General features: G+C 50.8%; 50 protein-coding genes (2 of these 50 running past the window's edge). 7 read left to right on the forward strand and 43 right to left on the reverse strand.

From position 1 onward, the window contains the following. Positions 1-312, reverse strand: the beginning of a protein-coding gene (locus DW931_RS02025; RefSeq protein WP_243036885.1) for a VanW family protein. It extends 1,449 nt beyond the left edge of the window; the window shows 312 of its 1,761 coding nt (coding positions 1-312); its start codon is at positions 310-312; the stop codon falls past the left edge of the window. Positions 313-697: 385 nt separating this feature from the next. Here DW931_RS02025 and DW931_RS02030 point away from each other — a divergent pair, with 385 nt between their 5' ends. Then, positions 698-1,552: a PHP domain-containing protein gene (locus DW931_RS02030; protein ID WP_118482152.1), complete on the forward strand. Its 855-nt coding sequence runs from the start codon at positions 698-700 to the stop codon at positions 1,550-1,552. Positions 1,553-1,660: 108 nt separating this feature from the next. Here the strand turns inward: DW931_RS02030 and hemC are convergent, their stop codons facing one another. Together hemC and DW931_RS02040 are read right to left on the reverse strand one after the other, a co-directional pair. Next, complete coding sequence (hemC, locus tag DW931_RS02035) at positions 1,661-4,087, reverse strand: hydroxymethylbilane synthase (RefSeq protein ID WP_243015299.1); 2,427 nt, start codon at positions 4,085-4,087, stop codon at positions 1,661-1,663. Positions 4,088-4,112: 25 nt separating this feature from the next. Further along, positions 4,113-4,595: an NAD(P)-dependent oxidoreductase gene (locus DW931_RS02040; RefSeq protein ID WP_118626849.1), complete on the reverse strand. Its 483-nt coding sequence runs from the start codon at positions 4,593-4,595 to the stop codon at positions 4,113-4,115. A gap of 494 nt (positions 4,596-5,089) precedes the next feature. On the opposite strand from DW931_RS02040, the gene DW931_RS02045 reads away from it, so the two are divergent. Together DW931_RS02045 and DW931_RS02050 are read left to right on the forward strand one after the other, a co-directional pair. Then, positions 5,090-5,347 (forward strand): hypothetical protein, encoded by a 258-nt coding sequence (locus DW931_RS02045; protein ID WP_022359554.1) that lies wholly within the window; start codon positions 5,090-5,092, stop codon positions 5,345-5,347. Between the two features lie 185 nt (positions 5,348-5,532). Next, positions 5,533-5,769 (forward strand): hypothetical protein, encoded by a 237-nt coding sequence (locus DW931_RS02050; protein WP_022359553.1) that lies wholly within the window; start codon positions 5,533-5,535, stop codon positions 5,767-5,769. 202 nt (positions 5,770-5,971) lie between these two features. Here the strand turns inward: DW931_RS02050 and DW931_RS02055 are convergent, their stop codons facing one another. Further along, a complete protein-coding gene (locus DW931_RS02055; RefSeq protein WP_118482155.1) occupies positions 5,972-7,138 on the reverse strand; it encodes an alanyl-tRNA editing protein in 1,167 nt (388 codons plus the stop codon). A gap of 216 nt (positions 7,139-7,354) precedes the next feature. Here DW931_RS02055 and DW931_RS02060 point away from each other — a divergent pair, with 216 nt between their 5' ends. Further along, the gene (locus tag DW931_RS02060; RefSeq protein ID WP_022359551.1) at positions 7,355-7,606 is read left to right on the forward strand and encodes a hypothetical protein; all 252 of its coding nucleotides are present in this window, start codon (positions 7,355-7,357) and stop codon (positions 7,604-7,606) included. Positions 7,607-7,688: 82 nt separating this feature from the next. On the opposite strand, the gene DW931_RS02065 is transcribed toward DW931_RS02060, so the two are convergent. The 12 genes from DW931_RS02065 to DW931_RS02120 form a co-directional block, all read right to left on the reverse strand. Continuing rightward, positions 7,689-8,324 carry a precorrin-8X methylmutase gene (locus DW931_RS02065; protein WP_107000405.1) on the reverse strand — a complete coding sequence of 212 codons (636 nt, stop codon included), beginning with the start codon at positions 8,322-8,324 and terminating at the stop codon, positions 7,689-7,691. A gap of 16 nt (positions 8,325-8,340) precedes the next feature. Further along, a complete protein-coding gene (locus DW931_RS02070; protein WP_118482156.1) occupies positions 8,341-9,954 on the reverse strand; it encodes a cobyric acid synthase in 1,614 nt (537 codons plus the stop codon). Positions 9,955-10,243: 289 nt separating this feature from the next. After that, positions 10,244-11,431, reverse strand: coding sequence for an aminotransferase class I/II-fold pyridoxal phosphate-dependent enzyme (locus DW931_RS02075; RefSeq protein ID WP_118482157.1), 1,188 nt, complete (start codon positions 11,429-11,431; stop codon positions 10,244-10,246). A gap of 156 nt (positions 11,432-11,587) precedes the next feature. After that, the gene (cbiB, locus tag DW931_RS02080; RefSeq protein WP_243015300.1) at positions 11,588-12,604 is read right to left on the reverse strand and encodes an adenosylcobinamide-phosphate synthase CbiB; all 1,017 of its coding nucleotides are present in this window, start codon (positions 12,602-12,604) and stop codon (positions 11,588-11,590) included. A gap of 23 nt (positions 12,605-12,627) precedes the next feature. Continuing rightward, entirely contained in the window at positions 12,628-13,086 is a 459-nt protein-coding gene (locus DW931_RS02085) for a bifunctional adenosylcobinamide kinase/adenosylcobinamide-phosphate guanylyltransferase (RefSeq protein ID WP_118482158.1), read from the reverse strand. Positions 13,087-13,101: 15 nt separating this feature from the next. Beyond that, complete coding sequence (locus tag DW931_RS02090; protein WP_118482159.1) at positions 13,102-13,887, reverse strand: adenosylcobinamide-GDP ribazoletransferase; 786 nt, start codon at positions 13,885-13,887, stop codon at positions 13,102-13,104. A 71-nt stretch (positions 13,888-13,958) separates the two neighbouring features. Next, positions 13,959-14,600, reverse strand: coding sequence for a bifunctional adenosylcobinamide kinase/adenosylcobinamide-phosphate guanylyltransferase (locus DW931_RS02095; RefSeq protein WP_118482160.1), 642 nt, complete (start codon positions 14,598-14,600; stop codon positions 13,959-13,961). Positions 14,601-14,687: 87 nt separating this feature from the next. Then, on the reverse strand, positions 14,688-15,830 hold the full coding sequence (gene cobT / locus DW931_RS02100) for a nicotinate-nucleotide--dimethylbenzimidazole phosphoribosyltransferase (RefSeq protein WP_118482161.1): 1,143 nt from the start codon (positions 15,828-15,830) through the stop codon (positions 14,688-14,690). A gap of 417 nt (positions 15,831-16,247) precedes the next feature. Then, positions 16,248-17,624, reverse strand: coding sequence for a TolC family protein (locus DW931_RS02105; RefSeq protein ID WP_118626850.1), 1,377 nt, complete (start codon positions 17,622-17,624; stop codon positions 16,248-16,250). Positions 17,625-17,638: 14 nt separating this feature from the next. After that, positions 17,639-18,829: a TolC family protein gene (locus tag DW931_RS02110; RefSeq protein WP_118482164.1), complete on the reverse strand. Its 1,191-nt coding sequence runs from the start codon at positions 18,827-18,829 to the stop codon at positions 17,639-17,641. Between the two features lie 252 nt (positions 18,830-19,081). After that, on the reverse strand, positions 19,082-22,090 hold the full coding sequence (locus DW931_RS02115; RefSeq protein WP_118522485.1) for an efflux RND transporter permease subunit: 3,009 nt from the start codon (positions 22,088-22,090) through the stop codon (positions 19,082-19,084). A gap of 19 nt (positions 22,091-22,109) precedes the next feature. After that, positions 22,110-23,402 carry an efflux RND transporter periplasmic adaptor subunit gene (locus tag DW931_RS02120; protein ID WP_243015301.1) on the reverse strand — a complete coding sequence of 431 codons (1,293 nt, stop codon included), beginning with the start codon at positions 23,400-23,402 and terminating at the stop codon, positions 22,110-22,112. A gap of 311 nt (positions 23,403-23,713) precedes the next feature. Here DW931_RS02120 and DW931_RS02125 point away from each other — a divergent pair, with 311 nt between their 5' ends. Together DW931_RS02125 and DW931_RS02130 are read left to right on the forward strand one after the other, a co-directional pair. Further along, positions 23,714-24,391, forward strand: a complete 678-nt coding sequence (locus tag DW931_RS02125; RefSeq protein ID WP_118482165.1) for a response regulator transcription factor — start codon at positions 23,714-23,716, stop codon at positions 24,389-24,391. Beyond that, positions 24,388-25,455 carry a HAMP domain-containing sensor histidine kinase gene (locus DW931_RS02130; RefSeq protein ID WP_118482166.1) on the forward strand — a complete coding sequence of 356 codons (1,068 nt, stop codon included), beginning with the start codon at positions 24,388-24,390 and terminating at the stop codon, positions 25,453-25,455. Before DW931_RS02125 ends, DW931_RS02130 begins: the two co-directional genes overlap by 4 nt. 268 nt (positions 25,456-25,723) lie before the next feature. On the opposite strand, the gene DW931_RS02135 is transcribed toward DW931_RS02130, so the two are convergent. The 9 genes from DW931_RS02135 to DW931_RS02175 all read right to left on the reverse strand — a co-directional run bounded on the left by DW931_RS02135 (position 25,724) and on the right by DW931_RS02175 (position 33,070). Next, positions 25,724-26,128 (reverse strand): GerW family sporulation protein, encoded by a 405-nt coding sequence (locus DW931_RS02135; RefSeq protein WP_022360264.1) that lies wholly within the window; start codon positions 26,126-26,128, stop codon positions 25,724-25,726. 1 nt (position 26,129) lies between these two features. Further along, positions 26,130-27,203, reverse strand: coding sequence for a hypothetical protein (locus tag DW931_RS02140; RefSeq protein ID WP_147353609.1), 1,074 nt, complete (start codon positions 27,201-27,203; stop codon positions 26,130-26,132). A 146-nt stretch (positions 27,204-27,349) separates the two neighbouring features. After that, positions 27,350-27,688 (reverse strand): hypothetical protein, encoded by a 339-nt coding sequence (locus DW931_RS02145; RefSeq protein ID WP_022360266.1) that lies wholly within the window; start codon positions 27,686-27,688, stop codon positions 27,350-27,352. 103 nt (positions 27,689-27,791) lie between these two features. Then, a complete protein-coding gene (locus DW931_RS02150) occupies positions 27,792-29,045 on the reverse strand; it encodes a competence/damage-inducible protein A (RefSeq protein WP_106999954.1) in 1,254 nt (417 codons plus the stop codon). Position 29,046: 1 nt separating this feature from the next. Further along, entirely contained in the window at positions 29,047-29,589 is a 543-nt protein-coding gene (gene pgsA, locus DW931_RS02155) for a CDP-diacylglycerol--glycerol-3-phosphate 3-phosphatidyltransferase (protein WP_118482168.1), read from the reverse strand. After that, entirely contained in the window at positions 29,573-30,916 is a 1,344-nt protein-coding gene (rimO, locus tag DW931_RS02160) for a 30S ribosomal protein S12 methylthiotransferase RimO (RefSeq protein WP_117795512.1), read from the reverse strand. The genes pgsA and rimO overlap by 17 nt, the downstream gene beginning before the upstream one ends. Before the next feature lie 274 nt (positions 30,917-31,190). Beyond that, positions 31,191-31,445 (reverse strand): DNA-directed RNA polymerase subunit omega, encoded by a 255-nt coding sequence (rpoZ, locus tag DW931_RS02165; RefSeq protein WP_347501656.1) that lies wholly within the window; start codon positions 31,443-31,445, stop codon positions 31,191-31,193. A gap of 17 nt (positions 31,446-31,462) precedes the next feature. Continuing rightward, positions 31,463-32,083 (reverse strand): guanylate kinase, encoded by a 621-nt coding sequence (gmk, locus tag DW931_RS02170; protein ID WP_022360271.1) that lies wholly within the window; start codon positions 32,081-32,083, stop codon positions 31,463-31,465. A gap of 108 nt (positions 32,084-32,191) precedes the next feature. Continuing rightward, positions 32,192-33,070 carry a YicC/YloC family endoribonuclease gene (locus DW931_RS02175; protein WP_118482169.1) on the reverse strand — a complete coding sequence of 293 codons (879 nt, stop codon included), beginning with the start codon at positions 33,068-33,070 and terminating at the stop codon, positions 32,192-32,194. A gap of 144 nt (positions 33,071-33,214) precedes the next feature. Between DW931_RS02175 and DW931_RS02180 the strand changes: the two genes are divergently transcribed. Beyond that, positions 33,215-34,957 (forward strand): NFACT RNA binding domain-containing protein, encoded by a 1,743-nt coding sequence (locus DW931_RS02180; protein ID WP_118482170.1) that lies wholly within the window; start codon positions 33,215-33,217, stop codon positions 34,955-34,957. A 110-nt stretch (positions 34,958-35,067) separates the two neighbouring features. Here the strand turns inward: DW931_RS02180 and serS are convergent, their stop codons facing one another. The 18 genes from serS to DW931_RS02270 form a co-directional block, all read right to left on the reverse strand. Further along, the gene (gene serS, locus DW931_RS02185) at positions 35,068-36,345 is read right to left on the reverse strand and encodes a serine--tRNA ligase (protein ID WP_022360274.1); all 1,278 of its coding nucleotides are present in this window, start codon (positions 36,343-36,345) and stop codon (positions 35,068-35,070) included. Positions 36,346-36,624: 279 nt separating this feature from the next. Beyond that, positions 36,625-37,461: a pyridoxamine kinase gene (locus tag DW931_RS02190; RefSeq protein WP_118482171.1), complete on the reverse strand. Its 837-nt coding sequence runs from the start codon at positions 37,459-37,461 to the stop codon at positions 36,625-36,627. 462 nt (positions 37,462-37,923) lie between these two features. After that, entirely contained in the window at positions 37,924-38,526 is a 603-nt protein-coding gene (locus DW931_RS02195; RefSeq protein WP_022360276.1) for an ECF transporter S component, read from the reverse strand. A 117-nt stretch (positions 38,527-38,643) separates the two neighbouring features. Then, on the reverse strand, positions 38,644-39,303 hold the full coding sequence (locus tag DW931_RS02200; protein WP_333490929.1) for a thiamine diphosphokinase: 660 nt from the start codon (positions 39,301-39,303) through the stop codon (positions 38,644-38,646). Continuing rightward, positions 39,300-39,965 (reverse strand): ribulose-phosphate 3-epimerase, encoded by a 666-nt coding sequence (gene rpe / locus DW931_RS02205; RefSeq protein ID WP_022360278.1) that lies wholly within the window; start codon positions 39,963-39,965, stop codon positions 39,300-39,302. Before rpe ends, DW931_RS02200 begins: the two co-directional genes overlap by 4 nt. 32 nt (positions 39,966-39,997) lie before the next feature. After that, complete coding sequence (gene rsgA / locus DW931_RS02210) at positions 39,998-40,891, reverse strand: ribosome small subunit-dependent GTPase A (protein ID WP_106999960.1); 894 nt, start codon at positions 40,889-40,891, stop codon at positions 39,998-40,000. Positions 40,892-40,916: 25 nt separating this feature from the next. Further along, complete coding sequence (pknB, locus tag DW931_RS02215; protein ID WP_118626851.1) at positions 40,917-43,163, reverse strand: Stk1 family PASTA domain-containing Ser/Thr kinase; 2,247 nt, start codon at positions 43,161-43,163, stop codon at positions 40,917-40,919. Continuing rightward, positions 43,160-43,906: a Stp1/IreP family PP2C-type Ser/Thr phosphatase gene (locus DW931_RS02220; protein ID WP_118482172.1), complete on the reverse strand. Its 747-nt coding sequence runs from the start codon at positions 43,904-43,906 to the stop codon at positions 43,160-43,162. Before DW931_RS02220 ends, pknB begins: the two co-directional genes overlap by 4 nt. Further along, positions 43,903-44,967, reverse strand: a complete 1,065-nt coding sequence (gene rlmN, locus DW931_RS02225) for a 23S rRNA (adenine(2503)-C(2))-methyltransferase RlmN (protein WP_022358690.1) — start codon at positions 44,965-44,967, stop codon at positions 43,903-43,905. The genes DW931_RS02220 and rlmN overlap by 4 nt, the downstream gene beginning before the upstream one ends. Before the next feature lie 71 nt (positions 44,968-45,038). Next, a complete protein-coding gene (gene rsmB / locus DW931_RS02230; RefSeq protein ID WP_118482173.1) occupies positions 45,039-46,370 on the reverse strand; it encodes a 16S rRNA (cytosine(967)-C(5))-methyltransferase RsmB in 1,332 nt (443 codons plus the stop codon). Next, on the reverse strand, positions 46,363-47,079 hold the full coding sequence (locus DW931_RS02235) for a zinc metallopeptidase (RefSeq protein WP_118482174.1): 717 nt from the start codon (positions 47,077-47,079) through the stop codon (positions 46,363-46,365). The genes rsmB and DW931_RS02235 overlap by 8 nt, the downstream gene beginning before the upstream one ends. A gap of 66 nt (positions 47,080-47,145) precedes the next feature. Continuing rightward, positions 47,146-48,090, reverse strand: coding sequence for a methionyl-tRNA formyltransferase (gene fmt, locus DW931_RS02240; RefSeq protein WP_118482175.1), 945 nt, complete (start codon positions 48,088-48,090; stop codon positions 47,146-47,148). Between the two features lie 49 nt (positions 48,091-48,139). Further along, a complete protein-coding gene (gene def / locus DW931_RS02245) occupies positions 48,140-48,613 on the reverse strand; it encodes a peptide deformylase (protein ID WP_118293195.1) in 474 nt (157 codons plus the stop codon). Positions 48,614-48,631: 18 nt separating this feature from the next. Then, positions 48,632-50,848, reverse strand: a complete 2,217-nt coding sequence (gene priA, locus DW931_RS02250) for a primosomal protein N' (RefSeq protein ID WP_182427323.1) — start codon at positions 50,846-50,848, stop codon at positions 48,632-48,634. 161 nt (positions 50,849-51,009) lie between these two features. Next, on the reverse strand, positions 51,010-52,419 hold the full coding sequence (gene murF / locus DW931_RS02255; RefSeq protein ID WP_118482177.1) for a UDP-N-acetylmuramoyl-tripeptide--D-alanyl-D-alanine ligase: 1,410 nt from the start codon (positions 52,417-52,419) through the stop codon (positions 51,010-51,012). Positions 52,420-52,437: 18 nt separating this feature from the next. Continuing rightward, the gene (locus tag DW931_RS02260; RefSeq protein ID WP_118482178.1) at positions 52,438-53,901 is read right to left on the reverse strand and encodes a UDP-N-acetylmuramoyl-L-alanyl-D-glutamate--2,6-diaminopimelate ligase; all 1,464 of its coding nucleotides are present in this window, start codon (positions 53,899-53,901) and stop codon (positions 52,438-52,440) included. Between the two features lie 42 nt (positions 53,902-53,943). Next, positions 53,944-56,970: a DNA translocase FtsK 4TM domain-containing protein gene (locus tag DW931_RS02265; RefSeq protein WP_333489808.1), complete on the reverse strand. Its 3,027-nt coding sequence runs from the start codon at positions 56,968-56,970 to the stop codon at positions 53,944-53,946. A 412-nt stretch (positions 56,971-57,382) separates the two neighbouring features. Next, a protein-coding gene (locus DW931_RS02270; protein ID WP_243036888.1) for an ATP-dependent Clp protease proteolytic subunit crosses the window boundary here: on the reverse strand, positions 57,383-57,671 show its 3' portion. Its footprint extends 575 nt past the window's final position; 289 of the gene's 864 nt are visible here — the last part of the coding sequence; its start codon lies beyond the right edge, outside the window; it ends in the stop codon at positions 57,383-57,385.

The following is a 57,671-nucleotide window of genomic DNA, read 5'->3' on the forward strand; positions in this document are numbered from 1 at the left end:
TTCGGTCGCCCCGCCTGCCGCGCTGCCCCCACCGCACCCGCGGGAGGCAATCGCCGCTATCAGGATAACCGCCAGGACACCGATCACGATCAAAAGGATCTGTGTAATATCCAGACGGTTTCTTCTCTTCTTTTTATAACGCCCGGAAGTATGACTCCGACCGGCTGCCGCCCGATTCATCACAGTATCCCGGCGTCCCGTGCTTGTGTGCGCATCTGTACTTTTTGTATGGCTGGATGTTCCGGACGACGAACGATGCCCGGTACTGCTATGTCCGGCACGGCTGTACGAACTCAGCGTTCCGCCCTCCAATCCTCTATGTTCAAAATTCCTTCCTCCTGAAGAATTTCTGTTGTACTCACTCATTTTCCATCACCTGTCCGTCTTTTCCATGAAATTTTATTATATGTGTTTATTTGAAAATATCTCTGCTACAGTATAGCACAATTCCAGGAAAAGAAAATAACATAATTCTTAAATTAACTTATAAATTTTTTTGATCCCCACAACCGTTTCCTGGTACAAATTTCCACAGCCGCTCTGTTTTTTGTATAACGCTTCTTCTTTCAAATATATCTGATGTAAACAATCATTTTTGTTCCCGTTTACACACTGGCAAACTGCAGCGGGTATCTGCCGCATACTTGACTTTTCCATCTAATGCGGGTAGTCTTACAGCAGAAGGAGGTCTGCATCTATGCAGTTAATTGATTTACACGTTCATTCTACTGCTTCGGACGGCACACTCACGCCCACCGAAGTGACAAATCTGGCGCTCCAATGCGGTCTGACCGCCTATGCGCTGACGGATCATGATACAGTTGACGGCGTTGCGGAAGCCATGCAGGCAGCCGAGAACACCTCCCTGACTGTCATTCCCGGTGCCGAATTTTCCAGTCCTTATGAAGGAAAAGAAATCCATATTCTGGGGCTCTATCTGAACCCGCACTGCCCGGAACTTTTATCTGCACTGCGGCAGGTCCGCGAGATCCGTAACCGGCGCAATGAAGAGCTTCTCGCTTTATTTCAGGCAGATGGATTTCCCATTAAATATGAAGATTTAATTCACGGAAATGAACACACTGTCATCACCCGTGCCCATTTTGCACGCGCACTGCTTGAAAAAGGCTGTGTCACTTCGGTCAGCCAGGCATTTGATAAATACCTCGGGGACGGCAAAAAATATTACCGCCCGAAGCAGATGATTGAGCCGGAGGAAGCGATCCGCCTGATCCGTGTAGCTGGCGGTTTACCAGCGCTCGCACATCCTCTCCAGTATAAACTTGGCTGGAAAAAGACCGAGCAGCTTCTCTCCTATTTAAAAGAAGCCGGAATGATGGGCATCGAGGTTTATTATTCCTCACACTCTCAATCCGACAGTCTTCATTTACGTGAAATAGCTTCCCGTCTCGGTCTGGTCTCCACCGGCGGTTCCGATTTTCACGGTGCCAACAAACCAGATATCCATCTTGGAAGCGGCTACGGCGGTCTGCGGGTTTCTGCACTGCTGCTGGACAACATAAAAGCCCGGTTACAGCAGAAAAACAGCTAAAATGCTGATTTACCCGCTCACGCTTCTATCGGTTCCGTATGTTCAGGCATTTACAATCTATATGAAAACTTCTTCATGAACCTGCTGAACAGACGTCTGTTTATATGTTTACATATGATAGAGCGCCTGCTCAATCCCTTCTTCCGAGACGGACTCCGCCAGTACGGCTTTCATTCCCGCCGCGCTGGCGGTTTTTTCTGTCTTTTCTCCGATACAGACGGCTGTAAATCCGTTCAATGTCTCCTTATCCGGCTGTAAAATATCCAGGAATCCCTGTACCGTCGATCCGCTCGTAAACGTGGCCGCATCGATCGCGCCCTCTTTTAGGAGTTCACGGATGCGCTCTGCAAGCGGCGATTCCTCCGGCGTGATCGTATCGTAAAGTGTCACATCCATATAGGATATTCCGGCAGCTTCAAATGCCTGCGTCAGTTCCGGCGAACCATGTCTGGCGCGCAGGATGCATACGCGTTCGTTCTGCTTCACCTGTTTTGCCAGCCCTTTTCCGAGATCTGCCGCATAAAAGCGCTCCGGAATATAATCTGGGTAAATGCCGTGTTCCCGGCAGACGGACGCGGTTCCCTCACCGATCACAGCAAAACGCAGATGGGAGAGGCTCCTGAAATCTTTCTGCATCTGGTTCAAAAGCTCAAAGAAATATTGTGCCCCTGCCGGACTCGTGAGCACCAGCCAGTGATACGATTCCAGATTCCGAACCAGTTCATACAGTTTTTCTTTATCCGCTGTGCCAGCATCCGCTTTTTCTGATTTTTTCCAGACCGGTTTTAACTCAATCGTCGGAAATTCCAGCACCTCCGCTCCGGCATCGCGCAGATGTTCCGCCAGCTTCTGGCTGCGCTCCTTCGGGCGGGTAATCACGATCCGTTTTCCTGCCAACGGCTTTTCTTCTCTCCATGCACACGTATCAGCAAGCGCACAGACCTCCCCGATCACAAGGATGGCAGGCGCCTTGACGCCCTGACGCACACCCTCTTCCGGAAGTGTCTGCAGGGTTGCGCGGATCATTCTCTGGGACGCAAGGGTTCCGTTCATCAGAAATGCCGCCGGCGTCTCCGGTTTCATTCCCGCATTCAGAAGCCCCTCACAGATCCTCGGCGCATTCGCAACACTCATCAGAAAAATTAAGGTGCCGCCGACCCGAGCAAGTGCCTCAAAATCCAGAGCCGGCATGCCCTCCATTCGATGTCCGGTAATCACATGAAACGATCCCGCCAATCCGCGGTGCGTCACCGGGATGCCAAAATATGCCGGAACCGCCAGGCTGGAGCTGATACCTGGAACCACCTCAAACGGGATCTGATGTTTCTTTAAAAATTCAGCTTCTTCGCCGCCGCGTCCAAAGACGAACGGATCCCCGCCCTTGAGGCGCACGATCGTTCCGCCCTTTTTCGCTTCCTCTAATAAAATTTCTAAGATTTCTTCCTGCTTCTTCGAATGGCGTCCACTCCGTTTACCAACGTCAATTTTCCGCGTGTGCTCCGGAATCCAGCCCAGTACCGCGTCGCCTGCCAAAGCGTCGTAGACGACGGCATCCGCCTGCTCCAGAAGTTCTCTGCCGCGCAGAGTAAAAAGCCCTGCATCGCCAGGGCCCGAGCCGATAAGGTAGACTTTCCCCAGCGGAGACAGTGCAGGCTTTCCCGATAACTGTTCCGCCAATTTTCTTCCAAGCTCCGCTGCTTTCTCTGCCTCCCCCTCAATGGAGCCAATACGGACTTCTCCCGTTTCTTCCTTATAATAAAGACCTCGCAGCTTGATTTTTCCATTTTCAAGCACCGCCGAAGCTGCTGTCGGCGACGAACATCCGCCTCCAAGCGTGGCGACAAAGCCCTGTTCTGCCCTGGTTAAAACCGCAGACTCCTCAGAGTGAACCATTTTCACAAAAGGGATCTCCCGGTCACGCCGTCCCTGGATTGCCAGAATACCCTGTCCTGCTGACGGGATCATTTCCTCCACAGAAAAATAACGGCTGATGCGATCTGCAAATCCCAGACGAATCAGCCCCGCCGCTGCCAGAATCAGCGCATCATATTCGCCAGAATCGAGCTTTCGCAAACGCGTGTTCAGGTTGCCTCGGATCCCCTTAAATTCTGCATCCGGGAATAATCTCTGCCCCTGTAGGACGCGGCGGCGGCTGGAAGTTCCGATTACCGGGTGTGCCGGAAGCTCGGATAAGCCTTCACGCAGAACCAGCACATCGCGACAATCTTCGCGCTCTAAAAGCGCCAGCACCGGCAGCTCCTCCGGCGGACAGAGCGGCATATCTTTTAAGGAATGAACTGTCAGCTCGCACCGCCCTTCATAAAGCGCCTGATCCAGCTCTTTTACAAACAATCCCCTGCCGCCAACCGCATCAAGTGGACGGTCAAGCACCTTGTCTCCCGTCGTTTTCATCGTGATCAATTCAAATCCTGTCTCCGGACAGACATTCTGCATCGCTGCGATCGCCATCTTTGACTGAACAACTGCCAGCGCACTGTCGCGGCTGCCTACGCGGATCCTATTTTTATCTGTCAATTTTTAATCTCCTCTATAAAATATATTAAGTATCTTCTACCTCTGCCTCCGCCAGCACGCGGCGTACTTCTTTTGCTACACGATGCGTCAATCCCGGATCCGCTCCGCCAGAAATCAATCCGGCTGTCAGTTCTCTGCCCTGGGCGATCGCCGGGAAATAAAACTCTGACTGACTTTTATCGGAAGCCATATTAAACCAGACGGAATGGCTCGACGCATCCTCCTTGATCCCTGCGTCCGTCCCCGTCTGCCCGGTCGCTGCCAGCGCCATAAAAAAGCTTTTTTCCTGCCAGATCGTATCACGAACTTCCTCATAGGTTTGTTCAATCAGACAGATTTTCCGTGAATCCGCCAGCTTCCGTATCTCTTCCGAAGTGTTCGGTGCAATCACCGTGATCGCTGCGCCAAATTTTTCCAGCACGCCGACCCGCCTCGATGCCACACTTCCAGCTCCCACAACCAGCACCTGCCGATCTGTCATATCTATAAAAATCGGAAAATAGGACATTTCTCTTCTCCCACTATTTTCGTTTGGTAACTGTTCAGTGCCTTCACAGTCACGCGCAATAAATCCGCAGACCTACTGAACAGTTACTTCGTTTGTTTCTATGCCACCGGAATTGAGTTCATCTCTTCAAAACCGTATTTCCGTATTATTATAAGGTTTCACGTTTTATAAATCAAGCATGAGGCAGACCTATTTTTCATTTTAGAACCTCTTTTGTTTCTGTTCACGGGTAGGCACTTTGGGAACCGAAAGTGCCGTAAGAAAACGTGGTGGCAGCAGGAATTTGCCGTATTGAAATGCGAAGCCACGGCAAATTCCGTTACTTTTTACGTATGCGTGTACAGTAACCCTCTTTTATTAATACCCGTATACGTAAAAAGTAATCCTTGTTTTGTCTTGCCAGAACGGTGCAGATTTTGTATACTTATAACACATTTAAATTCAATACAATGAGTATAAAAAGATTGACTAATACCAATAAAGGAGTTACAACGATGGAAGAATTTTACAAAGCAATCGAAGACAAGATCAAAGCTTCCGGCTATCCGGGCGAGGTAAACGGCGAGGATATCTACAACGACATCTGCGATCAGATGGAGGAAAAAGAAAATGGAACCTATCTGTTTCTCTCCAAAAAAGACAATGGCGTCGTATTTGAATACAAGGTAGACATTCTGGATGAGTCCTTCAATCTCTCCTATGTTCATATTACCGCAAATAACGACACGTTTCATATTGATTTTGACAATTAATAGACAATCTTTTCTTGGACATCCCTGTATTTTTGACATACAGGGATATTTTTTTAAGGATTTTTTTGGAAAATGTGAGCATTGCGCCCTTTATAGAGGTCTGTTATAATTATCATTGTTAAAAGATTGACGAAATTATAAACTGCACACAGGGTTGTGTGCCAATCCATGAAGGAGGGCTAAATATGAAAATCCAGAACATTTCCGATGTAAACACATTTTTTAAAGTAATTGATTCCTGCAAAGGAACCGTCGAACTGGTTTCCCCGGAGGGCGACCGCATCAACCTGAAATCCAAGCTGTCCCAGTATCTGTCGATGGCAAATATTTTTTCCAATGGCTATATCAAAGAGCTGGAGCTGGTTGCTTATGAGAAAGAGGACTTAGACCGACTGATTAAATTTATGTATCAGGGGGAGTAAGCTCTCTTCTGAGGTGTACACGGTATGTACGTTGCCATTGTATAAAAAAATGTTTGAATGATGCGATAGAAACTGTATAAAAAAGCTTTCTGGCTACATGGCAGATTGGCTCTGCTGCACAGGAAGCTTTTTTCCGTTTTATGAATCTAAGTCAAACCGTTTCTCATACTTCACGCAGTAAACACGCAAACCTTCTAAACAGCTACGCTTCTATCCGCGCCAGCTCTTGAAAGACTTTTTCAATTTCTTCCCGCGACGCCCGGAATGTTCCCTGCACCATCTGGGTGCTCCCGCCGCCGCGTCCCTGCAGACGGGCGTTTAATTCTTTTCCGAATGCACGCATATCACGGCCGAGGCTTCCGGCTGTGTAGTTATAACCTGACGCGTCATCGCCAGAGCACACCAGCACGGTCTCTCCTTTTTCCTGTTCCAATAGCAGATTTGCAAACTGACGCACCAGAACTGGCGTCATGCCCTGCTCAAATACAGTCAACGCTTTCTGCCCCTGCGGATAGACGTCTGCCTGCATGGTGAGAATGCGCTGCCAGAGGCGGTTGATCTCACCGTCCTTGCGCCCGCTCTCCTCTTTCAGATGGCTGACCGCCTCTGCCGCCTTCTCCGGTTTTGCAGAAAGCAGGTTAGAGATCGTCTGCATCTGCTCCGTCTTCGCCTCAAAATTCTCCAGCGCACGGTCACCACAGAGCATGGAGAAACGCACGCCGCCCTTGTAATTCATCAGGGAAAGCACCTTGATCACGCCGATCTCTCCCGTGTAATCCACGTGTGTGCCGCAGCAGGCACAGATATCCGCCCCCGGAATCTCTACAATGCGGACCTGACCGGTCAGCTCTTTCTTGCTGCGGTAATCGATCGTTTTCAATTCCTCCTCACCCGGATATGTCACCTGTACCGGAAGATTTGCCCAGACAACCGCATTTGCCTTCTTCTCGATTTCCTTTAACTGTTCCCAGTTAAGCGGACCATTCAGATCGACCGTCACTTCATCGTGTCCCATATGAAATCCGACATTATCATATCCGTATGCGGCATGAATCAGCCCCGATATGATATGTTCTCCCGTATGTTGCTGCATGTTGGAAAAACGCTGTTCCCAGTCGATGGCCGCGTGAACGGTGCTTCCCACCTCCAGCGGCGCGTCCGTCTCATGAACAACCACGCCATGTTTCTCCTCCACATGTGTCACATGCACTTCCCCGATCCGTCCGGTGTCCGACGGCTGTCCGCCGCCCTCCGGGTAAAATCCGGTTTGGGAAAGTTCCACCTCAAATCCGTGCTTTGCCGGGCGACAGGCGGTGACGATGGCATCAAATTCTTTTACATACGGTGTCTGATAATATAACGGTTCCATTTTCATTCCTCTTTTCATTTCGTTGTACAATGTTCTGTGACAAATCGTTATGGATAAACATCCATGTCGATCCGCCCGGTTATCTCGGTTATCTCGATTATTTCAACAAAAAATTTATAGTAAAATATTTCCGTCCTAATTTTCCTGATTTATGGAAACTGTGGCAAGCTGCCCCTCATATGATGAAGTGTATAGAAAATCTCGGAGGACATAACCATGAGTGATTTAGCGGCTACCAACTGCGGTTGCGGATGTGATAACAACGGAGGAAGCTGCGGCTGTAATTGTGGCTGTGGATGCGGCGGTTTCGGCAACAACAACTGTCTCTTTCTGATTCTGATTCTGCTGTGCTGCGGCGGATGTGGCGGCGGATGCTTTGATCACGGATGCGGCGGCAACAACTGCGACTGCCTGATCTGGATCCTGCTTCTGTGCTGCTGCTGTGGCGGCGGTGGCTTTGGCTGCTGATAAACATCCGCCCATATCCAGCATATCTTTTGAGAATGCATCCATGTACATTTTAATACCGCAGATTTAACACCATCACATCTTATTTGCGCGTCAACTGATAAATCAATGCATTGCAGATCGCGGCGGCTACATTGCTGCCGCCTTTTCTGCCTCTTGCCACAATATAAGGAGTGTCCGGCAAGGATATAATCAATTCCTTGGACGGCACGACATTGACAAAGCCGACCGGCACGCCGATGATGAGCTTCGGGTGGATTTTTCCCTCCTGAATCAACTCGTACAGACGCACTAGCGCGGTCGGTGCATTCCCAACTGCAAAAATACAGTCTTTTCCCATTTCTGCCGCCTTGTCCATGCTGGCAACCGCACGGGTGGTCCCGGACGCTGCCGCTTTCTTCGCGACATCCTCGTCCGCCATAAAACAGTAGACCTCACCGCCCAGCGACGCAAGCGCGCGCTTGTTGATGCCGGATTTTCCCATATTCGTATCAGTCACGATGCACGCCCCATTTTTCAGGGCTTCCAACGCCTTATCGACTGCGCCCGGTGAAAATACAAGCGAATCTGCGTACTCAAAGTCAGCTGTCGTGTGAATCACGCGTTTCACAATTGGTGCTTCTTTCTCCGGAAATGTCCGTTCCCCCAGCTCCTCGGTGATAATCTCAAAACTTCTCGCCTCGATCTCCGACGGCAATACCTGACTGAGTTCTTTCATTTTTTCATCCATCTATCTACACTCCCTTTTCCAGAATCCGGTAAATTGCTTCCATATCCAAGTACTTCCGCATCGTGTCTGCCAGCCGGTTGTACTGCTCTTCCCGGTATTTCTCATAATCAAACGATAATCCGCCGACTTCCGGCTCCATTCCTTTTTCTTTCATCAGCGCACAGACAATCGTCTCCGCCACCTCTGCCTTGTCAAAAATGCCGTGGACGTAAGTGCCGTAGAGATTGTCCCGGCAGCAGCCATCTTGTTTTTCAGTGTGGTTTCCCGCCTGTTCTTCCCTAAGTTTCAATAAACTATGATTTACGGCTTTTTCCTGCTCCTTGATCACGTTCTTAACAATATCACCGCCGACAGATGATGTCTCTCCCATATGTATTTCATATCCTTCCGCCTCCATCCCCGAAAGCCCGGAAAAGATACCGCTGACCGTCCCGAAACATCCCTTGACCTGCGTCCTGGTCTTTTCTTCCTGAAACTGTGTCTGTAACGGCAGAAGTCCCATACCGGAGATCGTACGCCCAGGCACACCCGCCTCGGTTCCTTCCTGATCTGACAGCGTCTGTCCCATCATCTGATAGCCGCCGCAGATGCCCCAGATCGGCGTTCCTCCGGCTGCTTTCTTTAAAACTGCCGCTTCCAGACCATTCTGCCGCATCCAGAGCAAATCCTCGATCGTATTCTTCGTTCCCGGAAGAACAATCAGATCCGGTCGTCCCAGCTCAGACAGGCGGCTCACATAACGCACCGAAACGCCGGGGATCGGGTCAAAGACGTTCAGGTCAGTGAAATTGGATAAACGCGGAAAGCGGATGGCTGCAATGTCGATCCATGCCTCTACATGTTTTTCAGATGACTCGTTTTCCTGTTTAAGGGTATTATTCCGCCCTGTGGATGAAAGGCGGCTGCTTAAACTATCCTCGTCCTCGATATCCACATCCATGTACGGAACGACGCCGACCACCGGAATCTTGCATAATTTCTCGATCATCTCAACACCTGGATCCAGGATCGTCTTATCGCCGCGGAATTTGTTGATGATAAGCCCCTTTACCATCGCCTGTTCATCCGGTTCCAGAAGCGCTACCGTTCCATAGAGCTGTGCAAACACACCGCCCCGGTCGATGTCCCCGGCAATCAGCACCGGCGCACCCGCCATGCGCGCCATTCCCATGTTCACGATATCATCCGATTTTAAGTTGATCTCCGCCGGGCTGCCGGCGCCCTCGATCACGATGATATCGTACTGTTCGGACAAGTGCTGAAACGCTTTCTTGATTTCCGGGATTAGCTGCTTTTTATACTTGAAATATTCCTTCGCGGGCATTGTGCCGATCGGGACACCGCGCACGATCACCTGAGAACCGACATCGCTGGATGGCTTTAAGAGAATCGGATTCATGTCCACCGATGGCTCACAGCCCGCCGCCTGCGCCTGCACTACCTGTGCGCGTCCCATTTCCAATCCCTCGCTGGTAATATAGGAGTTCAGCGCCATATTCTGCGATTTAAACGGCGCCACGCGGTAGCCGTCCTGCTTGAAAATCCGGCAGAGTCCCGCCGCCAGCAGGCTTTTTCCCGCATTGGACATCGTTCCCTGTATCATGATTGCTTTTGCCACGGTGAAATCCTCCTTATTTTTGAGTGTCTTACCAAATAATGGTTGCTCAAAGCTATTTAATTCGAAGCTATTTTGTGCTTAACCGAAACTATTTTTCTGCCATTTGTCCTTTCAAATGACAGAGGCTATTTTATGGGTTCGTGTAACTGTTCAGTACCTTCACAGTCACGCGCAAAAATCCATTAAAAATTGCCTACGGCAATGGGATTTTTGCCTGCTGGCCCATGTTTTCGTACGGTCAGCGCAGTAAATGCGCAGACCTACTGAACAGTTACGGGTTCGTTTTATATTACAAATTCACATTGTGTTTTTCTTCAGATTGTACCTCTTTCAAAATATTTATCAACCTTTCATTTTCTCCTCGGTTCCGCACCGCCACCCGGTAATAATGACGGTTCAGCCCTTCAAAATTCTCACAGGCGCGAATCAAAATGCCATGCTCTAAACACCCCTGTTTGTAATCGCGCGAATCCTCATCCGGCGAACGGAACAACAGATAATTTGTCTGGGACGGATAAACGATAAATCCCAGTTCTTCCAGTTTTTCCGCCAGCCGCGGACGTTCCGTCTGCAAAGATTTAACCGTCCATTCCAGCAGATTTCCTTCTGAATGAGCCGCCAGTACCGCAAATGCCGCCACCCCGCCCGCCTGTGCCGGAGCCGAGACACTCCACGGCTGGCGGAACTTCTCGAGGCGTTCCCGGAGTCCGGCATTGGAGATGATGCCATAGCCCAGGCGAAGGCCTGCCATTGAGCAAATTTTGGTCAAGGCATTTAAGAGAATAACGTGATCTCCAACACCATTTAACAAATTTCCAACAAACGAACATTCTCTCCGTGTATCCAAAAACCACTGAAAACACTCGTCCAGCATAAGCCAGGTATGTGTTTCCCGGCAGACCTCCGCCAACCTTTCCAGCTCGGTGGCTGAAATAGCGCGCCCTGTCGGGTTATTGGGATTTCCGAGAATCAATATTTTTTCCCAGACGTTTTCATGTTTAGAGGATAAAGTTGGGACCGAATCTATCTTCGATGCATCCCCAGAGCCATCGCAAAGCATGGCATACAATTCTTCCCTCGTACTCTCCAGGGAAAATCCATTTTCTTCCCTTAAATGAAGCCACCGGATCTTGCAGCCGCACATCCGAAGCGCCTGCTCATACTCCGAAAATCCCGGTGCCAGCAAAATCGCCTGTTTGGGCCGAATCGCTGAGACAACTGCATATAAAATATCCGAAGCACCGTTTCCAAACACGAGCCAGTCCTTCGGAATCGGCGTGCCGTCTGCCTCATAAAAAGCAGCCGCTGCACGCCGCAGCTTCCGGCATAAAGCATCCGGATATTGTTCCCAAGCAGCCGACGATGCTATCACAGCATCACGGACAGCCTGCGGCATTCCAAGACGATTTGTATTGACTGAAAAATCTAACTCTACGGCTGCATCACCGTAAATATCGCCGCCGTGCGTGTATGGCATAGATGCTTCCTCCCTGTTGTTCCCTCTTTTTTGTGTATTCTTTATCTGGTTACTCTTTCCTTCGTTCGTTCTTTTTTTGATATTTTTATCTGTTTGATTGCTTCATTATTTGGATTTTTTGCCTTTTTTATATTCTTCTTTGTTAAAATTCCCTTATCAAAACAAAATCACGGCCCGCATCACCAGTGCCAGAAGTCCCATGATTCCCGCCGCTCCATACATCAGGCGGTTGACACGGCGGATGTCCTGCGGTTCAATCGGGTGTATCTCATCACCGATATATGGCTTCGGAACTAACTTGCCGAAATACCAGGCATCGCCCGCCAGTCGCAAGCCCAGCGCGCCGGCGCATGCCGACTCGGTCTGCGCGGAATTGGGGCTTTTGTGGTTCCGGCGATCACGCCGCCAGATACGGTAAGCATTCTTTCCGTCATATCGTAAAAGGTATGCAGCTACTATCAATAAAAGCGCTGCCAGGCGCGACGGAATCAGGTTTACCAGATCGTCCAGTTTTGCTGCCGCGCGTCCAAAATGCAGATACCTGTCATTTTTATATCCGACCATCGAATCCATCGTGTTGACTGCCTTGTACAGCCAGCCAAGAAGCGGACCTCCGATCGCCAGATAAAACAAAGGCGCAATCACTCCATCCGACGCATTTTCCGCTACCGTCTCAACTGCCGCCCGTGCGATCCCCGCCTCTGAAAGAGGTTTCGTATCGCGCCCGACAATCATCGACACTGCATAGCGGGCTCCCTCGATCTCTCCCGCCTCCAGCTTCCGGCAGACCGCCATGCTCTCATCCCGCAGGGAGCGCGCCGCCAGCAGATAGTAAGTCATGACCGCCTCGACTACTGTCTGAATCCAGATGCCGCCCAGACGGGAAATCCAGAGGATTGCGCCTGCCACACTGCCTGTCACAAGCAGCACCAGACACACAAAAAGAACGCCCGCGCGGCGTTCCCCCCGTTCCGTTGCATGCTTTTTTCCAGCTGGACGCAAATATTTTTCCAGCCACACAATCAGATTTCCGATCGCCCGGACCGGATGCGGCATCGAATGCGGATCACCCAGGCACAGATCCAGAAGATAACCTGCCAGAATCGCAGCTAAGTGATATCCGACCATTCTGCCTTCTATCATTCCTGTCAATACTTTACTGATTGCTGTCATTTTGTCTACTCCCAACTATTCTTTTATTTGATCCGCATTCCCAGACCGCAGATAACCCGGTGCACTTCCTCCGAATATGCGGCGATCCGCTGGCAAATGCGCCCGTCTGTCTCCCGATAATCGCGCTCAAATGCTTCCATCGGCACAATGCCGCAGCCGATTTCATCCGCCGTCACGAATGCATCCGGATTTTCCTGCATCAGGCGTTCTGCAAACACGTATGGATCGCGCCCGGCTTCCATCTCATGCCTCACAAACAGTTCAAAATGCGTGATCAGATCCGCCTGCATGATCGTCTGTTCGTCCGTTTCTAATCTCCCGTCCGCGATGCGTGCCGTAACTCTACACGCTTCTGGATTTTTCGATCGATTCAGAACGGTGGATAAGTCTTTTGTTTTCCTCCGTTCCAAAGTACGTTTTTCCCACAATTTCATCGCATACGCTGTCTTTCCTTGTTCCCTGCCGCCAATTATAAAAATCATTCTGCTTTTCCTCGCTTAAAAATTCAAAAATCGCAGGCACGTACCTGCCAGCCGCATCGCCGCCAGCACTAGCAGCACATTCCGCTCGCAGCTCTGCAGAAAATGCCCTGCCAGATCGCCGTTGATGCCGCCAAATTCCCGCATGGAAAAACGATAATAGCAAACAAAGGTTGCAAGAGCCGTCAACGCTGCCAGAGCGCCGCGCAGATGTCCCCAGTAAATCATCCAGCTGATCGCCAACACTGCTAAAACTGCCATACTCACGCGAACAACCTTTGTCTCGGCACTTCTGGAAAATTCAGCGGCAAGCCCGTCCTTTTTCGCCTTTGGAAATGCCACCACCGAATAGCCGCTGCAGGCACGTTCCAGCATAAGCGCCCCCGGCAGCAGCCACACATCTGCTCCCACAAGCTCAGAAACTGCTCCCGCATAGAGAAGCAGGTACAGCCCCAGACCGATGATCGCAAACGCCCCCGTATGGGGATCTTTTAAAATCGCCAGCTTTTTTTCCCGCTCGCCGTAGGAATGGCGCGCATCCGTCACATCGAGATACCCGTCCATATGGATTCCACCGGTAATCAATAGTGGAACTGCCGTCAACAGGCAGGTCCGGAACAGAACTCCAGCACCAAAAATTTCACAGAGCGCAAACGTGGCTATCTCTACCGCCCCGATCACCGCCCCGATCAGCGGAAAAAAACAAAGCGCATAGCGCATCCGCTCTTCCGTCCAGTCCATGCGCGGCATCGGAATGCGTGAATACATGGAAAATGCAATGACAAAACTTCCTATCAGATTCAATCTTCGATCCCCCTGACTCTATTCTGGCAACCATAACTTTAGCAGGCATTCCGCTCTGTTCCACTCACTGACTACCCTACATCTTTTGTCCTTTCATCGGCTGCAAAAACAGGTGTTGACACCGCAAGCGGAATTCCATACACCACTTCCGTCACCGAATCCGCCATCTGTCCCAGTTCCCGGTTGATCCGTCCCAGAAGCTCTATGTACCGCTCCGATTCCAGATCATACGTCACACCGTCCGAAAAGATCTCATTCGTTACAATGATAAGGTCATGGCACTGGTTTTGCAAGTGTTTTATTCCTTGCAGAATCCGCTCTTGCGCACCATTTTCCTGAGCATAAAATTCATTGAGGACAAGGTTGGACATACATTCAAGGAGAAGCACTGGTTTTTGTGACACTCGACAGGGCTCCCAGCGCTTCAAACTATCGTTTTCCTGTTCAGCGTCCAAACCAGCCGAATTGGACTCTTCGAATCTCTTCTCTAATTCTAATGTTTCCAACCCCGTATACCGCTCAATCGTCTCAAACCCTTTTGCCGCGCGCATCCGCCGATGGCGCTCCACCCGTTTTCTGCCTTCATCATCCCAAATCCGCATCGTCGCCAGATACCAGAGTGTCCCGCCAGTCCTATTCCGGCACTGCACGGCAGTCTGTTCAGCATATTCGGATTTGCCGCTGCCACTGCCGCCTGTAATTATATATAACATCGTTCATTTATCCTCATTTTCACTGAATTGTGGCAGCTTCCATGTTTTAAAAACATAAGCAAAAACTGTTTAAATCCGTATATCTCATCACATCAGCGGCTTATATTCCTCTATTTCCATCTCCGCAAACGTATCCATATCCCGGTAAATGGACAGCGCCATATCCAGCAGTGGAAACAGCGCCAGCGCCCCTGTACCTTCTCCGAGTCGAAGTCCCGCCTGGATAGCCGGAGTTACTCCTATCAAATCAAGCAGCCAGATAGACGCCGGTTCCGCCGATACATGGGCTGCCAGCATATAGTCCGTCGCTGCCGGTGCAATTCTTCCAGCAGCTGCCGCCGCAGCTGCCGCGATAACCCCGTCAATCACAACCGGAACATGATAGATGGCACCGCCCAAAAAAGCACCTGCCATCGCCGCCAGATCGAATCCGCCTACCTTTTGCAATACCTCCATGCCATCCATGGGATCCGGGTGATGCAGTCCGATTCCACGCCGGATTGCCTCCGTTTTCCGTTTCAATCCAGCCGAATCTAACCCCGCCCCAGCTCCAGTGACAAGTTCTGGATCCTTTTGCAGCAGAACCGATGCGACCGCACTGCTGGTCGTCGTATTGCCGATCCCCATTTCACCCACTGCAGACAAGCGGTACCCCTGCTCCTTCAGCACACGCACTGCATCGATTCCCGTCAAAATGGCTGTCAACACCTCCTGGCGCGTCATCGCTGCTGCTTTTGTAAAATTGGAAGTTCCACGGCGGATTTTCCGTTCCGTTAGGGGATGAAGTTCTCCCCGATGTTCTACCTCACAGGCAATTCCCATATCGATCGGAAACACATCTGTCTCTGCCTTTTCTGCCATCAGGCAGGAACAGCTCCTCCCGCGTGTCATATTCGAAACAACTGCCGCCGTAACCTCCTGCCCGGTCTGTGATACTCCTTCCTCGACTACCCCATTATCTGCGCAAAAAATTAAAAGCGCACGCTTGGAGAAGTCTGGCACTTCCTCCCCCTGCGCTGCCGCCGCCCGCACAATATCTTCCTCCAGGACTCCCAGACTGCCAAGCGGTTTTGCCACATGCCCCCAATGCTTTTCTGCCTGCTCCCGGATTGTCTTGTCCGCTGGTACAATCTGTTTCTTAAGCTGGTCAAACCGTATTTCCAGCTCTTTTTCCGAAAAATGCCGAAAATCTTCCAGGGATTCCAATGTCTTCATATTCTCCTGCTGCATCTATATGTTCCTCCCGTTTTCGTTTCCGCCCTTTTCCATGGGTCCGTGAACGGGCGTACCCTTTCAGTCTATCGTTTACCGGTTCAAAATTCCGCCTATGATTGTACCATCGACCGGAACAATACGCAAATACAAATTTGTTATCACACCGAAAGCACGAGAAACGACGTTACTGTTCACGCATACGTGCCCAGTAACGGAATTTGCCGTGGCTTCGCATTTAAATACGGCAAATTCCTGCTGCCACCACGTTTTCTTACGGCACTTTCGGTTTCAAAAGTGCCTACCTGTGAACAGTAACAAAACGACACCACCCATCCGGGCAGTGCCGTCTTTTTCAAGCCCATCTTATAAAATTCTATTCCACATATCCATACAAAAAATTATACAATCTCAGGAAGCGCAATCACTTAATCCTCACGCAACCCCTTTCAACATCCACTCATACGCATCATACGCCGTCCGCAGGGAAATCTCGGCAGTCTCTAGTTCTGCTTTTTTCTGCAGATAAGACGCCTCACCCTGTAAATACGTTGCTTTATTAATCGCACCGGACTGATACTTAATCTGGGTGGCGCCGTATGTTTTTTCGGCAGACTGGCAGGCTGCCTGCGCCGCGTCGCGTTCTAGGCTTAATGCCGCTATCTCAGCGTACTGCTCATCCGCTGAGGCGCTTGCGGCGCTCTCGGCTTCCTCGATCTGCTGGTGGCGCAGCTTGCGCGCCGCATCTCCGGTTGCGGAGTACCGTCTGGCTGATTTGACACTGGAACTTGCAATGACAGCTGCCGCGCGGTCCGCATTCAGATTCATAGAAGCCAGTTCCGTTGCCGATACGGCTGGAATTTCCCCCAGCGTAATAGAAGTTCCGCTCTTTCCAAGTAAAATGGCAAGCTGGCGCAGCGCCTTATTTGCCTGATCGGTCGTGGATTGTAATGCTGTCTGGGCGCTTAGCAGGTTTTTCTGAGCCTGCAGCAGATCCGTCTCCGTGCAAAGCCCCGCTGCCAGTTCCCGCTCTTTGCGATCCACCTGCGCCTGATAGTTCTCTGCCGTCTTGGCAGCCGCCTCCACCTCGTCCTGAAGCTGCCGGCAGGTGCCCCACTGGATCTGTGCGGTCTTTACGACCTGCCAGACCGTCCGGTTTCTGGACGCACGGCTTGACGCCGAATTTAAGGAAGTGAGCGACTTTTTATACTGCTTCGCTGCCATCGACAGCGTTTGTGCATTTCGCTCATAGGTGCCGATCAGTGCCTCATCTCCGCCCGCATCTTCGAGCTCATCTGCTTTATAGCTCATATCCCGGGCACCGGAAATCATCGCATCGTAGGCTTCCTGGTAGACGGCAAGGCTGTCCTGATAACTGTATTCGGCGCTGACAGCCATTCCATTGCCGCGTCGCACCAGCGCCTCCAGTTCCCCGTACTCTATCACAGAATCCGCGAGCTGTTCCTCCGTATAGGAGCCGGACTGGCTGGCGATCGTGTTGTCTGCACTGTTTTCGGTTATGGTGCCATCTTCCAGCGCCGGACCATCTGCCTCGCTGTCTGAATCACTTTCTGTGCCGGAAATCAAAGGCGTTTTCGCCGCCTGCGCCGGGCTCGATACAAAAATACAAGCCGCCAGGGCAATTCCGAGCGAACGACTCAATCTGCTTTTTCCGATTCGTTTCACATTATGACCGTCTAGGTGCACATCCAAAGCACTTGCACCGCTTCGGTCTCTTTCTTGCCCCTTGCGCATCTTTTGCTCTGTCCCAGCTTCCGCGTTCGTCCATTTTCCTTTCAGATTTCGCATCATCCGCCTACCCCTTTCTACTGCGTGGACGCCAGGCCGTCCACCGCCCACTGGTAGGCGAGCTGCGCCTGGAGAAGCGACATCGCTGCCGTCTCTTTTGCCACGGATGCCGATTCATAGGAATAGGTTGCGCTCTGGTATGCGTTCTGGCTGATAAGTCCGGCTGCCAGCTTGCGGTCGTTGGTCTGTTTCGTCTTTTCTTCTAATTCAAGGCTGCGTTTTGCCTGTTCATACTGTGCCTCAGACAGCTTCAGATTCTGATAAGCCGACTGGACATTCGACTTGACTGCCTCCTTCCCGCTGGTCAGAGTTGTCTGGTACTGCTCTTTAAGGGTGCTTGTCATCGCATTGTTGACCTGACGTGCCAGAATCTTTAACTGATAATTATTTTCCTGTGCTTTCGCAATATCCTCTTCGAGGTTGACCGATGCACTCATCTGTTCCTGCGGGTCTGGTAATGCACCGATTTCTACTGATGCGCCATATTTCCATCCAAGCATCTGGCACAGGGATTCCTTCGTCGATGCAATATTGCTCTCCGCCGTCGTGATGGACGCCTGCGCCTTTAAAAGAGTCTCCTTGGCATCCAGCACATCCGTCTGGGTCGCGCTTCCGGATGAAAACTTTAAGTTTGCCGTCTCATAGTCTTTTTCTGCCTTGGACACGTGATTCTGCACACTCTTTAAGTTTTCCTGGGCATTCCAGTACTGGATCATCAGGTTCTGCGCCTGCTGTACCAACGATTTCTCGGTCTGCGTATACCCCCACGCCTTAACATTCGCATCATCGACGTTATTATCGCCCTGCTCGCGCATCTGAGTCGCGGAAGCCTCGCTTCTCTGTGCTGCCGCCAGCGAAGAACCATAGTTCGCATCGTCTGAATCCGGGTACTCGATACTGCTCTCGATCTCATCTGCCGCGTCATAATATTCCTGCGCGATCTCATTGCTGTCTTTGCCTTGATAATCCTTGTACTCGATCCGGTTCTTCTCCACTGTGCTGTTGTACTCATGGATCCGATCAGCAATCTCGTCAAATTCGAGCTTATCATCCTGCAGCGAAGCCCATTTTTCTGTGGAATATGCAAATTGCGGGCTGGCTGCCAATACCTGGACCGGCGCACCTGCCGCCAGGAATACTCCCAGTGAGCAGGCTGCCACGCCAGAGGCAATCCGGCGGGTCAGGCAGAATCTTCTATTTTGATTCATGTATGTCACTCCATTCCGTTCTATCTGATTTTAACAACCATTCCTATTCTGCTTTCATTTAACGCAGTTGTTTTCAGTCGTTTTTCCATTATTTTAACCATACCATATCTTCGTGTCATTTTTGTGAAATATCGCAACCGTTTCTTTCCTCACAGTTACGATATTGTTACTGTTCACGCATCGTGCCCAGTAACACGATATTTCCGCAGCAAATATTTTATTTCCTACAATATTTTTTCAATTAACCTATATCTAATCCACATCCGGTATCTCTTCCTTCGGTTTCCGGCTCAGCAGTGCGTAATATACTGGAACCATGAAGAGCGCGACAATCACACCTGCGGTCAGACCGCCGATATCTACGATCGCCAGACCCTGTGTCGTGGAACCGCTGCTTCCGATTGCCAGTGCCATCGGAATCATCGAGAGGATGGTTGTCATACTTGTCATCAGAATCGGTCGGATACGGGTCGCACCTGCCTCAATGAGCGCTGTCCGCAGATCCATCGAGGAGCGATACTGGTTGACCGTATCCACGTAGAGAATACCGTTATTTACAACAGTTCCGACCAGAATCAGGAAGCCAAGCAGGGACGTCATACTGATGCTGACGCCGGTCAGCTTCAGTAATCCGAAGGAACCAACCAAACTGAACGGGATGGTCGTCATAACCATGATGGAAAACTTCACAGACTCAAACTGTGCCGCCATGACAACGAATACCAGGAATACTGCAATCGCAATCGCGCGGTACAGGGAGCTGAACTCACTCTTCATCATACGGTCACGGCTGTTCTGCCCAATGCTGATTGTACCGCTTAAGTTCGGAGTAATTACCTCACTGTTGATTTGCTGCTGTACATTATCACCGGTGTAATCGGCAGAGATTGTGATCTCATATGCACCGTCGGTTCTGGAAATCGAAGCCGGACTGTCCTCAAATACGACATTTGCCACATCGGTCAGTGCCACCTTCTGTCCGTTTGTTCCCGTCAAAATAATATCTTTTATGTTATCAACTGTCTCGTACTCGCCCTCCGGATACTCAACCGTTACCGTAATGTCCTCGCCGTCAATTTTAAGTGTCGTCGCGTCGATACCACTCAACATCTGGTTGATCGTCGTTCCGATGCTGGAAGCCGTAAGTCCATACGCCTTTGCCATGACCGGATCAACCTTCAGGGTAATGATCGGTGCATTATTCTCAATACTGGAATGGATGTTGATGACATCCGTTCTTGCTGTCATTTCCTTGACAATCTTATCACTAACTTCTTTTAATTCATCATACTGCGTGCCGTGAAGAATCACTTCATAGCCGCGCTGTCTTCCCATGAAGCTCATGGAAGTCGATGCCGATACGTCGATCGTACAGTTTGCAATGTTATCCATCTCTTTCTGCCACTGATCGGCTACATCGTCTGTTTTCATGGTACGGTCATCTTTCAGATAGGCACTGATCTCGCCGCTGTCTCCGTTGTAACGCAGCATGTACGAATCAACCTGGTTGCTCGCGGAAACAATCGCCTCCGCTTCTGCCAGCGCTTCCTCGATCTTTTCCTGTTTCAGACCCGGACGCGTCTCAATGCTGACACTGACCGTACCGGTATCATCCGATGTCATCAGCTCCGTCTGCATTCCGCTCGCCAGAATTACCGTCAGTACAAGTACCAGAACCGAAAATCCCATAACCATCGCTTTATGGTTTAACAGGCGGTCCATGATGCCGCGGTACCATTTCTGTAAACGTTCAATCGGACGTCCCATCAGGGCGCGCTTCGCCTCGCTCGGTTTGTAGAACAGATAACACAGCGGAACCACCGTCATCGCAGAAAGCAGGGACGCCGACATACAGAACACGATCGTGAATCCCAGCGGTTTGAACATCTGTCCGGTCATACCGTTTAAGAATGCTAGCGGCAGGAATACGACACAGGTCGTGATCGTCGAACCGATGATCGAGTTGATGACAATGCCGGTTCCGTGAAGCGCTGCTGAAAAATAGCCAAGCGCCCCCTTGTCTTCCTGCTCCGCCGTTGCACGGAAACAGCTCTCCAGTACAACGATCGAGTTATCGACCATCATGCCGACGCCGAGTACCAGCGCACTCATCGTGATAACGTTCAACGAAAATCCTGCCATCGTGATCGCAATCAAGGACATCAAAATCGAAGTCGGAATCGAGCTTCCGACGATCAGGGACGCCTTATAATCGCCAAAGAACAGGAAAATGATGAACATGGAGATGATAACCGCCAGAACCATTGTCTCTGCTACGTCTTTTAAGGAATCAAGAATCGTGTCAGATGTATCATTTGCAACCGTGATCGTCAGATCCGAATCATCTGCCATCAATTCTTCAACTTTCTCTTTGACAGCCGAGGACACTTCCATATCTGTGCTGTCCTGCTGCTTCTGAATCGAAATGGAGATCGTCTCCTGACCGTTGTAACGGGAAATGCCGCCCCGGTCTTTCGTTGCCTCATATACATTTGCCACATCCGACAGAGAAATAATCTGTCCTGCCGGCGTCTTGATTGGAATATCCTGCAGCTCATTTACCTGTTCTGTTTTTAAGGAGGTAGTAACGGAAAGCTCCAGGTTTCCGGCATCTGCCTCACCCGACGGGGATGCCACGTTTGCATCGCTGATCGCACTCGCAACATCCTGCATGGTCAGATTGTACTGATCCATTTTTTCAGACTGTAATTCAATGCTGACATACTTAGAAGAACCGCCTCGCGTCTCAATGTTTGCAATTGAAGAAATTCGCTCTAATTCAGGTACTATCTTCTGATCCACATAATCGTAGAGGTTTGTCTGCGTTTTATGTGCAATCGAAAGCATCATGCTGTCTCCTTGATTGGAGTTCATCGACATAACGCTCGGTTCCACATCATCCGGCAGCTCCCGCTGAATATTGTCCAGTTTCTGCTTTAAGTTGTCATACGCCTCATCCATATCGGTGCCGTAATCGTACTGAAGCATGACCATCGAACGTCCATCGCTCGATGTGGAGGAAATCGTGTCCACGCCCTCTAGCGTGCCGATCGCATCCTCGATCGGTTCGGTTACCAGCTCGCTGATATCCTCCGGTCCTGCGCCTGAATAATTTGCCATGATAATCAGCATCGGCGTCTCCATATCCGGCATCTGCTCCAGCTTTGCCGAAAAGACCGATGAAATACCGAATACAACCAGACACAACAGAGCCATGACAGTAGTAACCGGATGTTTCAGGATATATTTCGTTACTCCCATGTCTTACATTCCTCCTGTCCTACTGTTTCTGTCCATTTTTTGCATCGTTCGGAGCACCTGCATCACCCGCAGGCTGATCGTTTCCGCCATCTGCCGGAGCACCCGCTTTCTGTCCATTTTCAGACCCTGCCGAGGCATCAGCTTTTTGGTTTCCAGCTTCATCCGCTGCTGCCGCATCTGTTTCTTCACCCTTTAAGTTAACAGTTGAACCCTCATAAAGCTGGGAACTCCATGTACTGATGACGAGATCATCTGCCGTCAGCCCCGACTTGATCTCCGCCAGCTCTGTATTATAAAGCCCCACTTCGACTTCCACTTTATGTACCGTTCCGTCCTGGTAAACATAGACATTTCCAACGCCGTTATCATAGTAGATCGCATCTACCGGCACGGTCATGACATTCTCTGCACGCTCAGAAGTTACTGTTACCTTGACAGTACTTCCCGTTGAAAGGCTGTTCGCCTCCGGCAGCTCTGCCTTTATCTTAAACAGACCGTTGCTCTCGTCCGCCATGCTGCTGACATCGGTAATCACACCATCATAAGTCGTTCCATCTTTTACAATCGTCATCGCGTCGCCCTGGTTTAAGTTGCTCATAACACGCTCGGATACGTAGAACGATACCCTTTTATCTCCCTCACCGGAGATAACGCAGAGCTGCGCCTGCTGGTTGACATGATCATATACATCAATATCCATCGTCTCAATCTTGCCGGAGATCGGTGCGGTCACGGAACTGTATTCCACCTGACGGTCGTAGTTTAATTTTGCCGATTCATAATTTAACTGTGCCGTCTTCGCCTGGTTCTGGTACTGCTCCCATTCCTGATCAGAAATATCTCCTCCCTGATAAAGAAGCTGCATACGGCTTAAATTGCTCTGTGCCTCGGTCAGGTTAACAGAGGCGGAGTCCATCGCATTTTTCGCCGTCTCAACCTGTTCGGTATTGATCGTACAGAGAAGCTGACCCGCTGTTACCATATCACCGACGCTGACGTTGACACCCGTCACATCGCCGGATGCCTTCGCATAGACATAGACAACGTCCGATGCCTCGACAGTACCGGATGTGCTGGTTGTCCGCTCGATCGTTCCGATCTTTGGATTCTCAGCCGCAACCGTCGCCACATTGTCCATCTGCGTGTCCTGCATGCCGCCCGGACCTCCCGGACCGCCGCCTGGACCTCCTTTGCTGCCGCCCTTGAAACGCATAAAAAGCGCCGTAAGTACGATCAGCACCACCACCGCGATGATGGCTGTTTTCTTTTTATTCTGCTTTGCCGCTTCCATCAGAGAAGATAGTTTACTCATTTCGCATATTCCTTTCTGGTTTTTCCTAATTGTCCCTAGTATAACATCCCATTTTTAAACGAGTTTCAACTACATATAAACTGAATGTAAACGAACCATGAAAAAAATGTGTTGCACCGTTCACAATCAGTTTAAACTTATGTGGTATAATATGAGCACTTAGTGAGGTCTTTTCGAACTTAGTGCGAGTCATACCTAAGTCCTTAATGAAGCCGAGCCGAAGGTGAGAGCTGAATTTAGTACTTATGGTATACTATGAGTATTTATGATATTACATCTTTTTAATTGAATTATAGGGAGGATTTACGGATATGTTTCACATTCTCGTGGTAGAAGATGATGCGAAACTGCGTTCCCTGTTCTGCACGGTACTCACCAACAATGGTTATCTGGCGCTTCCGGCAGAAAGCGGCGAAAAAGCATTATCTCTTTTAGATTCTGAATATGTAGATCTCATTATTTCGGATATTATGATGCCCGGAATGGACGGATATGAACTGATTGAGCACCTGCGGACGAGTGGATTTACGATGCCGATCCTGATTATCACCGCCAAAGAGCGCTTCGAAGACAAGCAGCGCGGCTTTCAGGCAGGCACGGATGACTACATGGTGAAGCCGATCGATGTCAATGAGATGGTTCTGCGGGTTGGCGCCCTGCTCAAACGCGCCAAGATCGCGACGGAGCATCGGATTGTCTGCCAAAATACGATTCTCGACTACGATGCACTGACGGTCACGGTCAACGGACAGGAGACGCTTCTGCCTCAGAAAGAATTTTATCTTCTATATAAATTACTTTCTTATCCAAATAAGATTTTCACGAGGCAGCAGCTCATGGACGAAATCTGGGGGCTTGACTCGACAACCGACGAACGGACGGTCGATGTGCATGTCAACCGGCTGCGCGAACGGTTTAAAAACTGCGATGATTTTATCATCATGACCGTGCGGGGTCTCGGCTATAAGGCGGTGAAAACAGAAGCATGATCAGCAAGAACTTTACCAAATATTTCCAGATTCCACTCTACTGGCTGACCCTCCTGGTCTTTTTCTTCCTGGTGTCCTCGTTGATACCGATGCTGACCGGATATTTTGTCTCGCTGCTCACAAGCGGAACAGATAAACACGAAGTTTTTCGGATTTTCGGTCCGAATTTTCCGCGTCTGATGTCATTTTTGAGCAGCCTTGCGTTCAGTATCGCGCTGTCGCTGTTCCTCTGGTCGAAAATCCTCTGCCCGATCGGTTCCATCAGCCTTGCCGCTAAGCAGGTAGCAGACGGAGACTTTTCTGTTCATGTGCCAAATTCGAAGTCTTTGCAGGCGATCTGTGAACTAACCGACAATTTTAACCGTATGGTGCAGGAGTTAAACAGCATCGAATCGCTGCGAAATGATTTCGTGACCACGGTTTCCCATGAGTTCAAGACACCGCTCGCCGCCATCGAGGGCTATGCGACATTGCTGCAGGATCCATCTCTCTCAGAAGCGGACCGGAATGAATACACGCGCATCATCATCGACAGCACGCGCCAGCTCACCACGATGACCGGCAACATTCTTCTGCTTTCCCGCCTGGAAAAGCAGGAGATCGTGACCGGCCGCACGACGTTCAGCCTCGACGAACAAATCCGGCAGGCGATTCTTCTGCTGGAACCGCTCTGGGAGAAAAAGCATCTGAATCTCGACATTGATTTGACGGCGTGCAAATTTTACGGCAACTGTGAGATGCTGCAGCAGGTCTGGATCAATCTCCTGCAAAATGCCATCAAATTCACCCCGGCTGGCGGTATGCTTTCTGCCAAACTCGTTATCACAGGAGATAAGGTGCGTGTCTCCATCCGCGATACCGGCGTTGGCATGGATGACGCCACGATGAAACGGATCTTTGAAAAATTTTACAGCAGGAGCTCTGATCCCAATGAAAAGGGCAACGGGCTGGGACTTTCCATCACGAAACGGATCATCGACCTGATGCACGGTACCATCGAGGTATCCAGCCAGGTGGACGAGGGTAGCTGCTTTACAGTGATTCTGCCGCTTGAAAAAGCATAGAATCTCATCGGCAAAACATATTGTACCCGACAATCATCAGAGAAATGGCGATGCTGACCCATAGAAAATTCTTTGGGAAAATGAGCACCAGGGTCATGCCAAATCCCATTGAAAAAAGGACTAAACCAAATAAACGCTTCATAGAATGATACCTCTCTGAAATGTCTGTTTTCAAAAGAAGTTAAATAGCAGGCGATCATTGCCAGAGACATCTGACATTCGATCGTGTGCTATGATCATTCTATGAAGCGTTTTGATTTTAATTTCTTTATTTCTTCTCTTCCATCTCGCCCGCCATTTTCTCAGCTGTCTGCATCGTCTCCGCATCGATCGGTCCGGTGCTTCCGCCGACAAATTTATTGACGAGATCCGGTGCCATGTCGAGAACCTTGGTCAATGCATCCTGATGCTTGATATTGACCACCTTCGTCATGCCATTCTGAATGACCAGCACCGCGCTCGGCGTCATCTTGGCGCTCATGCCGCCCGCATTCTTCTCTTTCGCCGACTGACCAAACGCGCCCGCCGCCATGCCGCAGGTTACATCCACGAGTGGAAGTATAATCGCATCGCCAACTGTCACCGGCTCTCCCACGACTGTCTTTGTTGTGACGAACTCATCCATACCCTGAAATAATGCACCGATTGTCGATGCAAACTGATTGTCTGCCATATTATCTTCCTCCTCGGTTTCTATATTTATAAACCTGTGTCCGTACATTCTTATCCATCCAGATCCGAAGCGCCATCAATGCCAGCACGCCAATCTGGACTCTGCCCCGGAACGAAAGCTCCCCGTCCAGCGCATTTGCATCCATAACCGGAGTCAAATCAATCTTCTTTCCGTAAACTGGATACAAAAAAGCCGCCACACTCAAAATTTGTCCCATCAAATAAGGATCCTCCATGCCAAACGTAACCTGCCCGGACAACTTTCTGGGAAATATATGCCGCAGAACTCGCATGAGCTGGCGTTTGATCAGGCGAAATGACTTCTGATTTTCTTCATTTTCTATAAATGCAAGGACGGATTGGCGTTTGTGCTCCAGGTTGTTGATTCGGGTAAGCAGCTTTGAGAGGGATTGCCGCAGGGCGCTCCATTTTTGTTTGAACCAGCTAATGATTCTATGAAGGAACGATTCACGCTTTTCCTGGCTGGGATTTGATTTTAATTCATTCTTTGCCCGATGCGTTTCTCCTTCTGCCTCGGACACTCCCGCCTCCTTCACATCTGGAAATGCATCTGCATTCTTCACAGCTGGAGACATTTCCGCCTCCCTCTGTGCACTCCGTCTCTTCACCGCCTCCTCCAGCAGCCTGGCAGTTTCCTCCGCTTTCTCGATCGCGGCGTCTGTCTTCTCCGATGCTGCTTCCGCCCGCAAAATCAGTTCACCGGTGTCTAAATCACCATCCTCTGTTTTCTCCTGCGCATTTACAAATTCCAGCTCATCCGAATCGGCTGCCTGCGTGCCTTCCCGCACACGCCCAGATTCCGTATCTTTCTCTTCACTCTCACTCCCAAAAATCCGGAATCCAAACAACTTAACCGCATATCGAAGCCCATTTTCATAAGCAATCCGCAGCGACACCGCATGAAGCAACCAATGGATATGCAGATGCACGCCAAAATCCTTGATACTGTGGTAGCTTCCGTTCCCCCGGTATCGAATCGGGACAAATAAAACCGCCAGCAGGCACAAAAACAACAGTCCCAGAATGACAAGAAGCAGGATTCCGAGTATTTTCAAGATTATGAACAAAATATGCAGCAATCCATCCCCTCCCACTTCTTATTCTTTCATTGACAAATTCATGTATCAGCTCTGTATCATATGATGTTGGTGTCAAAAGACATTTTCAGTCCAAAAAATCTTCATCAAAGGCTGCAAAATACTTACCTCTTTTTTCTCAGCCTGTCTTCCTTCTCTCTCAGATACGTCTTCACATCAAATCCACCCGTCTCGCGGTACGTCTCATCCACAATCCGCCCCACCGTCTCCACGGCATCCTGGTAGCTCGCGCCGACCCCTACGATCAGCAGATCCGCCTGCTCCCGGTAATAATTCTGCCGGAGCACATAGGCAGGCAGGATATCAAGCAGGTTGTGTCCGCCTGAGGCAGGCGTGATCACGTGAACGCCCGGCTGTACCTTTCCGAGGCGGAGTTTCTGTAGAATCGAAAAACGATGCTTTTTAGCAGTTTCTCCCAGATACAGATATTTATACCAAATCATCGTCCCCGCCTCCTAAAAAAGGAGAGCCTGATCCATGACGCTCTAAAAACAGCTCGTTTCCGGCTATTTCTCCCCGCCTGTCAGCTCTCCCTCCTTTACATGATCAATCTTTTTTATAATTCTTAATAATCGACCGTCTCAGCAGATCCAGTGCCTGAATCACCGTCTGCTCACGCACCTTCTCGCGGTTTCCGCGGAAATGGTATTCCTCTACTTTGACTTTATCCTTCATATAACATGCGATATAGACGAGTCCCACCGGTTTCTCCTCGGTTCCGCCGTCCGGTCCGGCGATGCCGGTCACAGCGATACAGGCATCCGCATCCGTCGTAAATACACCGCCTGCAGCCATCTCACGCGCCGTCTGTTCGCTGACCGCGCCGTATTTTTTCAGGGTCGCCTTGCTGACGCCCAGGATCTTTTTCTTTGCCTTGTTGGAATACGTCACGTATCCCTCGTTAAAGACCTCTGAAGCCCCCGGCACGTTGACGATGCGTCCGGCGATCAGACCGCCTGTGCAGGACTCTGCGGTTGTCACAGTCAGGTCGTATTTCTTTAAGAGGCGGACAACGACATCCTCCAGATTCTCATGCTCATCCGTCGTGTAAACCGCATTACCGAACCGTTTCTTGATCTCTTTGATAACCGGTTTTAACAGCTGTTTTGCCGCGTCTTCGCTCTCGGCTCTCGCGGTCACGCGCAGATGTACTTCTTTCGTCTTTGCATAGGTCGCAATCGTCGGGTTCGTCTGCTGGTCGATGAGGTCGAGAAGCATCTCCTCCACCTTGCTCTCCCCGTATCCGCAGATTTTGAGCATCTGGGAATAGATCACACAGTCAGATCGTTTCTGAATATAAGCACAAACCTGATCTTCCACCATCGGATACAGTTCGTTCGGCGGTCCCGGAAGAAGAATCGCGGTCTTACCGTTTTTCTCCAGGGCAAGTCCCGGAGCTGTGCCGTTTGTGTTGGAAAATACCACCGCGCCCTCCGGCACCAGCGCCTGACGCCAGTTGCTATCCGGAATATCGGTGCGCTTGCGCTGCCGGTACCAGTCCTCCAGATGTGCCCGCACCTCCGGATCCTCGACTAACGGCATTCCCATCAGCTCCGCGCAGACATCCTTCGTGATATCATCCTCCGTCGGTCCCAGACCGCCGCCGATGATAACGAGATCGGCTCTTGAGAGCGCCGTCCGGAAGACTTCTGTCATACGCTCCCGGTTGTCCCCTACCGTCGTCTGGTAATAGACGTTAAGCCCCAGCTTTGCACACGTTTCCGATAAATACTGCGCATTGGTATTGACGATATTGCCAAGCAGCAGCTCTGTTCCTACCGAGATCAGTTCGACTATCATATCAGATACTCCCTTCTGTCAGTATTTTATGATTCTTGTAAATATAATCAACAAGTGACACAATCGTCAGCAGCAACGCGATCCAGACACAGATCGTCGTAACAAACGCAAGCGCCTGAATATCCAGAATCAATAACACCACCGATACCATCTGAAACGTCGTCTTAAATTTGCCCCAATAGCTGGCGGCGATGACAACTCCGTTGTCCGAGGCGATCAGACGGAATCCGCTGATGATAAACTCCCGGCTGATGATGACGATAACCATCCAGGCTGGAAGCGCGTTCAGCTCGATCAGACAGATGAGCGCCGAGCACACTAGAAGCTTGTCCGCGAGCGGATCCATAAATTTTCCAAAGTTCGTAACCAGATTGTACTTTCTGGCAATCTTTCCATCCAGAAGATCGGTCAGGCTGGCTATGATAAACAGTGCCAGTGCAATCATACGGAAGGTACGGTTTTCACCATTCTGCCAGAGAAGGAAAAACACAAAAAACGGAATCATGATGACGCGAAGCGTCGTAAGCTTATTCGGTAAATTCATCAGCCAACTCTCCTATCAAATCATATTCGAGTGCTCCCGTTACGCGGACACGGCAGAAATCGCCGGACATCAGCGGAACATCCGCATTGACAAAAATCAAACCATCTACGTTCGGCGCGTCCTTATAGGTACGTCCCACGAAAGCATTCTCATCTGCCACTTTTCCCTCGATCATAACCTCAAGCACACGGTCCTTCATATCCTCGGCTTTCTCGAAGGCAATCTCCTGCTGCAGCTCCATGATCTCGTCGCGGCGGTCTTCCTTGACCTCCTGCGGCACCTGATCCGGATATCCGGCTGCCGGTGTGTCCTCTTCTGCAGAGTACGCAAACACGCCCAGGCGGTCAAATTCCATCTCATCGACGAACCGCATCAGTTCCTCATGATCCTCCTGTGTCTCACCCGGGAAACCGGAAATTAAGGTCGTGCGGAGTGCAATATCCGGGATCTCTTCCCGCAGATGCGCGATCCGCTCCCGAAGCTCCGCCTGATTCGTGCGGCGCCCCATCCGCTTGAGAACGGCATCGCTCGCGTGCTGGATCGGAATATCCAGGTAGTGACAGACTTTTTCCTCCGTCTTGATCGCCTGAATCAACTCCTCCGTGATCTCCTCCGGATAACAGTACTGGATACGGATCCATTCGATCCCATCGATCTGTGCCAGTTCATGTAAAAGTTTCGGCAGGGTCTTCTCTCCATACAAATCCACGCCGTAAAGCGTCGTCTCCTGTGCGACAAGAATCAGTTCCTTCACACCCTGATCCGCAAGCTCCTTTGCCTCTGCGAGAAGCTGCTCCATCGGCACACTGCGGTACGGTCCACGCAGGGACGGGATAATACAATAGGTACACCGTTTGTTACAGCCCTCGGAAATCTTTAAAAAAGCATAATGTCCGCCGGTCGTCACCAGACGTTTGCTCCGCATCTTCGTCTCCGGAAGTTCGGACAAATCGTGGAAATCAGATACCCTCTCACCCTTCAGCGCCTTCGCCAGCACCTTGCTGACCTCATCATAGCTGGTCGTACCGAGAATACCGTCCACCTCCGGCACCTCCTGCAGGATCTCTTCCTTGTAACGCTGTGCCATACAGCCGCTGACTAAGAGCGCCTTGCAGGTTCCGCTCTTTTTGTACTCTGCCATCTCTAAGATGGTGTTGACACTCTCCTCCTTGGCATCGTTGATAAAGCAGCAGGTATTGACCAGAATGACATCTGCCTCCTGCTCGTCATCGGTAAACGTGTACCCGTCCTGGCTCAGCGAACCCAGCATACGCTCTGCATCAACCAGGTTTTTATCGCAGCCAAGGGATATACAAAGTAATTTCATTCAACTCTCTCCTAATACCATATTTAAAAAATTTCTGTAACCATAATCGATTTGAACCGTCACAAAAATTCTATATCGTAACTGTTCAGTACCTTCACAGTCACGCGCAAAAATCCATTAAAAATTGCCTACGGCAATGGGATTTTTGCCTGCTGGCCCATGTTTTCGTACGGTCAGCGCAGTAGATGCGCAGACCTACTGAACAGTTACTCTATATCTAAGAAAAGACCATCTCCATGTACATAATGAACACGGGACGGTCTTCTGTCACCTTTTAGACCTCTTCCTCCGGGGAATCGTTCTCTGCTACAATTTTAACCTTAGAATGGTACAGCTCGTCGATCGCGATCGAAAGCGGTTTTCTTCCATTCTCAATGACCAGTGCCTCATCACCGGCGATCAGCTGTCTTGCACGCTTTGCAGTCGCAATTACGATGGAGTAACGGCTCTGAATCAGCGGTTCTTTCCCCGGCTCAGCCTCATTGTTTACAACATTAATTAAGTCAAGATATGACGGACGCAGCATCATAATACATCTTTCTCCTTTCAGAATTGCTTCATCTCTTCTTTTATTTTTTCAATCAAAGTCTTGTGATTTTCTGTTCTGGCATGCATCGCCTGAATCAGTGCGTGCATTTCTTCTACACAGCGGTCTACCTCATCATTCACCAGAATGAAATCGTAGTCATCCATCTGCTTGGACTCCTCCGCTGCTCTCGAAAGCCGTGCGGCAATCTTCTCCGGTGTCTCGGTTCCACGACCTGCCAGCCGGTTTCTAAGCTCCCCGGCACTCGGCGGCGTGACAAAAATGAGAACTGCCTCCGGGAATTTCTTCTTGATTTTCAGGGCACCCTGAATCTCAATCTCCAAAAGGACATCCTTGCCCGCTTTCAGGTTGGAAAACACATACTCCTTCGGTGTGCCGTAATAGTTTCCGACATACTGGGCGTATTCGACCAGCTCATCGTGTTCGATCATCTGTTCGAACTCTTCCCGGGTCTTAAAGAAATACTCTCTTCCATCAACCTCGCCCTCGCGCGGTGCGCGGGTGGTCGCAGAGATGGAAAGGGCATAATTGTCATACCGCTCCAGCAATGCACGCATCAATGTTCCCTTGCCTGCCCCTGAAAATCCGGATATAACTGCCAGTACTCCCTGATTATCCATATATTTCGCCTGCTTTCTAAATTCTATCTATTATTACAATATTTCATATTCTCCGTATTTTCACCGCCAACGGCAGCTTTCCGTGAATACCTCTTCCAGCATGATCGGCTATTCAATATTCTGAATCTGCTCTCTGACTTTCTCGATCTCTGTCTTGAGTGCAATCGCACAATCGGAAACCTCCAGATCGTTTGCCTTGGAAAGGATCGTATTCGCCTCGCGGTTCATCTCCTGTGCAATGAAATCCAGCTTACGTCCGACGCTTCCGCCCGCCGTCAGCTCCTTGCGGGTCGCCTCGATGTGGCTTCTCAGGCGGACCGTCTCCTCATCGGTGCAGATCTTATCTGCAAAAATCACAACCTCTGCCGCAATCCGACCTTCATCGACGCTGCTTCCTTCCAGAAGCTCTTTCACCTTATCTTCCAGTTTCGCCCGGTATTCTTCCACGATCTTCGGGGAACGTTCTTCAATCTGATCGACCAGCGTTACCATATAGTCCAGCTTGCCAAGCAGATCCTGCTTCAGATTCTCACCCTCGCGTGTGCGTGTCTCGACAAATTTCTCTGCCGCCTCGCCGATCGCCTTTTCGAGAATCTGCCACATATGCTCCTCGTCCTCCGGCACCTGTTCCATCGTAAAGACCTCCGGACACCGTGCAAGACGCATCACCGTCGCGTCATTCGGAATCCCAAGCTCGTCCGCCATCTGACGAAAATAATCCATATACTCGCCGGCCAGGGAACGATTGTACTTTAAGGACATCTTCTCATCCGTATAATCTTCATAGGAAATAAAGACATCTATCTTTCCCCGCTGAATGTATTTCTTGAGCTGCGCGCGAATCGCCGCCTCAAAGTAATTAAATTTCTTCGGCATCTTAATGCTGAGATCCAGGTAACGGTGGTTTACCGCCTTCATCTCCACAGAAATCTTATATTCATCCGTTGCCATCTCGCATCGGCCAAATCCAGTCATACTTTTAAGCATAGTGACGCCTCTCTCTTTCATCCATAGATAATGGTATTATAATGCAAATCGCCGCAAGCGTCAACCGAATTTAAAAGTGATTGTTTTTCGTGTCTTCTTTCATTATAATAGTAGATACTACACAAATAAAGGAGCACCAAAACCATGGCATTTGACGGAATTGTAATCGCAAACCTGGTTAAGGAGTTTAGTGACGCGCTTACCGGCGGCAAGATCGCAAAGATCACGCAGACCGAGCGCGATGAACTTCTTTTTACCATAAAGAACTTCCGGGAGACGAAACGGCTTCTTCTCTCGGTCAACGCAAGTCTCCCGCTGGCATATCTGACGGATACCAACAAGCAGGGACCGATGACTGCCCCGAATTTCTGCATGCTGCTTCGCAAGCACATCGGAAGCGGACGCATCGTGTCGGTCAGCCAGCCGGGTCTGGAACGCTGTATTCATTTTGAGATCGAACACCTGGACGAGATGGGTGACCTCTGCCGCAAGCTGCTTATTGTCGAACTGATGGGAAAATACAGCAATATCATTTTCTGCAGCCCTGACGGCACGATCCTCGACAGTATCAAACATATCTCCGTGCAGGTCAGCTCCGTGCGCGAGGTTCTGCCGGGACGGCAATATTTCCTCCCGCAGACGGTCGCGAAGCAGGATCCGCTGACTGCATCTGCCGATGATTACGCCGCCATTCTGGCACAGTCACCGGCACCGGCAGGAAAAGCCATTTACACGAATTTCACCGGTATCAGCCCGGTCATGGCAGAAGAATTCTGCTATGAGGCATCGATCGATGCCGACCGCCCCGCATCGGAACTGAATGAGCTGGAGCGCATGCACCTCGGGCACACGCTGGAACTGGCAATGGAATCCATCAAAAATGGACAGTTCTCGCCCTGCATCGTATACCGTGAAGATGAGCCAATGGAATTTTCCGCTCTCCCATTGACCTCGTTCCCGCCGGAATATCAGGTCGAACACTTTGATTCAATCAGTAAAGTGCTGGAGACCTACTATGCGTCCAAGAACGTCATCACACGAATCCGCCAGAAATCCTCGGATCTGCGCCGGATCGTCCAGACTGCCCTGGAGCGCAATTATAAAAAATACGATTTGCAGCAGAAACAGTTAAAGGACACCGAAAAACGGGATAAATACAAGCTCTACGGCGAGCTGTTAAACACCTACGGTTATGAGCTGACCGACGGCGAAAAAGAACTTGTCTGCACGAACTACTACACAGGAAAAGAGGTCAAGATCCCGCTTGACCCGCAGCTGACCGCCCGCGAAAATTCGCAGAAGTATTTTGACAAATATGGAAAACTCAAACGTACTTTCGAGGCTCAGAGCCAGCTCATTGAGGAGACGAAGCAGGAGATCGAGCACCTCGAATCCATCAGTACCTCCCTCGATATTGCCTTAAAGGAGGAAGATCTGACCCAGATCAAGCAGGAGTTGACGGAATATGGCTTCATCAAAAAGCACGGTCCGGCTGGAAAGAAAGTAAAAATCACAAGCCGCCCATTCCACTACCTTTCCTCCGACGGATTCCATATCTACGTCGGCAAAAACAACTACCAGAATGAGGAGCTGACCTTCAAGATCGCGACTGGAAATGACTGGTGGTTCCACGCAAAAGGGATTCCGGGTTCCCATGTCATTGTGAAATCCGAAGGAAAAGAGCTTCCGGACCGCACCTTCGAGGAAGCTGCCGGGCTGGCTGCCTACTATTCCAAGGGACGGGAAAATGAAAAAGTTGAGATCGATTATGTACAGAAAAAGCAGGTCAAAAAAGTAGCGGGCGCTGCTCCGGGATTTGTGATTTATCATACGAATTATTCGATGATGGCGACGCCGTCGAATCAGCTGGAAGAACTGCCATCATAATGCCGCCCGAAAAAAAGACAATGTCTATATTTCTGCAATTCACAATGAGTCCAGCAAAAAACGCCACAGGCACACAACCCATGGCGTTTTTTTACTGGACTCAAATGAACTTAGCGAATCTCGCTCTTACCACCCATATACGGACGCAGAACCTCCGGAATGCGGACAGAACCGTCTGCCTGCAGGTTGTTCTCTAAGAATGCGATCAGCATACGCGGCGGAGCTACTACAGTGTTGTTCAAGGTGTGTGCAAAGTATTTGCCGTCTTTGCCGTTGACACGGATCTTCAGACGTCTTGCCTGTGCATCACCTAAGTTGGAGCAGCTTCCAACCTCGAAATATTTCTTCTGACGCGGGGACCATGCCTCTACATCAACGGATTTTACTTTCAGATCAGCCAGGTCTCCGGAGCAGCACTCCAGAGTACGAACCGGAATATCCATGGAACGGAACAGGTCCACGGTGTTCTTCCACAGTTTGTCATACCACATCTTGCTGTCTTCCGGTTTGCAGACTACGATCATTTCCTGTTTCTCAAACTGGTGGATGCGGTATACGCCTCTCTCCTCGATGCCGTGAGCGCCCTTCTCTTTACGGAAACACGGAGAATAGCTGGTCAGTGTTTTCGGAAGCTCTTCCTCCGGAACTACGGTATCAATGAATTTACCGATCATAGAGTGCTCGCTGGTACCGATCAGGTAAAGATCCTCGCCCTCGATCTTGTACATCATCGCATCCATCTCATCGAAACTCATAACGCCGGTTACAACATTGCTGCGGATCATGAACGGCGGGATACAGTAGGTAAATCCACGGTCAATCATGAAATCTCTTGCATATGCGATAACAGCAGAATGAAGTCTTGCGATATCGCCCATCAGGTAATAGAAACCATTTCCAGCTACCTTTCTGGCACTGTCCAGATCGATGCCGTTAAATTTCTCCATAATCTCGGTGTGGTACGGGATCTCGAAATCCGGTACAACTGGCTCGCCGAAGCGCTCGATCTCTACGTTCTCGCTGTCGTCTTTACCGATCGGAACACTCGGATCAATGATGTTCGGGATGGTCATCATAATCTTTAAGATGCGCTCGCCAAGATCCTTCTCCTGCTCTTCCAGCTCAGACAGGCGGGCAGACTGCTCTGCTACCTGTTTCTTCAGCTCTTCTGCTTCCTCTTTCTTTCCCTGACCCATCAGAGCGCCGATCTGTTTTGCAATCTTGTTCTTGTTCGCACGCAGATCATCTGCTTCCTTCTTCGCTGCACGGTTCTTGGCATCCAGCTCAATTACCTCATCTACCAGCGGAATTTTCTTGTCCTGGAACTTATTTTTAATATTCTGCTTTACAATGTCAGGATTTTCTCTGACGAATTTAAGATCTAACATATCTTCCTCCTACTGTTATGCAATTAACTGCACGAAAACTAGTTATAATTATACTACAACTTTGTACGAATGAAAAGCCCTGTTTCAAGAGTTCCTCTGTTCGTTACTGTTCACGCATACGTGAACAGTAACGGAATTTGCCGTGGCTTCGCATTTAAATACGGCAAATTCCTGCTGCCACCACGTTTTCTTACGGCACTTTCGGTTCCAAAAGTGCCTACCCGTGAACTGTAACCTCTGTTCTTCTTGATACAAAACAGGATAGACTGCCCATTATATTTAACTCAACTTCGTCAAATACGACAGACACGCCTCCAGGCACAGTCCGTCCTGCTCCGGGGCACCAAGTTCTTCTGTCTTTTCCACACATTTTTTTGTAAAAGCTGCCGCCCGTCTGACGGCTTCCTCCATCGGCACACCTCGCACCATGCTGGCACCGATGACTGCTGCAAAGACATCCCCGGTTCCGTGGTAATTGCCCGCCACAAATTTAGTTGCATGAAAGACCGGATCCTTGCCGCGCTCATGGATCACGTTGAGGACCTGTTTGCCCTTGACCACGCCTGTCAAAATGACTGACCGCGCGCCCAAAAGATGAAGCTTCCAGGTCAGATCTGAGAGCTTGCGCTTACTCCATCCATTTTCCTGATACAGCGTGTCCGTCAGGGCACAGGCTTCAGTCAGATTTGGCGTGACAACGTCCGCATACTGCATCAGCTCCCGCATCGCCTCGATCAGATCCTCGTCACAGACGCTGTAGAGATGTCCGTGGTCGCCCATCGTCGGATCTACCAAAACCTGCGTATTTTCCCGTTTGAAATCCCGGATAAAATCTGCCACGATCGACGCCTGTCTGGCAGAACCTAAGAATCCAGTCATGATTCCGTCCATCTCAAATCCCATCTTCCGCCACGGCTCCAGGTATGCCTCCATCCGATCGGTATAATCATCCATATAGCATTCCGGATATCCCGCGTGATTGGACAGCACCGCCGTCACCACCGGACAGCACTGTACTTTGAGGGCGCTGATAACCGGCATCGCAGCCGTCAGCGAACAGCGCCCGTAGCCTGACAGGTCATTTAAAACCGCTATTTTCTTCTGAATTCCTTCCATGTATAATTTTTCCTCATTTTCTTAATTTTAAGATACCAGGGTCAAAAGGTCAGAAGTTCGACGCAAGCTTGCTTGCAGGAGAATTTTTGACCTTGGGACCCGCCAAAAACATGAGTAAGTAGCCATTTTCCCAAGAAAAATGAGCGAATTACGAATGTTTTTGAAGATTGCGGGAGCATATAGTGCGGAGCAATCTGGTATCAGAGGGGTCAAAACGTCTTTTGACCCCAACATCAATTTTAAGCAACTTTATAATCTAACATATTCTCGCAGCAGATACGACTGCCTGCGGCATGATTCTGGTTTCTACAAGCGTGTATCTATGCATTTGTGTTTTATAAGCCGCACACTCCAATGACGCAACAAGGAGACTGCGCCTGGACAGATGTTTTTCCCATTCTGCCCAACCACAGTCTCCTGTATGTATTTCATTTTAATTCTTCTCGACTGAGATAAATTGCCTTATGCTCTCGCTTCTACAGACAATGCATCCAGAAAACCTGCCTTGCGGAGTGCCGGACGAACTGCCATATAGATAACAACAGACGCAATCGTAGATGTCACCGCATTGATCGAAGTCGCTGCGATATTCCATGCAAGTGTGAGCTCTGCCGCCGGTTTACCAATGATCCAGAGTTTATAATAATATCCGATCAGCGGATCTGCAATGACGTTGAATAAAAGACCTGCCACCGCTGCTGCAATCGTAAAACCAAGGATGTGGTTCTTATCGGTGCTCCGGTCAATCTTGCCCAGACGATGTGCTACGAATCCGGCGATCAGTCCGATGCAGAGTTTGCAGATAAATGTCTTCGGTGCATATACAATATAAACCGGATCGAGAAGGTCACCTATCGTCATGCCGATAGCACCTCCCAAACCGCCGTAAAAGCCGCCGACTAAGAGTGCCCCGATGACACAGACTGCATTTCCCAGATGAATGGAAGTTGCATCGCCGCCCGGAAGTGTGATCTTCACCTGTCCGTATGTAAATACGACATAGGAGAGAGCTGCCAGCAGACCGACCATCGCGATCTTGTAAGCCTGATTTGATTTGTTTGCCATGATGTTTCATCCTCCCTTGTTATTGGACTCATCATAGCACAATCTTGTCCCCTGAAAAACATACAGTTTTTATCATTTTAAGCAGGTCAGTTATAACTTGCCACTTTTTTATCCTGATTAATCATGTGCCTCCACGCACAAAAGGACGCCTCTCTCCAGCTCCAGAATGCCCTCTTCCCGTTTGAGTTCATTGCTGATGCAGAGACTCGTCCCCAGCCCGATCGTCCGCCGCTGGAGCGGGTATTTAAATCCCCGCAGCGTCAGTCCCTCGACAGTCTCGGTCATCGGCAGGAACGAAATGTATTTTCCATACACCTTTTCCCGGTGAAATACCTTATGCCCGCCCAGAAGATACAGGCGGTTGCGGGCATCATAAATATTCACTTCCATTCCCTGGCAGAAAAACTGATACATCAGCTGGATATTGCCGATGGCGTGATCCATACGGCCGCCCAGCGCCCCCAGGATATCAACTGCCTCACAGCCCTGGCGCGCCGCCGTCAAAAGCGCCAGCTCCGTATCCGTCTCATCCTTCTCCGGTTTATGGATCTCAAATTCGATGTCCGGCTGGTTCTGATATTCTTCCAGAACCTTTTTATCCACCGTGTCCAGATCGCCGACCACCGCATTCGGAGAAATATGCAGCGGGCGCAGAACCTCCAGCCCCGCATCTGCCGCAATTACATAGTCATACGAGCGCTGTGAGAGAAAATCTTTCGCAAACGCAATATCAATCGTTCCGCCTGTCACAATCAAACAACGCTTCATCTTCATCATCCCTGTTCAAATTCCTGAAAAATATTTAAAAATGTTTTTACATTCCCAGCCGGGTTTCCCTTAAATACGGCGCTTCCCGCCACGATCACATCGGCTCCTGCCTCTAATACCGTCCGCACATTGTCCGGCGTGATTCCTCCGTCCACCTCAATGCGGGTGGAAAGTCCCCTCTCGCTGCACATTGCGCGCAGCTTCTTGATTTTTTCTACCGTATATGGAATAAATTTCTGACCGCCAAATCCCGGGTTGACCGTCATCAGAAGAACCATGTCCACCTCCGGCAAAATAACATCCAGTGTCTCGACCGGGGTCGCCGGATTTAACGCTACACCTGTTTGCAGCCCTGCCTCACGGATCTGCGCGATCGTGCGGTCCAGATGAAGACAGGCTTCCTGATGCACACAGATCAGATCCGCCCCCGCTTTTTTGATATCCTCTACGTAACGTCCCGGTTCTTCCACCATCATGTGTACGTCAAACACACGATCCGTCACCGGGCGCAGGCTCTTAATTACCGGCATTCCAAAGGAGATACTCGGCACAAACGCGCCATCCATCACATCCAGATGGATGTACTGTGCACCTGCCTTGTCCACCTCAGCGACCTGCTCTCCCAGCTTCGTAAAATCTGCCCCCAGAATCGAAGGTGATAATATAATCATGGTTCTTTCCTCCCATTTTTTGTATAATATCCTCAACGGCTGCTTCTGCCGTATTTCTTTTTCTCTTTTAATTCCTGATACATCAAACGGTAATTGTCATACCGGCTCTGCCCGATCTTATGCTCCTGCACCGCCGTCTTGACGCCGCATTCGCGCTCGCCAATGTGGACACAGCCTAAGAAACGGCATTCATCCTCATATGCCTCAAATTCCGGGAAAAAGTCCTTGAGCGCCTCCGGCTCCAAATCCTCGATATAGAGAGAACTGAATCCCGGCGTATCCATCATATAGGTGCTCTCTTCCACGAAAAACAGTTCTGAATGGCGCGTCGTATGTTTGCCCCGGCGGATCTTCTCACTGATACCGCCCGTTTCCATCTGTGCCTCCGGCTGGATAAAGTTCGTGATCGACGATTTTCCGACACCCGAAGGTCCTGCTAAGACCGTTGTTTTCCCAATGATCAACCGATGAAACTCCTCCAGCCCTGATTTTTCGTAGGTGCTGATAAAATGCACCGGATAGCCCGCCGGTTCATAGATCGCACGCAGCTTCTCCTGCTCGGCTGCATCAACCAGATCGATCTTGTTGAAACAGATGCTGACCGGAACTTCCTGCCGTTCCATCATGACGAGGAAGCGGTCGAGAAGGTTTAAATTTGGCATCGGATCGGTGATGGCAAAAACCACCACCGCCTGATCAACATTTGAAACCGCCGGGCGGATCAGACGGTTTTTACGAGGAAGGATCTCATCGAGATTGCCTGTCGCCTTCTCCTCATCGAGAACACTGATCTCCACGTCATCGCCTACCAGCGGCTTGATGCCGCGATTTCGGAAAATTCCCTTTGCACGGCATTCATATACCTTTCCAATACCGTCGTGTACATAATAGAAACCGCCGATCCCTTTAATTATCTTTCCCTGCATATCTGTACCTTACAACTACCTCTTATTAATTATCTGAAACTTCCACAAATTCAAGCTGATACGTTTTTAGAACCCGATCGTTCGTCAGATCGAGGATCTGCAGCTCACCTGTCTGCACACCGTCCGCTCCCTCGATATTATAATGAATCGGAAGCGTGATATCGCCGCCGATCTCCCTCGGTTCCATGACCGTCTTAGTCACAGTATTGCCGGCAATCGTCTGCTTCATCACAATACTGACGCGGATATGCGTATCTCCGGAACTTGGTCCAAACAGTTCACTCATCTGGAATTCATCGTTGATCGCCGCCACATAGCGGGTTCCTTTTCCCAGACTGACTGTATAGCCAATGGCACTTCCCTCCGGTGTATCTGTTTTCTCCAGGACATCCTGACTGATGATCTTGCCCTTTGCCACTTCTGAACTCTTCGCTTCCTTGCGCTCGCCAAGCCCTAATCCGACCGCTTCCAGAACAACTTTTGCATTTTCCTCTGAAAGCCCTGTAATCCTCGGCATCGGTACCGTCGGTACGTTCGGACCTGTGCTGACATACAGCGTCACCGTACCGCCTGGATCCACGCTGGACGGACTGTATCGGATCACTATACCGGAGGCAACCGTATCGCTGCTCTCTTTCTGCACTACTACGGTCAGTTTATTTTCTTCTGCCAGAAGCGTCTCTGCATCCTCGCTGGACATCTCTTCCAGTCCAAGTTTCGTCAAATCTATTGCCTCATTGCCTTCTCCGATCGTGACGATAACTTCCGTCTGTTTCGAGACAACCGTGCCGCTGGCAATACTCTGACCGATGACCTTCCCCTTTTCAGAGGTTTCCGACTTTTCATATTCATAACGGATTTTCAACGACTGCTTTTCCAATGCTGTCTTCGCCTCATCCTCCGTCATGCCGTCCAGAGGCGGAACCCTGCACTCCGTTGATTCCAGACTCTCGCTCTCAGACGCCTCCGAAGAAGCTTCAACGGTCGTCTTCGGATGCTTCTGACTACCAGATCCCAGATTAAAGATGCCTGTCAACTTCGCAGCAATGACAATCACAACCACCACAATCAATACGGCTGCACCGATTCCAATCATCGTAAGCAGGCGCTCCATCTGCGGATTGACATCCTCGCTGTCTTCTTCTATACGGCGTCCCTTCCGTCTACGGTCTGGGCGCCTTGAGGTTTCTTCCTCATAGACATCCGTCTCTTCTTCCTGCCAACCTTCTATCTCGTTCTCCGACGGTTCCGGCTCTTTCCAGACTACCTCACCACGTTCATTTTCTGTCGGAACCGGTCCGGTCTTTTCACTCACTGCCGGATGTTCCATCGTCTGTTCCAGATTTCGATTTCTCTGTGCCTCCATCTGGCGGTTCAGTTCCTCTGCCCCGCGCACGACTGTCGGGGAATTTTCATCAAATTCCGGTTCTTTTTTCAGGAAATCATCGTTTGGATCCACCAGCGCATGGCGCAGATCCGCGATCAGCTCATACGCATTCTGGTAACGGCGTTCCGGCTTTTTTTGGGTACATTTTAAAATAATGCGGTCCAGGCTTGCCGACACCTCCGGGTTGATGCGGCTCGGCGGCTGCACCGGTTCTTCCAAATGCGCCAGTGCCACTGAAACCGGGTTATCCCCGTCAAACGGAAGTTTTCCTGTTAGCATCTCATACATCGTGATTCCCAGTGAATACAGATCGCTTCGTCCGTCGCTATAATTTCCTTTTGCCTGCTCCGGCGAGATATAATGCACGGAACCGACCGCATTGACCCCGATCGTCTGGGACGATACAGCTCTGGCAATACCGAAATCCGCCACCTTCACCTTGCCGTCACGCGAGATAATCATATTCTGCGGTTTGATGTCCCGGTGCACAATATGCTGGTCATGTGCCGCTGCCAGCCCCTGCGCTACCTGGATGGCAATTCCAATCGTTTCTTTAACGCCCAGATGACCTTTCTTGAGAATGTAGCTTTTCAGCGTGATTCCCTCGATGAGTTCCATGACGATATAATGAAGACTGCCCTCATCCACAACGTCATAAACACTCACAATATTTGGATGGGAAAGCCCTGCCGCCGCCTGCGCCTCCATCTTGAATTTGCTGACGAAATTCGCATCCTGGCTGTACTCATCCTTTAAAACCTTGATCGCCACCAGACGGTTCAGAGTGTGGCATTTTGCCTGATACACCTCTGACATGCCGCCCGTACCAATCAGTGAGAGGATCTCATAGCGATCCTGCAGATAGGTTCCCGGTTTCAGCATCATGATTCTCTCACCTCCTTGATCTGCGGGTCAATCAATATGACCGCGATATTATCTTTCCCGCCGTTCTGGTTTGCGAGCGCCGTGAGCGCCCTTGCCTTGGTGTCCAGGGTTCCCGGCAGAAGCACCATCCGGTAAATTGCTGAATTATCCACCATATTGGTTAACCCGTCCGAACACAGCAGTACGTAATCGCCCGGGTTCAGTGAAACCTCAAAGAAATCCGGCTCCACATGCCCACCGATCCCGACTGCGCGGGTAATGATATTTTTCTTCGTCTCATATTCCCGGCTGCCGCGGCTCATCTGTCCCAGCGAGACCATCGCCTCCACGTAGGAATGATCCCGGGTAATCTGATGAATGCCGGAGCGCTCAATCCGGTAGAGACGGCTGTCCCCCACGTTTGCCACATAGAGTGTATTTCCCTGAATTGAAGCCGCTACCAGCGTTGTTCCCATGCCGGCAAGCTCCTCGCGCTCACAGGAAAGGGTATAAAGTTCCTGATTGACTGCCTCGATCCCCTTTCGAAGCGCCGCGACCGGCTCATTCTCACCACTCTCTTTGATATATTCCGGCATATGCTCGATCAGATAGCGCGAAGCAAAATCTCCCGCCTGATGACCGCCCATTCCGTCCGCCACAACAAACAGGTTGGAAAGTTCTCCCACCGGCTCCGTGCTGGCAAACTGAGCATCCTGATTGACCTTACGCGTTTTTCCGATATCCGTCAGTGCGTATGCTTTCATTTGACTGCCGCACCTTCTTTCTCCTGCTCTTTATCCATATAGCTCTTCCGGAGCTGTCCGCAGGCACCGTCTATGTCGCGCCCCATCTCGCGCCGGATTGTCACATTGATTCCCTTGGATTCCAGACATCCCTTAAATGCTTCGATCGCTTTCCGTCCCGACTGTACATAAGAGCGCTCCTTGATCGGATTGACCGGAATCAGATTCACATGCCCGTGCTGATCCTGAATCAGCGCCGCCAGCTCGCGCGCCTCGTCCAGATTGTCGTTGACTCCCTGCACCAGGCTGTACTCAAACGTCATGCGGCGTCCCGTTTTTTCAAAATAGTAATGACAGGCCGCCAATACATCCTTTAACGCATATGTACGCGCGATCGGCATCAGGCTCTTCCGCACCTCGTCATTCGGCGCATGCAGAGAAAGTGCCAGCGTGATGGTCAGTCCCTGATCTGCCAGCTCCCGGATCTTCGGAACCAGCCCACAGGTGGAAACCGTCACATTCCGCTGACTGATATGCAGTCCGCCTTCCTCCGTCAAAAGATGGATAAAGCGGATCAGGTTATCGTAATTGTCCAGCGGTTCACCCGATCCCATCACAACCACGTTGGAAACGCGTTCGCCTGTATCGCGCTGAATCTGATAAATCTGGTCCAGCATCTCCGACGGGCGCAGGTTCCGTTCCAGGCCGTCCAGGGTCGAAGCACAGAAACGGCAGCCCATCCGACACCCCACCTGCGAGGAAATACAAACGGAATTTCCATGCTTATAACGCATCAGGACACTCTCGATGACATTGCCGTCCGCGAGGCGGAACAGGTACTTGCGGGTTCCATCGATCTGCGAAATCTGCACCCGTACCTTTTCCAGCGATACATACTCGCACGCGTCCTGCAGCTTCTGCCGGAGTACCTTGGAAAGGTTTGTCATATCGTCAAAGGAAGATGCCAGTTTTTCATGCATCCACTGATAGATCTGGGCGGTCCGGAATGGTTTTTCACCCAGACTCACCAAAAAGGCACGCAGTTCCTCCTGCGTCATTGATTTTATATCCTGCTTTTCCATATCGGACTGCCTCCCTCTCTCCTATATGCACTCTCGGAGTCTTTCCTGTATTCATACGCTGTTCCGTCCAGTTATCCTTTTCTTTTCATCACAGAGATGAAAAATCCATCACACGGATGAACGCCCGGATAGAGCTGGATGTATCCCTCTTTCAGGCTGTCTTCCTGAAAATCAATCCCCAGACGACCACTGATATCAACCGGCTCAAATGGATATTCGTTTAAAAACCATGCCCGGTTTTCATCATTTTCCAGACGGTTGACCGTGCAGGTGCTGTAAACCAGCACTCCACCCGGCTTCACGTACTGCCAGACCACCGACAGCATCTGCCGCTGCAATGCAGCCAGGTCCCGGATTCCGTCCATTGAAGCGTTGTATTTGATATCCGGCTTGCGTCCGATAATGCCAAGTCCTGAACACGGCAGATCGGCAATGACCACATCCGCTTTCTGCTCCATCGAAGCATCGAATTCACACGCATTCCAGGCGCAGGCAGAGACGTTTGTACAGCCGCTGCAGGCAATATTCTCCTTGATCAAAGATACCTTGTAATCACTCACATCCCGGATCTCAACCTGTCCAGTTCCGTACAGCAGATCCGCCGCATGAAGCCCTTTTCCACCCGGTGCCCCACAGACATCGAGTACAAAATCACCCTCTTTAATACCCGCCGCATCACCTGCCAGCGACGAACTCAGGTCCTGAATCCGGATTAGTCCTTCGCGGAACGCATCCAGACTCTCTGGATAGTCCACTCCCGTCAGACGGTAAACGCCGCTTCCCGTCGCTGTCTCCTCTGCCGTCACGCCCTGGGCGGACAGGGAGGCAAGAATCTCTTCTTTCCCTGCACGGCTCTCGGCAAACCGCACCATAAACGGACGTTTCTCCAGACCAGCCTGTGCCATCCTGTGCGTCGTCTCTGCCCCATAGTTTTCCTCCCAGAGAGATAAAATCCAGTCCGGCATTGAATACCGCACTGAATCATCCGGGAAGGTCAGTTTGCCTTTTCCACGCACCACAGAACGCAACACACCATTTACAAAGCCGGAAAGTCCGGAAAATCCGCGTTTTTTCGCAAGGCGCACCGCCTCATTGCACGCCGCCGAATCCGGTACACGGTCCATATAATAAATCTGGTACACGCTCATCCGCAGAAGTGTGCGGATAAACGGTTTCATCTTATGAACTTTTGTTTTGGAATATGCGTTGATAATATAATCAATCTGGATTTTATACTCCACCGTCCCGTCCACAATCCGTTTTAAAAACGAGCGGTCTGATTTCTCCAGATACTGATATTTAGAAAGAGCCTGAAAAAGGGCCAGATGTGTATACTGTCCCTTTTCCAGAATCTCAGTCAAAATTTCTGCCGCTATTTCACGCAGCGCAGTTCCATCAGTCATCGCGTCGTCCTCCAAATAATATAATCAGACGCAGAAGCTGTAAAATCGAACCAGCCGCCGCTGCCACATACGTCAGTGCCGCCGCACCAAGCACCTGTTTGGTATATCCAACTTCTTCCCCGCGAAGAATCCCTGTTGAATCAAGCAGACGTACCGCACGCGCGGATGCATTGAACTCAACCGGAAGCGTCACCAGCTGGAACAGCACCGACAAGGAAAATAAAAGAATTCCAAGTGAAACGATCGGAGATCCCATGCCGCCGATCAGGACACCAATCAGGATCATAGGCCAGGAAAGCTGTGCGCCGATGTTGACCACCGGCACCATTGAACCGCGCAGGCGCAGCGGAACATACTCAGATGCATCCTGCATCGCATGTCCGCACTCATGCGCCGCAACACCGATCGCCGCGACCGAAGTAGAACCATATACACTCTCAGATAAATTCACAGTCTTGGTCCGCGGATCATAGTGGTCGGTCAGACTGCCTGCCACCTGGCGGATCTGGACATCATAGATGCCCTGTGAATTTAAAAGCTGTCTCGCCGCCTCGGCTCCCGTCATGCCAGTCATGCTCCGGACTCTTGAAAACCGCGCGTAGGTGCTTTTCACCTTCGCAGATGCCCCTAATGACAGAAATACACCAATTAATACCAGAATCATCGTCGGATCAAACATACTGTAATATCCATATCCGTATCCGTACATATCACTCCAACTCCTTTCAAACGCCTGGCTGCCTGTAGCAGTTCAGTTCCTGCTGAAGCATTCATTTTATCCGAGCTTTACTCCCGTTTCCACCGGATATCCGCGTAAAAATGCCGCCGTATCCATCCGCTTCTTGCCTTCCAGCTGAAGTTCCCGAATTGTGAGAAGCCCTTTGCCGGTCTGGACAGAGAATGCATCTTTACCGACACATACCACCTGTCCGAATGTCTCCGGTGACGGCCTTCCCGCCGCATCTTCCTCGACATCCGCCGACCAGATTTTCAGGGTTTTTCCTTCAAATTTTGTATAAGCGCTCGGCCATGGATTTAAGCCGCGGATCAGGCGCTCAATCACTGCCGCATCCATCGACCAGTCGATCTGCCCCATCGACTTATCGAGCATTGTCACATGGGTTGCCTCTGCCTCATCTTGTTTAACCGGATGCAGGATTCCCGCCTCCGCTTTTTCAAGCGTGGAGAGAATCAGCTTTCCTCCCGCAAGGCTCAAGCGGTCAAACAGGCTGCCGCCTGTCTCTTTCGGATCCAGGCGTACTTCCACGGTATCCAGGATATCTCCGGTGTCCAGACCGACATCCATCTGCATCGTCGTCACACCGCTGACCTCATCGCCATTGATGACCGCCCACTGGATCGGGGCTGCCCCACGGTATTTTGGCAGAAGCGACGCATGGATGTTGATACAGCCGTATTTCGGCAGGTTCAGAATCCGCTCCGGCAGAATCTGACCAAATGCAATCACGACGATCACATCCGGCTGAATCTTCGTCAATTCCTCAAAAAATGCCTCATCCTTGCGGACGCGCACCGGCTGATACACCGGGATTCCATATTCCAGCGCTTTTTCCTTGACAGGCGGCATTGCCATCGCCTTGCCGCGTCCCTTCGGCTTATCTGGCTGTGTCACCACCGCCGCTACTTCATGCCGGCTCTGATAGAGCGCTTCCAGTGTCGGAACCGCAAAATCCGGTGTTCCCATAAATACGATCTTCATATCTGCCTGTCACCCCACTCTTGTTTTTCTCTCATTCTGCCAATGTGCTTTATTCTTCCTCTGCCGTTACATCCTCTAACGGACCTTCTACCAACTCCACATACAGATGTCCGTGCAGATGATCGCACTCATGGCAGATCGCACGTGCCAGGAAATCATCTGCTTCCAGGACAAACTCTTCCATTTTTTCGTTCAGCGCGCGTACCTTTACGTGGCTCGGACGGGTTACCATACCAGCCTTGCCCGGAACGCTTAAACAGCCTTCCTGACCAGTCTGGCTGCCGGACATTTCCTCGATGACCGGATTGATCAGGACATACTGGTTGCCGTCCTCCACGTCGATTACTACGATCTGTTTGCGGATACCGACCTGCGGTGCTGCCAGACCTACGCCGCCGGCTGAATACATCGTGTCAAACATATCCTCTATCAGTTCAAGTGTGTGATCGGTTACCTCCGTCACTGCCTTACACTCTTTTTTCAGTACCTCATCGCCAATAGTTCTAATTGACCGGATTGCCATTTTATACACTCTTCCTCTCTATGATATATCGTATTGAATCTGGACCGCCTGCCATTTTGTATCTGCGGCAGCCAGGGTTTCAATCTGACCCCTGATTTGATCCAGTATAGCACATTTTTCACACTTTATATATAAAATTTTTCTGTAGATGTCATTAACTTTGTATACTGGTGCCGGAACCGGACCGATACACTCGGCACTTTCGCGCAGCCGCCGCGCCGCCATTTCCGCACATTTATCCAGCACCACCTCATCGCCGCAGGCAAAATAAACCGCAGCCATCTGGCAGACTGGTGGATAACGAAGCAGCCTCCGGTAATTGATCTCATGGCTGTAAAACAGCTCATAATTCTGCGCCGCTGCCGCCTGCACGGCATAGTGTTCCGGCCGGTACGTCTGGATGACCACATCGCCGGGCTTCCCGGCGCGTCCCGCTCTGCCAGCCGCCTGCGTCAGAAGCTGGAACGTCCGCTCCGCGCTGCGGTAATCCGGCGTATTTAAGGAAAGATCCGCCGCCAGAATTCCGACCAGCGTCACTCCTGGAAAATCATGCCCTTTTACAATCATCTGCGTGCCGATCAGAATATCTGCCTCACGATTTGCAAATGCCTCCAGAATCGCTTCATGTCCGCCTTTTTTTGCCGTTGTATCCGCATCCATCCGCAGGATCCTCGCATCCGGAAACCGAATTTTCGTAAATTCTTCCATCTTCTGCGTTCCGGCCCCAAACCCGGCAATATACGGTGATCCGCAGGACGGACACTGCTTCATCAGCGGAATCGTATAGCCGCAGTAATGACAGACCAGACGGTTCTTCCCGTGTAGTGTCAGGGAAACATCACAATGCGGACAGGTCACCGCCTTTCCGCAGGAACGACAGGAAACAAAATTGGAATAGCCGCGCCGGTTCATAAAAAGCATCGCCTGCTCGCCACGTGCGAGTCTCTCTGTCAACATTGCATCCAATGACCGGCTGAACACCGATTTATTGCCTGCCTGCATCTCCGCACGCATATCAGCGATCTGTACCTTCGGCAGGATACTTCCCGCCACTGCCCGGTGATGCAGGGGCAGAAGCACATATTCGCCATTCTGAGCCCGCAGATACGATTCCAGAGAAGGAGTCGCTGAGCCCAAGACCAGCGAAGCCCCGGAAAGCCGGGCGCGCTCCGCCGCTACTTCCCTTGCATGATAGCGCGGCATCGTCTCGCTCTTATAGGCGCCCTCATGTTCCTCGTCGATCAGAATCAGTCCCAGATTGGAAAATGGGGCAAACAGCGCCGACCGCGGTCCGATCATCACGGAAACCTCGCCCCGCGCCGCCCGTTCCCACTGATCATAGCGTTCTCCCGCAGAGAGACGGGAATTCAGAATCGCGATCTGATCGCCAAATCGCCGGTAAAACCGCATCACCGTCTGATATGTCAGCGAAATTTCCGGGATCAGCAGAATCACCTGCTTTCCATCCCGCAGGACACGCGCCATCAGCTCCATGTAGACTTCGGTCTTTCCACTTCCCGTAACGCCGTGAATCAGATACGTTTCACGTTTCCCCATCTCATAATCCTCACAGAAACGGTCAACCGCCGCCTGCTGCTCTTCATTGAGATGCACGGTCTGTCCGGCTGGACGCGGCAGTTTTGCATGGTTTAACCCGCGTTCCTCACGGGAAACTTTCACTGAAAGCTGTCCCTGTTCCTCCATCGGGCGGATCGTCGCCAGGGTCAGGTCAAGCTCCCGTCGGGCAAATTCCATCGGAATATCCAGATTGTCCCGGAATGCCTCAAGGAGCCGCACCCGCGCCTTATAATGCCGCTTCTGTGCCGCCAGGATTGCCGCTTCCAGCTCTTCCTGTTTTAAAAGACAATGCAGCGTCTTTTTCTCGCGCGGTTTTATCTTTTCCTTGACGGGAAGTACGGTTTTGAGCGTCTGGTTCATCGTCGCGCCATAACGTTCCCGCATCCACCACGCCAGACGGATAAGCTGAGATTGCACCGACATACTGCCCGGTGCGATCCCAGCTATCTCCTTGATGCGGGATGGGTCATACTCCGCCGTATTTCCCATTCCCACCACATATCCAGTCCGAAGTGAATTACCCTTTCCAAACGGTACCGTCACGCACGTTCCCGCCGTAATCTCCTCCGCCAGCTGCGCCGGAATCCGGTACTGAAACGGGCGATCCACCTTCTCATGGGATATATCTATAATAATATCCGCGTATTGATACGCCATGATTCCTTCTCTTTCTATTTCTAATTCAAGTCGAACGTCCGTGAGATTTGGCGCGTGATTCTGGTCAGCGAAGCTGACATATTCTCTACAGAATCACTGCGCATCCTCGCGGAGCGTTTATCTCAGTCGGAGAATGGACTCCTACTGAGACAAACTTGCTATTACTTACCACCTGAAGAGGTGGGAGTCTTCTCGACTGAGATAAACCTCGCTGCCGTCTCCCCCAGCTTCATACTGTTGGAACCCTTGAACAGGACTGCATCTCCCTCACCGATCTGTGCATCCAGCCAGTCAAGCATATCTTCTTTTTCGTCCTCTTCAAACGAAACGACATGCAGATCCGGTTTGACTTTCTTTGCTCCCTCGGCGATCGCCTGCGCCAGTTCGCCATATACAACCAGGATATCGACCGGTTTTTCCGCCAGAAACGCACCAACTTCACGGTGGAACTGAATCGTATTCTCTCCCAGTTCCTTCATATCCGCCAGAACCGCAATTCTGCGTCCTGCCGGCAGGGAAGAAAGCACACCTATCGCCGCTTTCATCGAATCCGGGCTTGCATTGTAGGTATCGTCCACGATCGTATAACCATTTTTATGATAAATCTGCTGACGGTTCTTGAACCCGCCAAATTCAAGCAGCTTTTCCGCTGCATCGGCAAGCGGCACATCGTAGGCATCCGCAACCGCCAGGGCAGCCAGCGCATTCATGACATTGTGCTCGCCCATAACAGTCAGCTTCACCGGGACGCGCACCTCGCCGTGTACCATCGTAAAGGACGGAAATCCATCCAGATATGAAAGATCCTCGGCGCGGTAGTCGTTATCTGCTCCAAGTCCATAACGGACGGTATGGCAGCCTGCTTTTGCATGCACGGTAGAAAGCATATCATTATCTCCATTTACAAACAGGATTCCGCCTGCCTTCATACCGTCCTGGATATGCAGCTTTTCTTTTAAGATATTCTCGCGGGAGCCCAGATTCTCAATATGCGTCACACCGATATTCGTCATGACTGCCGAATCCACCGCCGCAATCTCCGCGATCACCGCCATCTCGCCCGGCTCACTCATTCCCAGTTCCAGCACGCCGATCTCATCATTCTCAGAAATCTCCGAGATCGTGAGTGGCACACCGATCTGGCTGTTGTGGTTTGCCGGTGTCTTGAATGTCTTATATTTCGCTGAAAGCGCCGCCGCCACCATTTCGCGCGTCGTCGTCTTTCCCACGCTGCCGGTGATACCAACTAACGGGATAGAAAGGCGTGCCCGCAGGCAGCGTCCGATCGTCTGCAATGCCAGTTTCGTATCTTTCACCTGGATCAGGGCGCCGTGAAAGCCCTCCGGTGCCGCCTCATGCTCCGAAGTCAGTGCGGCTGCCGCCCCATTGTCCATCGCCTGAACCAGGAAACGATGCGCGTCTGATTTCTCCCCGATCAGCGGAACAAACAGATCCGCCCCGCGCATACTCCGGGAATCAATGCTGATGTGTTTTAACTCCGTATCTGCATCTCCGCAGAGCAGTGTTCCCGACACTGCTTCCACGATATGTCTGACTGTAATATGGTCCATATTTTGCCTCCAAATTGATTACATATGCAGCTTCTTCACCGTCTCCTGCACTACTTCCCGGTCAAGGAAATGATAGCGCACGCCCTCGATCTCCTGATAATCCTCATGCCCTTTTCCGATGATCGCGATGATATCGCCATCTTCCGCATGCGACAAGCTGTACTCAATCGCTTCGCGGCGATCCGGGATTTCAACGTATTTGCCGTCGGTTTTTGCAAGTCCGACCTTGATATCTGCCAGAATATCTCCCACTTTCTCAAAGCGGGAATTATCCGCCGTGATGATCGACAGATCTGCCAGCTTTCCGCCAATCTCTCCCATCGAGTACCGGCGATCGCGCGCCCGGTTGCCGCCGCATCCGAAGACACAGACGAGACGCTTCGGCTTGTAGTCGCGCAGCGTCAGAAGAAGACTTTCCATGCTGACCGCATTGTGGGCGTAGTCAACGATCACGGTGCACTTTGCTGATTTATATACAATCTCCATCCGTCCATCGACCTGGATATGTTCCAGCGCATGGCAGACTTTCTCCTTCGGCAGGTCAAAGAAGCTGCACACGCCCGCTGCCGCCAGCGCATTGTCCACGTTAAATTTGCCCGGAATGCCGACACGCAGATCGCTCTCATATCGTCCATGCGTCTGAAATTCGACGCCCACGAAATCATGTTCGCGTACATAGTGAATGTCATCCGCTGTAAAATCAGCCGCCCGTTCCAATGAAAAGGTCAGGATCTCTGCTGTCGCCCCTTCTACGATCGCATCAAAGTGCGGATCATCGCGGTTGACGAGCGCTGTCCGGCAGTTTTTCAAAAGCTGCTTTTTGTAGTAAAGATATTCTTCAAAACTTGCATGTTCATTCGGGCCAATATGATCATTGGAAATATTCAGGAAAATTCCATAATCAAAGAAAAGTCCGTCTACCCGGTGCATCAGGTAGCTTTGGGAAGAAACCTCCATCACGACGTAACGGCAGCCCTCTTCCACCATTTTTGCAAAATATTCTTGCAAAATATAAGATTCCGGCGTCGTATTTTTGGTCGGATAATGATTCTCACCGATCACAGCGCCGTTCGTTCCGATGAGACCCGTCTTCTGTCCGGCCGCCTCCAGAATCGCCTTGATCATATAAGTGGTAGTCGTCTTTCCCTTCGTGCCGGTCACACCGATCGCCGTCATCTTCCGCGCCGGATAATCAAAACGTGCCGCCGAAAGAAGCGATAGCGCGTTCCGTCCATTCTCCACTTGAATGACCGTCACGTTCTCAGGCGCCTCAACCGGATGCTCGACCACCAGAACCGGCGCGCCCTTTTCAACCACATCCGGGATAAAGGTATGCGAATCGACGTTTGCCCCGCGCATACACACAAACACCGTCCCCGGCGCCGCCTTTCTCGAATCGTAGACCACCTCGTCAACCTCCGTCTCCAGGCTGCCCTGCAATAATGTATACGGCAATTCTTTCAGCCAGCTTTTAAGCTTCATAGGATACCTCCTGATTTTGATATTTTATAATGATTCCGCTTTTTAATATCCTTCTTCCATCATGTTTTCAAACTGCTCCATGCTCATCAGCACCTTACGCGGCTTCGTGCCTTCTTCCTCACCGACCACGCCTGCATCTGCAAGCTGATCCATGATACGCGCGGCACGGTTGAAGCCAATCTTAAACATACGCTGCAGCATGCCGATGGATGCTTTGTCTTTCTCAATGATAAATTTACCTGCCTGTGCAAAATAGGCATCGCGCTCACCGCCGCCAAAGCCCGCATCCATCGCCGTCGAACGGATCTTGGACTCAACCTCGGCGCTGTACTCTGCGGTCAGCCCCTCCTGTTTCAAAAATCCGACCACATCCGAAACCTCATTGTCGGACACAAACGCGCCCTGTACACGCTGCGGTTTCTGATAGCCCGACGGATAGAACAGCATATCGCCCTTTCCGAGCAGTTTCTCCGCGCCGTTCATATCAATAATGGTGCGGGAATCCACTCCGGAAGAGACGGAAAAAGCAATTCTCGACGGAATATTTGCCTTGATCACACCGGTGATGACATTGACCGATGGTCGCTGCGTCGCAATCACCAGATGAATGCCCGCTGCACGCGCCAGCTGGGCCAGACGACAGATCGAATCTTCTACTTCGCCCGGCGCTACCATCATCAGATCGGCAAGCTCATCCACGATAATGATGATCTGCGGCAGTTTCTCCGGTTTCTTCGGATCGTCGATATCCGCGATCGACTCAACCTTGGCATTGAAACCCTTAAGATCGCGCACGCCGTATTTTGCAAACTTCTGGTAACGGTCGGTCATCTCTGCCACCGCCCAGTTGAGGGCGCCGGACGCCTTTTTCGGGTCGGTCACAACCGGAATCAGAAGATGCGGAATACCGTTGTATACACTTAACTCAACCACCTTGGGGTCGATCATGATGAGCTTGACCTCGCTCGGCTTTGCTTTATAAATCACACTCATGATCAGCGTATTGATGCAGACTGATTTACCCGATCCGGTCGCACCCGCGATCAGAAGATGCGGCATCTTCGCAATGTCGCTGACAACCGTCTGACCTGCGATATCTTTTCCGACCGCGAATGCCAGCCGGGACGGATATTTCTTAAATGCCTCTGACTCCAGCAGATCGCGCAGCAGAACCACATGGTTCTCCTTGTTCGGAACCTCGATACCGACCGCCGCCTTGCCAGGAATCGGTGCCTCGATACGGATGTCCGCCGCTGCCAGATTTAACTTGATATCATCCGCCAGCGCTACAATCTTGCTGACCTTGACACCCTGCTCCGGGTGAAGCTCATAGCGGGTAACCGTCGGTCCACAGCTGATGTTTGTAACCGTCACGCCCACGCCGAAGTTCTGGAGCGTCTGCTGCAGCTTGATCGCTGTCTCCCGGTACTCCTGATCCGAGAAATCGGTCTGTCCCGTGCCGCGTTTTAAAAGTGTCAATGGCGGGAATATGTATTCTTTCTGGATCTTCTTTTCTTCCTCTTCCTTGCGCTCGATCTGCTCTGGAACCGTCAGTTCCTCAACTGGAAGTGCTTTTCGTTCTTCCCGTTTCTGCTCCAGTTTTTTCTGTATCGCCTCTGTATCTGTCTCGATCACCTTTCCGGATGCGGTCACGACCGTTTTGGAATCCTCCGGGACAAAGAAACTGCCCTTTGTCTCGCCCCGCTCTGATTCCAGCGTCTTATAATAGCCATCGATTGGTTCGGAATCCGTTTCCCCAGATATAGGTTCGTTCCATTCATCCTCATTCCCCATCGAAACGGTTTCCCACTCGTTTTCCGATGGCTCAAAGACATCCTGATGCCCTAAATCTGTATGAACCTCCTCTGCGGTCAAACCAGAGGTCTCTTCCGCGGTCAAACCGGGGGCCGCCTCCGCAGCCGGTCTCTCCCGTGTCTCTACCGGATAATAGCCTGGACCTTTCTGACTCTCGCCGCCGGCAAATTCTTCCATCGTCCGGGTATCACGGCGTACATACAGGCGTTTCAGGAGCTGGTCGCTCGCACTGTCCTCTGCCTCTGCAGTCTCTACTGTCCGCGCCGTCTCGCGCTCCGATTCTTCCTGAAACTGGGATTCTGAACCATCGTATGCATATGTATCCTGCTCCGATTCCACCGGCTCTTCTTCGTACTCCACCGGCTCTTCTTCATACTCCATCGGTTCTGGTTCTACCGCTCCGCCACCGTGGAATATCTGCCCGCGAAATACATCTGCCGGATTCTCCTTCTCTACTCCCTGTCCGGAATCCTGTGCCAGATTTTTTCCCTCTGCCGGAACATCGGTCCAATCATCATAAGCCGCGGCCTCATCCTGCAAGTTTTCCTGCCTTCCATGCATCTCACGGAATTCCTCCGGTGCATCCTCCGGTCCCAGCACGGTTCCCTCCGGGACTCCTTCCGAGAAATTTCGCATCACTGGCAGCTCGGTCAGCTTGGCGCCCTCGAGATCAACGCCACGGACCCGCTGCTCCTCCCGCAGACGGCGTTTTTCTTCCTTTTTCTCCTCATGTATCTCACGGCGGCGGCTCATATCTTCTTTCGCATACTCATACGCCCTTCCGCTGCCCTGTTTAACGAAGTTTACCAGGGAACGCTCCGTAATGCACACAGCACCGAGTGCCAAAAGCACCAGCAGAATCAGAACTGCTCCGATCGTTCCCACTGTTCCGCACAACAGCAGCATCAGAATGCCACCGATAAAGCCGCCTCCACCTGCCTGCGCGTAATAATCGCCCAGATTCCAGTCCAGATGCTGACCGCCTCCCATAAGAAGCTGGGAAAGTCCGCAAAGTGCCAGAAGCACCTCGCCAACCGCCACCAACTTGGCTACGGCTTTCTGGTTGCCTCGGTTTGAAAGATAAAAACAAGTTCCCATAAATAAAAGGAATGGCACCAGATACCCCATCACGCCGAATACGCCAAGCAGAGTCGATCGCAGAAAACTTCCGACAAAGCCGCAAAGCCCGAAATTGCTCAAAAACAAAAGTACCGATATTGCAAATGATACAATAATCGCCACTTCCGTTCCCATAAATGCCCCTGTACCACTTTTCTCCACCGGCTCCGGCGCCTGGCTGGCGCGGCTTCGGCTTCCTGTTCCTTTCGCGGTGCCTTTTCCAGACGAAGCTTTCTTCTTCCCCCTACTCTTTTTCTCGTTCAGCGTCTCCTCCGCTTTCTTCGCCGCAGGGGACTTTCTGGATCGCCCGGCTTTTTTCTCTGTCCCAGCTGTCTCCCCGGCACGCTCTGTACTCTGTCTTTTCCTGCTTGTATCTGCCACCTGTCTCATGCCTCCAACATTTCCCATGTATCTGCGGTTCCTCCTGTTTCACAAAATACAGCCTCCCGCAGACTGCTTTTCTCATTTTACATTCTTATTATCTCATTCAGTATACCCAAATTCAGGGAAAAAAGCAACGCTTTCCTAAAATTTTCGCACGTATGTTCTACTTTCTTTTCAGATTTTCACTAAAATCCGTCTTCGTCATCCGGTCGTGTGCATCTATTTCTTGTTTCTTCCCATCGATCGCCCGGTTCAGCCATGCAAGCGCTTCCCGGATCCCGCCGCATTCATCGATCAGTCCCTCCTGGACCGCCTCCTCGCCAACCAGGACCGTTCCCAGATCTTTTGTCATCATCTCCGTATTGAGCATCAGGCTCCGGAGGCGCTCATAGGAGATCTGACTGTGTCCGGACACAAAGCTTAAAATACGATCCTGAATCATTTCAAAATAA

The sequence above is a fragment of the Clostridium sp. AM43-3BH genome (genome assembly GCF_003479985.1).
Taxonomy (GTDB): domain Bacteria; phylum Bacillota; class Clostridia; order Lachnospirales; family Lachnospiraceae; genus Otoolea; species Otoolea fessa.

Coding starts and splice junctions, on each gene's coding strand:
- DW931_RS02120 (WP_243015301.1), bottom strand. CDS start 23,402: ATGAGTAAACTATCTTCTCTGATGGAAGCGGCAAAGCAGAATAAAAAG.
- rsmB (WP_118482173.1), bottom strand. CDS start 46,370: ATGACTGATGGAACTGCGCTGCGTGAAATAGCGGCAGAAATTTTGACT.
- DW931_RS02180 (WP_118482170.1), top strand. CDS start 33,215: ATGGCATTTGACGGAATTGTAATCGCAAACCTGGTTAAGGAGTTTAGT.
- serS (WP_022360274.1), bottom strand. CDS start 36,345: ATGTTAGATCTTAAATTCGTCAGAGAAAATCCTGACATTGTAAAGCAG.
- DW931_RS02075 (WP_118482157.1), bottom strand. CDS start 11,431: ATGCCATACACGCACGGCGGCGATATTTACGGTGATGCAGCCGTAGAG.
- DW931_RS02040 (WP_118626849.1), bottom strand. CDS start 4,595: ATGTCCTATTTTCCGATTTTTATAGATATGACAGATCGGCAGGTGCTG.
- priA (WP_182427323.1), bottom strand. CDS start 50,848: ATGGCGTATCAATACGCGGATATTATTATAGATATATCCCATGAGAAG.
- DW931_RS02105 (WP_118626850.1), bottom strand. CDS start 17,624: ATGATGCGAAATCTGAAAGGAAAATGGACGAACGCGGAAGCTGGGACA.
- DW931_RS02235 (WP_118482174.1), bottom strand. CDS start 47,079: ATGTACGGATACGGATATGGATATTACAGTATGTTTGATCCGACGATG.
- cobT (WP_118482161.1), bottom strand. CDS start 15,830: ATGCAGCAGGAGAATATGAAGACATTGGAATCCCTGGAAGATTTTCGG.
- DW931_RS02065 (WP_107000405.1), bottom strand. CDS start 8,324: ATGAAAGAACTCAGTCAGGTATTGCCGTCGGAGATCGAGGCGAGAAGT.
- rsgA (WP_106999960.1), bottom strand. CDS start 40,891: ATGCAGGGAAAGATAATTAAAGGGATCGGCGGTTTCTATTATGTACAC.
- DW931_RS02060 (WP_022359551.1), top strand. CDS start 7,355: ATGAGTGATTTAGCGGCTACCAACTGCGGTTGCGGATGTGATAACAAC.
- DW931_RS02110 (WP_118482164.1), bottom strand. CDS start 18,829: ATGAATCAAAATAGAAGATTCTGCCTGACCCGCCGGATTGCCTCTGGC.
- DW931_RS02135 (WP_022360264.1), bottom strand. CDS start 26,128: ATGGCAGACAATCAGTTTGCATCGACAATCGGTGCATTATTTCAGGGT.
- cbiB (WP_243015300.1), bottom strand. CDS start 12,604: ATGACAGCAATCAGTAAAGTATTGACAGGAATGATAGAAGGCAGAATG.
- DW931_RS02260 (WP_118482178.1), bottom strand. CDS start 53,901: ATGAAGCTTAAAAGCTGGCTGAAAGAATTGCCGTATACATTATTGCAG.
- DW931_RS02050 (WP_022359553.1), top strand. CDS start 5,533: ATGAAAATCCAGAACATTTCCGATGTAAACACATTTTTTAAAGTAATT.
- DW931_RS02145 (WP_022360266.1), bottom strand. CDS start 27,688: ATGATTTGGTATAAATATCTGTATCTGGGAGAAACTGCTAAAAAGCAT.
- DW931_RS02055 (WP_118482155.1), bottom strand. CDS start 7,138: ATGGAACCGTTATATTATCAGACACCGTATGTAAAAGAATTTGATGCC.
- DW931_RS02130 (WP_118482166.1), top strand. CDS start 24,388: ATGATCAGCAAGAACTTTACCAAATATTTCCAGATTCCACTCTACTGG.
- DW931_RS02190 (WP_118482171.1), bottom strand. CDS start 37,461: ATGGAAGGAATTCAGAAGAAAATAGCGGTTTTAAATGACCTGTCAGGC.
- DW931_RS02175 (WP_118482169.1), bottom strand. CDS start 33,070: ATGCTTAAAAGTATGACTGGATTTGGCCGATGCGAGATGGCAACGGAT.
- gmk (WP_022360271.1), bottom strand. CDS start 32,083: ATGGATAATCAGGGAGTACTGGCAGTTATATCCGGATTTTCAGGGGCA.
- rimO (WP_117795512.1), bottom strand. CDS start 30,916: ATGAAATTACTTTGTATATCCCTTGGCTGCGATAAAAACCTGGTTGAT.
- DW931_RS02200 (WP_333490929.1), bottom strand. CDS start 39,303: ATGATGAAGATGAAGCGTTGTTTGATTGTGACAGGCGGAACGATTGAT.
- DW931_RS02045 (WP_022359554.1), top strand. CDS start 5,090: ATGGAAGAATTTTACAAAGCAATCGAAGACAAGATCAAAGCTTCCGGC.
- rpoZ (WP_347501656.1), bottom strand. CDS start 31,445: ATGATGCTGCGTCCGTCATATCTTGACTTAATTAATGTTGTAAACAAT.
- DW931_RS02095 (WP_118482160.1), bottom strand. CDS start 14,600: ATGTTATATATAATTACAGGCGGCAGTGGCAGCGGCAAATCCGAATAT.
- DW931_RS02220 (WP_118482172.1), bottom strand. CDS start 43,906: ATGAAAGCATACGCACTGACGGATATCGGAAAAACGCGTAAGGTCAAT.
- DW931_RS02265 (WP_333489808.1), bottom strand. CDS start 56,970: ATGGGAACGGAAGTGGCGATTATTGTATCATTTGCAATATCGGTACTT.
- DW931_RS02195 (WP_022360276.1), bottom strand. CDS start 38,526: ATGGCAAACAAATCAAATCAGGCTTACAAGATCGCGATGGTCGGTCTG.
- rpe (WP_022360278.1), bottom strand. CDS start 39,965: ATGATTATATTATCACCTTCGATTCTGGGGGCAGATTTTACGAAGCTG.
- DW931_RS02085 (WP_118482158.1), bottom strand. CDS start 13,086: ATGATTTTTATAATTGGCGGCAGGGAACAAGGAAAGACAGCGTATGCG.
- pknB (WP_118626851.1), bottom strand. CDS start 43,163: ATGATGCTGAAACCGGGAACCTATCTGCAGGATCGCTATGAGATCCTC.
- DW931_RS02125 (WP_118482165.1), top strand. CDS start 23,714: ATGTTTCACATTCTCGTGGTAGAAGATGATGCGAAACTGCGTTCCCTG.
- murF (WP_118482177.1), bottom strand. CDS start 52,419: ATGGACCATATTACAGTCAGACATATCGTGGAAGCAGTGTCGGGAACA.
- DW931_RS02115 (WP_118522485.1), bottom strand. CDS start 22,090: ATGGGAGTAACGAAATATATCCTGAAACATCCGGTTACTACTGTCATG.
- DW931_RS02030 (WP_118482152.1), top strand. CDS start 698: ATGCAGTTAATTGATTTACACGTTCATTCTACTGCTTCGGACGGCACA.
- def (WP_118293195.1), bottom strand. CDS start 48,613: ATGGCAATCCGGTCAATTAGAACTATTGGCGATGAGGTACTGAAAAAA.
- DW931_RS02150 (WP_106999954.1), bottom strand. CDS start 29,045: ATGATAGTCGAACTGATCTCGGTAGGAACAGAGCTGCTGCTTGGCAAT.
- pgsA (WP_118482168.1), bottom strand. CDS start 29,589: ATGAATTTACCGAATAAGCTTACGACGCTTCGCGTCATCATGATTCCG.
- rlmN (WP_022358690.1), bottom strand. CDS start 44,967: ATGGAAAAGCAGGATATAAAATCAATGACGCAGGAGGAACTGCGTGCC.
- fmt (WP_118482175.1), bottom strand. CDS start 48,090: ATGAAGATCGTATTTATGGGAACACCGGATTTTGCGGTTCCGACACTG.